A 56794-nucleotide genomic window follows, 5' to 3' on the forward strand; every position below is an offset into this window, starting at 1 on the left:
GTTGACGCCCTTGAAGCCATCCAGGTCGATGAAGAACAGCGCGGCGGCGCGCTCGTCCGTCCGCTCGGCCAGCAGCCGTTCGACCTGTCGGCAAAAGCTGGTGCGGTTGGCAAGGCCGGTCACCTGATCGAACAGCGCCAGCGTCTGCACATGATCCAGATTGGTGCGCACCTGGCTGAACAGGCTGGTCATCGCCACGGACAGGTCGGGAAGCTCGGCGGCGATCTGAGTGGACACGGGCGATTGCAGGTCGCCATGCGCAGCCGCGATCAACCGTTCCGTCGCGGTATCGATGGCGTCGGCGGTGGTGGCGACGGTCTGGCGCGCAGACGCCCACGTCATCGTGCCGCACAGGATGGCGATGATCAGCGAACGGCCGATGCCGACAATGTCGGTCGCCTGCCCCTGTCCCAGCACGAGGGACAGCGTGAACACCAGCGCCCCCGCGGCGCAGGCGAAGGCAGTGGCGCGGCTTTTCAATGTCACGCCCTGCATGTGACTCCCGCCCAGAATGGCAGCTCGATATGAACCGCCGATCTGGAGGATATGAAGGGCGCTGGTTAAGAAAAGGTCAGTGCGCGGCGACCCGGCGGCTATTTTTTGCGCCGCAATATGACGTAGATAGCGCCTTCGCCGCCATGGCGCGGATGGGCGAGCCGGACGCTCGCGATGCGGTCGGCATAGGGGCTGGTTTCCAGCCAGTGGCCGATCTCTCCACGGATCGCGCCCCGGCGCGACTCCCGCCCCAGTCCGCCCGATTTTGGCGGCTTTCCGGTGACGATCAGCAGCACGCGCAGGTCCCGGGCAAGCGCTGAAGAAAGGGCGTGGTTCAACCGCGCATGTGCGGCGGCAAGGCTGTGCCCATGCAGGTCGATCGAAATGTCCGGGACCAGCGTGCCGCCCCGGATTCGGCGTTCCCAGCTGGAATCGAGCATGGAGGAAGGCGCGCGGGCGGGAGCCGCAATGGCGGGCTGACGCGGAACGGGCGTTAACCCTGGATCGGCGACCGCAACGGCGGGCACGACCGGCATTTCGATGGGACGCGATCCGGGCCGCAGCGGCCGGACCGACCGGGTAAGCGCGCCCCAGAGCGCCTTTTCCTCAGGCGAAAGATGCCGCCGCGCCATCGACTGGCGCGCTCACTGAGCCACGAGCCGCGCCGCCGATCCGACGGGCAACAGGATGAGCGCGCTGCCCCGGGCCGACATGCCTCCGGCGATCGTCCGGGCGCGGCTGCCTGCGCCCCAGAAGCTGTCAAACCGATTCGCGCCTTTGATCGCGCCGCCCGTATCCTGCGCGATCCAGACGCCATTGGGCTCTGCCCGGTCGAGCGAGAGCAGCACGGGCGCGCCCAGCGGCACATATTTGGGGTCGGCGGCAACCGTCGCCTCCGGCGTCACCGGCACCCCCAGCGCACCCAACGGCCCCGCGCCGGTCAATTCCCGAAAAAACACGAAACTCTTGTTTTCATCCATGATTTTCGCGCCCTCGACAGGATTCGCGCGCAGCCACGCCATGATGTCCTGCATCGATCCGGCCTGGATCAGTCCGCGATCCTTCATCAGCTTGCCGATGCCGGTATAGTCGCGGCCATTCTGCCCATCATAGCCGATGCGCATGACGCCGCCATCGGGCAGGAGCAGCCGTCCGCTGCCCTGCACCTGAAGAAAGAAGAATTCCACCGGGTCGGCGGCCCACGCAATCTCCAGACCCCTGCCAGCCAGGGAGCCAGCCACAATCTGCGCGCGTTCCTCATAGGGCACGAAGTTGCTGCCCTGCACCTTGCCGCGTATCGTCTTGCCTTTAAGGCTGTCGCTGAACAGACCGAGATTGACATCGATCAGGTCGGGCGGACGGCGATAGATCGGCACCTCATAACCAGCCCGACGCGTACGGGACCCGGCGATTTCCGGTTCATAATAGCCGGTAACGAATGCTGTCCCCGGCCCTACCTGCACAGCTTCGAAATTGCGTGAGAAAAATTCGCTGGCATTGGCGTCCGGCCAACTCGACGCAGCGGCGCAGGCGCTGTTCCAGTCCGACCCGCGCGTCAGGCCGCTCTGGTCGGTGCGCCGCATCAGTGACGGGCAGGAAATACGGAAGGCTTCCAGTGCCTTGCGAGCACGCTCCCCGGCGGGGATGAGGCTGGCGATGTCGGGACCACGGGTGACGCCTGCGGCAAGCGCCGTCCCGGTTTCGCTGACTGGCGCGGAAGGCGGCGTAACCGGGAGCGCCGGGCGTGGCGTCGCGGGAAGCGGGCGAACTGCCGTTTCATCGCCGCGTGAGGGGCGCTGCGGCGGAGCGCCAAGCGCTCCGGGTGGAATCACGCCGCCCGCGCATGCCGACAGCAGCAGCGCGGCGAGCAGCGCGCCGCCCGACTGACGCAAGCTCATGCAGCCTCGTCGGTTTCGCTTAGCTTCCAGTTGGGATCGGTGCTGCGCAGATCGCGCGTAAAGGTCCAGATATCGTTGGTCCCCACCGCGTCGGTCAGCGAACCGGCAACAACATTGCCGTCGTGATCGCGCGTTACGGCGGCGATATCCGCTTCGAACCGCAAGGACACCTCGGCGATCCGGCCATTGACGCTGGCATCGACGATCTGCGCCTTTTCAATACGCACAAGACGATTGTCCAGGACGTGACCGGCCGCTTCGCGCTGAGCGATTGCCTCCTCGAAGGAAGCCAGCACATCGGCGTCGCACAACCACTCAAGCTCAGCCCGATCGCCGCGCCAGAAGGCTTCAAGCACCATCTTATAGGCCGACTTCGCGCCTTCGACGAACTGCGGGACATCGAAGCTGCGATCGGCCGCAATGAGCGCGCGAACGCCCGCCTCGCCGCCGGACGCGATAAGGCCATCGGCCAACCGGACCGAATCACCGGGCATGTCAGTCACCGGGCGGGGGTGAAGCACCGTTACCTTGGCCCGATCCTCCGCCGGGCGCAGGGCAGGCTCCTGCTCATGCCCCGTCCGCTTGCCGAGGACGGAATAGAGCCGCAGCGCCAGAAAACCGGCTATCAGGGCGAGGATGACAATTACATACACGGGGCCAGGAACCCTTTGGTCTAGATCGAAGAGAACAACGCAGCCAACATAGGCATGTTTCCCCCAAATTCAAATGGCCGCTTTAAGCTGCCGCCATTGCCCTGCCCCGCGGCCCCTGCTAAGCGCACGGGCCATCGTCCGGGGGCGCGTCGCCGACGGATTCAAAGGGAAATCAGGAAGCACAGATGGCCGACGAAGCCGACACCATGCAGACATCCAATTCGGGCAACGGCGCGGACACCGCTCCGCAGATCGCGCTTATCAGCCAGTATGTGAAGGACCTGTCCTTCGAAAACCCGAACGCGCCCGCCGTGTACCAGTGGCCCGATCAGCCGCAGATCGACGTCCAGTTCAACATCGGCGCGGACAAGGTTGGCGAAGAGGTTGTCGAGGTTTCGCTGAAGATCGAAGTGAAGGCGACGGCGCCGCAGGGCACGGCCTTTGCGGTCGAACTGCTCTATGCCGCGATCTTCGGCATGCGCAACGTGCCCGATGAACAGCTTCAGCCGTTCATGCTGGCTGAAGCGCCCCGTCTCATCTTCCCCTTCGCGCGCCGGGTGCTGGCCGACGCGATCCGCGACGGCGGGTTCCCGCCGCTGTTGCTCGATCCCATCGATTTCGGCGGCCTTTACGAGCAGCAGGCGCAGGCGATTGCGCAGACCGCAGGCGAACCGGCCGGTCACGCCTGAGCCAGATGGCTCCGGTCCCCGTTCAGACTGTTCGCATGAGCCGCCCGGCTCGTGCGAACGTCCGGGCCACGCGCCCTGGGCCGCGCCCGGACGAACGGGGGAGACAGTAAGGCGATGAAACTCGTCAAGGCGCTTGGATCGGTCGGCGGACTGACGCTTGCCAGCCGCATCCTTGCGCTGGTGCGGGATTCGCTGGCCGCCCGTTATGTCGGCGCGGGCTTTGCGTCCGACGCTTTCAACGGCGTGGCGTTCCGGCTGCCCAACATGTTCCGCGCCCTTTTTGCCGAGGGGGCGTTTTCCGCCGCCTTCATCCCGATGTTCAACCGCAAGGCGGCAGGTCCCGGCGGCATCGCCGAAGGCTATCATTTCGCCGAGCGTGCGCTGGCGGTCCTTCTGCCGGTCCTCATTCTTTTCACCATCGTCCTGATCGCTGCCGCCTGGCCGATCACCTGGCTGTTGTCGGGCGGCTTTTCGCGCCAGAACCCGACGCCTGACCAATTCGCCTTCGCCGTGATGCTGTCCCGCATCACCCTGCCCTATCTGGCGCTGATCAGCCTGGCGTCCCTGCTGGGCGGTATATTGAACTCGCTCGACAAATTCTGGGTGAATGCGGCCGCGCCGATCCTGCTCAACCTGGCGATGATCGCCGGGCTATGGCTGTTTCACGGCGCGGATGAATATGAAACCGCGCGCGTGCAGGCGATTTCGGTCACGGTCGGCGGCGCGCTGCAACTGCTCTGGCTGATATGGGCATGCCGCCACGCGGGCGTATCGATGAAGCTCAAGCGGCCACGGTTCGACACCGATGTGCGCGAGTTGTTGCGGCTGATCGTGCCGGCAGCAGCGGGCGCTGGCGCGGCTCAGATCAACCTGCTGGTCTCGACCGCGCTTTCCGGCTGGCTGCTCGCGTCAGGCTCCATCACCTATATCTACTATGCCGACCGGCTGAACCAGCTGCCCCTGGGCCTGATCGGCATTGGCCTTGGCACGATCCTGTTGCCCACCATCTCGCGCCTGCTATCGACGGGGCAGGAGCAGGTGGCGATGGAAACGCAGAACCGGGGCATCGAACTGGCGCTCTTCCTGACGCTTCCCGCAACCATCGCCTTCATCACCGTGGCCGAACCGATCGTGCGCGGCCTGTTCCAATATGGCCGCTTCACGGTGGAGGATGCGCGCCGTTGCGGCTGGGCCTTGTCGGCCTTTTCCATCGGCCTGCCATCCTATGTCCTGGTGAAGGTGCTGACGCCGGGCTATTATGCCCGTGGCGACACGAAAACGCCGGTGCGCTACGCGATGCTGTCGATCCTCATCAACATCATCGGCAATGTGACGTTGATCCCCCTGCTCGCTCGTGAGGGACTGGGGCATGTCGCCCCGCCGCTGGCGACCGCGCTTGCCGCCACCATCAATGTGGCGATGCTCTATTCAACGCTGGTCAAACGGGGCCATTTCGCCGCCGACGCGCAGTTGCGCAGGCGGCTGCCCCGCCTTGCGCTGGCGGCGCTGGCGATGGGCGGCGCCCTTATTGCCGGGGAAGGCCTGCTTGAGCCATGGCTGGGCGGTGCGATGATCCAGCGTTATATCGCGCTCGCCATGCTTGTCGGAGCGGGGATCGCCCTTTACGGGGTGGCCTGTTTCATCACGGGCGCCTACCGGCTGTCCGACCTGAAGGCGCTGATGCGTCGGCGGGGCTCCACCACAACCCAAGAGAACGGATAGAAAAATGCGCGTCCTTTCCGGCATCCAGCCGACCGGCAATCTGCACCTGGGCAATTATCTGGGCGCGATCCGCAACTGGGTGCGGATGCAGGACGAAATGGACGCAGATAGCCAGTGCTTCTTCTTCCTGGCGGACATGCATTCGATCACCGTGCATGAAAATCGCGAGCAGCGCATCCGCAACGTGCGCGACATGGCCGCCGCGCTGGTCGCCGCAGGGATCGACCCGGACCGGTCCGTCCTCTTCAACCAGGCGCGCGTCCCCGCCCATGCGGAGCTATGCTGGTTGCTGAGCGGCACCGCCCGCATCGGCTGGCTGAACCGCATGACGCAGTTCAAGGACAAGGCAGGCAAGGACCGTGAAGGCGCGTCGGTCGGCCTGTTCGTCTATCCGGTGCTGCAGGCGGCCGACATCCTCGTCTACAACGCGACCCATGTGCCGGTGGGTGAGGATCAGAAACAGCATCTGGAACTGGCGCGCGACATCGCCACGAAGTTCAACACCGATTTCGGGGTCGATCTGTTCACCGTGCCGGATCCGACAATCCCCAAGGAATCCGCCCGCATCATGTCGCTCCGCGACGGCACGGCGAAAATGTCGAAGTCCGACCCTTCCGACATGAGCCGCATCAACCTTACCGACGATGATGATGCGATCATGCAAAAGGTCCGGAAGGCCAAGACCGATCCCGAACCGCTGCCGGACACGGCCATCGGCCTGGCCGGTCGCCCGGAGGCGAACAATCTGGTCGGTATCTACGCAACGCTGGCGGGGACCACCCCCGACGCAGTGTGCGCGGAATTTGCGGGCAAGGGCTTTGGCGCGTTCAAGCCTGCGTTGGGCGAATTACTGGTGGAGGCGATGCGGCCGATGCGCACACGCTTCATGGAACTGCGCACCGATGATGCCGCGCTCGACGCGATTTTGGAGAAGGGTGCGGCAAAGGCTTCGGCAGCGGCGGAACCGACCTTGCGCGCCGCTTATGACGCCATGGGCCTGATGCGTTAATGCTGCACGGTGGGGCAATCGCCTGACGGAAAGCTGATGACTGCGCCGTCCTAAGAGATAGCCGGACATGATTTGCGCTCGCCTGCCCCGATAGAGCGTTCAAATGATGTTCAGTTGCGTTCTGCTACGGCGGAGCGCAAGGTTGCGACAGGTTTACCACCTACAGGACGCGGAACAATGAACTCTTTCAAGAAGATCGGCCTGATTGCGGCGCCAGCTCTGGCTCTTGTGGCCCTGTCTGGCTGCGCGACGCCATTCAAGGCGGACGTCGCCCGCTTCCAGCAATTGCCCGCACCTGCCGGGCAAAGCTTCACCATCGTCGCTGACGATCCGCGTCTGGCCGGTGGTCTGGAATTTTCCCAATATGCGCAGATGGTGGGGCAGCGGCTGGCGCAGACCGGCTATGTCCCCGCGACCGATCCGGCTGCGGCAGACCTTATCGTGCGCGTCGCCTACAATGTGGATAATGGGCGGGAGAAGGTTCGCTCCACAGGGTTTGGAGCCGCCGATCCTTATTTTGGCGGCTGGGGCTGGCGCGGGCGCTGGGGCCGTCCGTGGGGCTATGGCTTCTATGATCCCTGGCTGTTTGGTCCGGGCTATAGCGACGTCAGCAGCTATACCGTGTATACCAGCGATCTCAGCATGAAGATCGACCGGGCAGCCGACAACCGGCGGCTGTTCGAAGGCAGGGCCAGCGCCCAGTCATTGTCGAACCGGCTGACTTATCTGGTGCCAAACCTGATCGACGCCATGTTCACCGGCTTCCCCGGACAGAATGGCGAAGATGTGAAGATCACGCTGCCCCCCGAGAAAAAGGGTTGATCCATCGCTGACATGACCCGCAAGCGGTCATGTTCCATTGGCCCGGCGGTCTCGATCGCCGGGCTTTTATTTGGCTTGGGTCAGGGAAGGCGGCGGGCTGTCAGAATGGACACAGGCTGTTCCAGCATTTGTCCCTTCATCACGCCTTCCCCGGCAGTGGGGGATTTGGGCGCAGCCAGAATCGCGCGCACGATATCCATGCCCTCCACCACATGGGCGAACACGGCGAATCCCTGATTATCACCCGCAGCCTCCGGATGCGCGTCCATGCTGGGCATCTTGCCAAGCACGATGAAGAAGTCGCCGGTCGCGCTTCCCGGCGCATAGCGGGCCATGGAAATCGCGCCATCGTCATGCGTGAGGCCGGTCTGCGTAGTCGGCTCATGCACGATCGGGGCAGGACACGCGCCGGAGCATTTTGCGCGCCACCCTGGACGAAGCCGTAATCGGCTGAACCGACGCCCCGATAGAAGGCGGCGCCGTCCAGCCTCTTTTGATCGACATAGCGCAGGAAGTTGCGTGCTGTAACGGGCGCCTTCGCCGCATGAACCGCCACTATAATCCGTCCCGCGCCCGTATCCAGCGCGACACGCACATCCTCTGAAGGCGGCACTGATGGCGGCTGCGCTGCCGCAGGCGTGAAAGAAAGCAGAGTGGCGAGCAGCAGGGCGGCATATCGGATCATGGCGTTCAACCTAATCCTCCCGCGGCCCCTTTGTCAGCGTCAGTTTTCCAACTGGCGCAGCAGGGCGCGGATGTCGGCGTCTATGTCCGCATTGGTCTGGCGCAGTTCCTCGATCGTGCGAACCGCGTGGATCACCGTGCTGTGATCGCGACCGCCGAAGATGCGACCAATTTCCGGCAAGGAACGCGGCGTCATTTTCTTGGCGAGGTACATGGCGACCTGACGCGGCCGGGCTACCGCACGGGCACGGCGCTTGGATCGCATTTCGGACGCGTCGATCTTGTAATGGGCGGCGCAGACCTTCTGGATCTCATCCACGGTGATGCGGCGCGCATTTGCGCGCACGGCATCGGCAAGCATGGTTTGGGCAAATTCCAGATCAACCGAGCGGCCGGTCAACTGACCGTAGGCGATCAGCTTGTTGAACGCGCCTTCCAGTTCCCGAATGTTCGAGCGGATCGAACGGGCGAGGAAATCGATGACAGCGTCTGGAACAGGCGGATCACCCGCAATAGCGCGCTTGGTCTCCAATATGGCAAGGCGCAGGTCCAGGTCCGCCGGGCGGATGTCCGCCACCAGGCCGCCTGCAAGACGCGAAAGGATCCTGGCGTCGATCGAATCAAGCTGTTGCGGTGCGCGATCGGCAGTGACGACGATGCGCGCGCCCGAATCGATGAGATCGTTGATCGTGTGGAGAAATTCCTCCTGCGTCGAACCCTTGCCGGCGATGAACTGGATATCGTCGATCAGCAATAGCCGCGCCGCGCGCAGGCGCGCCTTGAACATCATGGTTTCGTTCGCGCGCATCGCGTTCACAAATTCCATCATGAACCGTTCGGCCGACATGTAGAGCACGGGGGCGTTGGGTGAATGGGCGGAAAAATGCTGGGCAATGGCATGAAGCAGGTGCGTCTTGCCCTGCCCGGTGCTGCCATGAATGAACAGCGGGCTGTAACGCGGCTGGGCTTCGCCAGCCATCGCTTCCGCCGCCGAAAAGGCAAGATGGTTGGAGTCGCCGGTAACGAAATCGGCGAAGCTGTGGCGTGGCTGGAAATTGCAGGCGCTGACGCCTTCGGGAAGGATCGGATCGGTCGATACCGCTTCCTGGGCCGGGGCGACTTCGAGCAGGCGGGGGCCAACGGCATTGGGAGCGCGACGCAACCGTACTTCGCGGACGCCGACACCGGCGCAGCGCCACGCCATGCGCAGACGATCGCCAAAATGCGCTGACACGAAATTGGCCGTGAAATCAGACGCGAACAACAGGTCGAGCGTCTGCGATTCGGCACAATAGTCGCCGAGCTGGCCAGCCTTGAGCCATTGGTCGAACATGCGCGGCCCGATGTCGCGGCGAAGTCCGGTACGAATCGCATCCCACGCGGTGTCGAGGCGCGCATGATCATGCGATGCCTGAACGCTCGAACTGCCTGACACTGCGATTAAACCCTTCATAAACAGTCGACCCCCATCAACTGTGCCCCTGATGGACAGGAGCTATCAGACACAGAGAACCGCTTGGAAAAGCGAGAGCTTTCCCAATGTAACTGTGCCGAACAACCCAATGACGATCACCGAGACTCGATTCGAGTGGCGATCAGAGAATTGAAAATAGACAGGCAATCTTCGCCGGATCAAGGGCAGGCCCGGTCAAAAATGTGAAATAAAGACATTGACGCGGAAAACCGGGGGAATTGAAGATATGTCGATATTATCGTTTAATTTCAAATAGTTGTAACAATCGCCAATCCGCTCGCTTTACCCCGAATCGCCGGAGAATCGCGGAAAACCGCGGATGGCCGTTACGGCTGCGTGACGGAAATATGAAAAAACCCGCCCCGCAGAGCGGGACGGGCCTTCAAACCTTTATTGACGATCGAGTGGAGCGGCTCAGGCGAGCGCGCTGACCCGCTTCGTCAGACGGCCGAACTTGCGAGCCGCAGTGTTCTTGTGCACGACGCCGCGCGCAACGCCGCGCGCCAGCTCCGGCTGGACCGTCTGGAGAGCCGCAGCCGCAGCCGCCTTGTCGCCAGCGGCGAGAGCGCTTTCGACCTTCTTCACCAGGGTGCGGATCCGGCTGATGCGGGCGCCGTTGATTTCGGCACGGCGTTCGTTGCGGCGGATGCGCTTCTTGGCTTGCGGCGTATTGGCCATTTAAAGTCCTCGGTCTCGTCAAATCTCGTGAAAAGGACGGGTAGGAATCGCCTTCCAGTCCTCGTGAAGGTGCGGCCCTTACAGGGGATAAGCCCAAGCGTCAACGGTCGGGCGCGCGCTATTTCTGGCATTTGGGGCAGTAGAAGGTGGACCTGCCTCCATCCACGCGGCGCCGGATCAGCGCGCCACATGCGCAACTTTCCCCTTCCCTGCCATAGACCCGCCACTGCTTGGAAAAATAGCCAAGCTCTCCATCGGGCCGGGCATAGTCGCGCAGGGTCGATCCGCCTGCCGCGATGGCCGCCGTCAAAACTTCGCGAATCGATTCGACCAGTATCGCAAGACGGCTGCGGCTGATCCGCCCGGCTTCCCGCGCAGGTGAAATCCCGGCCATGTTCAACGCCTCGCAGACATAGATATTGCCAAGACCCGCGACCACGCGCTGGTCGAGCAGCGCCGCCTTGATCGAACTCGCCTTGCCGCGGAGCGCGCCTGCCAGATAGGCGGCGGAAAAATCCTGGCCCAGTGGTTCGGGACCCATGCGCGTGAAGGGACCATGATCCTGCCATGCGCCGCTGCGCACCAGATCAAGCGAGCCGAAACGACGCGGATCGTTGAGCGAGAGCAGACGCCCGCCGCCCGTTTCGATCAGCAGGTGGTCGTGCGCGCCGATCTCCGCCGGGTCGATCCGCCAGCGGCCGGACATGCCCAGATGAAAGATCAGCGTGTCACCGCGATCCGTGTCGATAAGCCCATATTTGGCCCGACGGGAAAGGGAGGTCACAGTCGCGCCCGTCAGCCGCTGGCGCAGATCGACCGGTATGGGAAAGCGCAGATCGGCGCGGCGGGCTTCCACACGCGTGAGAACCGCGCCTTCCAGCACGGAGCGCAGCCCCGCGACGGTGGTTTCGACTTCCGGCAATTCAGGCATTCAGATCATCCTGGGGCATGGATTGGGCTCGCCATATCGGCTCTTGGCGGGACTCGAAACGAAGGAATGGATAATTGGAAAGCCTGGCTGAACATTTTCGCCGATCTGGGGTGTTTCCTCGGGACATGCAAATGCTCTAGGAGGCTCGACCATGAACGACACCGCTTCTTTCGGCTATCGCGATGTGGATGCTTCTGAAAAGCAGGGGATGGTTCGCGCCGTCTTTTCCAATGTCGCGTCCAAATATGACCTGATGAACGACGCCATGTCGGCAGGCGCCCACCGGCTGTGGAAGGACCAGTTTGTCGGCCGCGTCAAACCGCGCAAGGACGAAGCGATCCTGGACATGGCGGGCGGCACCGGCGACATCGCCTTCCGCCTGGCAAAGCATGGCGCGGCGATCACCGTTGCGGACATCAATCCCGAAATGCTGGCCGTTGGCGTCGAACGGGCAAAGAAAAAAGGGCTGGAGGGACTGATCTGGTCCGAACAGAATGCCGAGGAGCTGAGTTTCAAGGACCGCAGCTTCGACGCCTACACGATCGCCTTCGGCATTCGCAATGTGACGCGCATCGACGAAGCGCTGCGCGAGGCGCATCGCGTACTGAAATTTGGCGGGCGGTTTTTCTGCCTGGAATTTTCCACGACCACCTGGCCGGGTTTTTCCGACATTTATGACGTCTATTCGCATCGGCTGGTGCCAAAGCTCGGCAAGCTGCTGGCCAATGATGAAGAAAGCTATCGTTACCTGATCGAATCGATCAGGCGCTTCCCACCAATGCCGGAGTTCGAACGGATGATCCGTGAAGCCGGATTTGCACAGACCAAGGTCGAACCAATCCTGGGCGGGCTGGTGGCGATTCATTCCGGGTGGAAAGTGTGAGCGCGGCGCGCACAGGCGCCGGTGCCGATCCCGATCACTCTCCCGCACAGGAGGGGCCGAAATAGGATGGCTTCCCATCTGACGCATATCTGGCGGCTGCTGAAATGGGGCCGGACGCTGGCGCGGCATGGCGCGCTGACGGGTATTGAGCGCGACCCGTTGACGCCGACGCCGGTCCGGCGGCTGGTGCGGGTGGCGCGGGTGGGCGCGCGCGTGCCCAGACAGCCGCGCTATGCCGATGCGTTTCAGGCGATCGGGCCGGCCGCGATCAAGCTGGGGCAAACGCTGGCGACGCGGCCGGATCTGGTGGGGGAACAGGCGGCAAACGATCTGCTGCGTTTGCAAGATGCCCTGCCCCCGGTCCCCTTCGCGACGGTGCGGGCGCAGATCGAGCAGAGTTTCGGACGACCGCTGGAAAGCATGTACAGCCGTTTCGATGAAATCCCCGTCGGCGCCGCCTCCATCGCGCAGGTGCATCGCGCCATGACCAGGGAAGGCCGCGATGTCGCGGTTAAAGTCATTCGCCCCGGCGTGACCGAACAGTTCAACCGCGACATCCAGACCTATGAATGGGCCGCCGCCCATATCGAGATGCTGGGGAGTGAGGCCGCGCGATTGCGGCCACGGCTGGTCATCGCCAACATGAAGCGCTGGACCGCGCGCGAGCTGGATCTGCGGCGCGAAGCCGCATCCGCCTCTGAACTGGCGGAAGCGATGGAGGCTCTGCCGGGCTACCGCGTGCCGGAAATCGATTGGGATCGCACGACCGGCAAGGTCATGACGATGGAGTGGATCGACGGGACCAAGATTTCCGATCGCGACGCGCTCATCGCCGCAGGTCATGACGTCAAGGATATCGCCGCCCGGCTGGTCAACGCCTTCCTGCGCCAGGCGATCTCCGAAGGCTTTTTCCACGCGGACATGCATCAGGGAAATCTGTTCGTCACCGCCAATGGCGATATCGTCGCGATCGATTTCGGCATCATGGGACGGATCGACCGGCGCGCGCGCATGTGGCTGGCGGAAATTCTCTACGGCCTGATCACCGGCAACTACAGGCGCGTGGCCGAAATCCATTTCGAAGCGCAATATGTGCCCGGCCATCATAATGTCGAAGAGTTCGCAACCGCCCTACGCGCCGTGGGCGAACCGATGCGCGGCAAGCCGGTGCGCGAACTGTCGGTCGGCGGCATGCTGGACGGTCTGTTCGCGATCACCCGCGATTTCGACATGCAGACCCAGCCGCATTTGCTGCTTCTGCAAAAGACGATGGTCATGGTGGAGGGGGTCGCAACCGCGCTCGACCCCGATATCAACCTGTGGGAAACGAGCGGCCCCTATGTGAAGGAATGGCTGCGCTCGGAGCTTGGCCCGGAGGCCAAGGCGGCTGACACGCTGATCGAAAACTGGCGCACGCTCCAGCGATTGCCGGGGCTGATCCGGCGCATTGAAGAAGCGTTCCCAGAGAAGGGCGGCGCACCGCCGCCGCCCCCGTTGACCGAGGTGAAGCTGATCCGCGTTGGCGGTGGCTGGCGCTACGCCGCTGTTGCAGGGTTCGCTGCGGTGGCTGGAGCGATCGTTACGGCCCTGCTACATCTACAGCTATGACTGAGCGCCGCATCCTCCTGATCGTCTCCGGCGGCATTGCTGCCTACAAGTCGCTTGAACTTGTGCGGCTGCTCAGGAAGCGCGGCATCGCCGTGCGCGCCGTGCTGACGGAGAGCGCGGCCAATTTCGTGACGCCTTTGTCCCTTGGCGTGCTGACCGAAGATCATGTCTACGGCGACATGTTCGACCTCAAGGAAGAGCGGGAGATCGGGCATATCCAGCTGAGCCGCCAGGCGGACCTTGTAGTAGTCGCGCCTGCTACGGCCAACATCCTGGCGAAGATGGCGAACGGCATCGCCGATGATCTGGCGACGACGCTGCTGCTGGCGACCGACAAGCCGGTGCTGGCCGTGCCAGCCATGAACGTGCGCATGTGGCATCATCGGGCGACGCAGCGAAACCTGGAGCGCCTGCGCACGGACGGCATTCATGTCATGGAGCCGGACAGCGGCGAGATGGCTTGCGGCGAATATGGCAAGGGCCGCGTGCCCGAACCCGAGGCAATCGCGGCGGAAGTGGAGCGGATGCTGGCGCGTCCAGGCGCGCAGGACCCGCTGGCCGGACAGCCCGATTTCGAGACAGCGGAACTGCCCCTGAAGGGCCGTCACATCCTTGTCACCGCCGGTCCCACGCATGAGCCGATCGATCCGGTCCGCTACATCGCCAACCGGTCGTCCGGCAAGCAGGGCTTCGCCATTGCGGCGGCGGCGGCGCGTGCGGGCGCGCGCGTGACTCTGGTCGCCGGGCCGGTACAGCTGCCGACCCCGGCGGCAGTCGACCGTGTGGACGTGGAGACTGCGCGGGAGATGCTGGCGGCGGTCGAGGCCGCGCTGCCTGCCGACGCCGCCATCATGGTCGCAGCCGTAGCAGACTGGCGAACCGCCGATGCTTCAGGGCAAAAGCTGAAAAAGGATGGGTCCGGCAAGCCTGCGCCTTTGCCGCTGGTGGAAAATCCCGACATTCTGGCGACGCTTGGAAAACATGGCCAGCGCCCTGCCCTGCTGATCGGTTTTGCCGCCGAGACCGAAAAGGTCGCCGAACATGCGCAGGCAAAGCTGGCGCGCAAGGGCGCTGACTGGATCATCGCCAACGACGTATCGGGTGACGTAATGGGCGGCGACAATAACAGCGTGCATATCGTCACGGCGAATGGCGTCGAAAGCTGGGAGCATCTGCCCAAGGCCGGCGTCGCCCACCGCATCATCGAAAAGGTCGCTCATGCCCTCTCCCCTGCATCCGATTGAAATCCGCCTGAAACGCCTTCCCCATGGCGAGGGGCTGCCCGTGCCCGCCTATGCGACCGCGCATGCTGCGGGGATGGATGTGGTTTCAGCCGAAGACGTGATTATCGTGCCGGGCGGGCGTCACGCGGTGGCGACCGGTTTCGCCATGGCCATTCCAGACGGCTATGAGGTGCAGGTGCGGCCGCGATCGGGCCTAGCGCTCAAGCATGGGATCAGCCTGCCCAACACGCCCGGCACTATCGATGCGGATTACCGGGGGGAATTGAAGGTCATCCTCATCAATCTGGGGCACGAACCTTTCGTCATCGCGCGGGGCGACCGGATTGCGCAACTGGTGGCGGCTCCCGTGCAGGCGGCGCGCTTTGCCGAGGTCGAGGAACTGAACGAGACGGCCCGGGGTTCAGGAGGTTTCGGTTCGACCGGAGTGACGTCCTCATGAACCCAGCGCCGCTGACACTCTCCGACGACCAGCTTGAACGCTATGCGCGGCACATCGTCCTCAAGGAGATAGGCGGCGCCGGTCAGGCGCGGCTGCTGTCAGCGGACGTCGCGGTAATCGGCGCGGGCGGGATCGGCAGCCCGGCAATCCTCTACCTCGCGGCTGCGGGCGTGGGCACGATCCGCGTTATCGATGACGACCATGTCGCCCTGACCAATTTGCAGCGGCAAATCATGTTCGGCACGGGCGACATCGGCGCAGCCAAAGCCGAACGCGCCATGACCGCCGTGGCGCGGCTCAATCCCGACGTTAAGCTGATCCCGATCAACGCACGTATCGATTCAGACAATGCTGCGCTGATGCTGCGTGATGCCGATGTCGTGCTGGACGGGTGCGACAGTTTCCCGACGCGGCTGGCGGTGGCCGATTGCGCGCAAAGGCTGCGCATCCCTCTGGTGTCGGCGGCGGTGGGATCCTTCGAAGGACAACTGGCCACCTATCGCGGGTGGGAAAGCGACCGGCCATGCTATCGCTGCCTGGTGGGCGACCCGCAGGACGCGCCGGAGCGCAACTGCGCGGAGACGGGCGTGATCGGCGCTCTGACCGGGGTGATGGGCAGCCTGGCCGCGCTGGAAGTCATCCGCGCGCTCGTTCCATTTGGCGCCGACATGGCGGGCAAGCTGCTGCTCGCCGACCTGCTTTCCATGCGCTTTCGGACGGTGAGCGTCGCCAAGGACCCAGGCTGCAAGGCCTGCGCCGCTGAGCTATGCGCGAACTGAGGATCATCGTCGCGACGGCCGATGCAGAGCGGTTGCGCGGCGCGCTGGTGCTGGCGAGCGCACAGGCAGCGCTGGGCGGGGCGGCGAGCCTTTTTCTGCAACTGGACGGCGTGGCTTTGCTCGCTCCTGCCGTCGAGGCTCCACGGGACGCGGCGCATCGCTCGGCGGGTTTGCCGACACTCGGTCAGCTTATCACGGAAGCGCGGGCGCTGGGCGTGGCCATCCTCGCCTGCCAGAGCGGAATGGCGCTGCACGGGCTTGCCGAGCGGGATCTTCCGCAGGGCGTTACGGCGAGCGGCCCTATCGCCTTCCTCCAGGAAACCGGCGACGAGGCTCGACTGATCTTCGCCTGACAAGACGAAGGGAGAGGCGGCTTTGCATGACGTTCGCCGCCCGGCTTGGCGGCAGCCCTTCTATTGACAGGCCGGACGGCCCATTTATGGGGAAAGCGCGGCTTTTTGCGCCGCCCTCATTCCAAACTCACAGAAAGATCCCACCCTTGTCCGTCATGCTCAAGATCACCCTGCCCGATGGTTCCGTGCGTGAAGTCGCGCCCGGCACTACCCCGGCGGATATTGCGGCAGCGATCGGGCCGGGTCTGGCCAAGGCGGCCATCGCCGCGCGGGTCGATGGCGAACTGCGCGACATCACGCGCCCGCTGGAGCAGGATTCGCACCTGGCGCTGGTGACGTCACGGGACGAGGCGGACGCGCTGGAACTGGCGCGGCATGATTTTGCCCATGTGCTGGCCGAAGCGGTGCAGGCGCTGTTTCCGGGGACGCAGATCACCTTTGGACCATCGACCGATGATGGTTTCTATTATGACTTCGCGCCGAAGGACCGGCCCTTTACCGAGGAGGACCTGCCCGGGATCGAGGCGAAGATGCGCGAGATCATCGCGGCAAACAAGCCGCTGCGCCGTGAGGTGTGGAAGCGCGAGGAGCTGATTGCCCGCTGGAAGGCTGAGGGCGAGACATTCAAGGCCGAATGGGCGGCCGAGCTTCCCGAGGGCGAGGAGCTGACGGTCTATTGGTCGGGTGATGAGTGGCTCGACATGTGCCGGGGTCCGCACCTCGCTTCAACCGGAAGGCTCGACCCCGCCGCGTTCAAGCTGACCCGCGTATCGGGTGCCTATTGGCGAGGCGATCAGAAGAATGCGATGCTCAGCCGTGTTTACGGCACTGGCTGGTTGAACAAGAAGCAGTTGGAGGCGCATCTCCACAAGCTGGAGGAAGCGGGTAAGCGCGACCACCGCAAGCTGGGTGCGGAGATGGACCTGTTCCACCTTCAGCAGGAAGCGCATGGGTCGGTCTTCTGGCATCCCAAGGGCTATCTCATCTGGCGCGAACTCGAAGCCTATATGCGCCGCGCAATCGACGCGGCGGGCTATCGCGAAGTCAAAACCCCGCAGGTGATGGACGCGCGCCAGTGGGAGCAGTCCGGCCATTGGGGCAAATATCGCGAAAATATGTTCGTCATCCCCGACGAAGTGCCGAACGTCGCCGATGAAGGCCCGCTGGTGTCGGACGACGCCGACTGGATGGCGCTAAAGCCCATGAACTGCCCGGCGCATGTCCTGATCTTCCGCCAGGGGATCAAGAGCTATCGCGACCTGCCGCTGCGCTTCTACGAAAATGGATGCTGCCATCGCAACGAGCCGCATGGCGCGCTGCACGGCCTGATGCGGGTGCGCCAGTTCACGCAGGACGACGCGCATATCTTCTGCCGGGAAGACCAGATTGTCGAGGAAGTGCGCGCTTTCTGTGCGTTGGCCGACCGGATCTACAAGGATTTCGGCTTCACCTATTCGATCAAGCTGGCCCTGCGCCCCGACAAACGGTTCGGCACGGAAGAGATGTGGGACAAGGCCGAGGAAGAACTGCGCAACGCGGTGGCGGCGGCAGGGCTGAATACGCCGGAATATGGTTGGGAGGAACTGCCGGGCGAAGGCGCCTTCTACGCGCCCAAGCTCGAGTGGCATCTGACCGACGCGATCGGGCGGACATGGCAGGTGGGCACGATCCAGTCCGACCGCGTTCTGCCGGAACGACTCGACGCATCCTATGTGGCCGAAGACGGCGAACGCCACCGGCCCGTGATGCTTCACCGGGCGATTTTCGGCTCCTACGAACGCTTCATCGGCATCCTGATCGAACATTATGCGGGCAAGTTCCCGCTGTGGCTCGCCCCGGTTCAGGCGGTGGTGGCGACCATCGTGTCCGACGCGGACGACTATGCGCAGGCGGTTGCCGACAGGTTGCGGGCAGCGGGAATCCGGGCGGAAACCGATCTGCGCAACGAGAAGATCAACTATAAGGTGCGAGAGCATAGCCTTGCGAAAGTGCCCAATTTGCTGGTCGTTGGACGCCGTGAGGCTGACGAGGGCACGGTCGCGCTGCGCGCATTGGGCAAGGAAGGGCAAAGCGTCCTTTCGGTCGATGAGGTTATCGAGCGACTTGCAAAAGAGGCGCGCGCGCCCGATATGTCATGAGGCAGTGATGCCACATGGGGCCGGTAATTCCGCAGATGCGGACTTGCCGCCCCTTTCGGCTTTGCGCTAAAGGCCGCCAGAGCCGTTTTCGTAATTACCATAGGAGAAGCCGCTATACGTCCCCCAATGATGCGCCGCCCGATGGCGCCGCCGCCTAAGTCCGGTCCCCGTTATAATGAGTTCATCACCGTGCCCAAGGTGCGCGTGATCGACGACGAAGGCGAAAATCTGGGCGTGATGTTTACGCAGGAAGCCATGGAGCGCGCTTACGAGATCGGGCTGGACCTGGTCGAAGTGTCGCCGACGGCCGATCCGCCGGTTTGCAAGTTCCTGGACATCGGCAAGTTCAAGTACGAAGCCCAGAAAAAGGCGAACATCGCCCGCAAGACCCAAAAGACGCAGGAACTCAAAGAGATCAAGATGCGTCCGAACATCGACGATCATGACTATGATACGAAGATGAAGAAGGTCCATGATTTCATCGGCGATGGCGACAAGGTGAAGATCACCCTGCGCTTCCGCGGCCGCGAGCTTTCGCATCAGCAGCTGGGCATGCAACTGCTCCAGCGCGTGGCTGAAAATGTCGGCGAGATCGCCAAGGTCGAAGCCTATCCGCGCATGGAAGGCCGGCAGATGCTGATGGTGCTGGCGCCGAAATAAGGTTGTCAGCGTTTGGGATCGATCAAGCGGGCGGGGTCTGGCGACAGGCTCCGCCCGATTCGTTTCCAGATGGCTTTTCCTCTGCTGCCCCTTGATGCGCCAGCGAACATACTATCGGAGAGATGACCTATGTTCAGCCTCGAAGGAAAAACGGCGCTGGTGACGGGCGCGGGCTTTGGAATGGGCGCCGGTGTGGCGCGCACATTTGCCCGCCAGGGCGCTCATGTCATAGTGAACGACCTTGAGAGCGCACGCGCCGAAGAGGTGGTTGCCGCACTCGTGGAACAAGGTCTTGCGGCAACCGCCGCACCGTTCGATGTGACCAACGAGCAGGCTGTGCAGGATGGCATAGCAACCGCCTGCGGGGCTGCCGGGCCGATTGACATATTGGTAAATAATGCAGGCAATGCGGGGGGTAAGCGCTTTGTGCAGAAGACCTTCGCGGAAATGAGCCCGGACGACTGGGCGCCCTTCCTTGCGGTCAACCTGACAGGCGTCATGCATTGCACCCGTGCAGTGTTGCAGGGCATGTGCGACCGGGGCAATGGCCGCATCATCACCATCTCTTCCGAGGCCGCACGGATCGCCCTGCCCATCGGCGTTTCCGTTTATGGCGCGGCAAAGGCCGGCGCGGCGCAATTGATGCGCTATGTGGCAGTGGAAGCAGCGCAACACGGCGTTACCGCCAACAACATATCGCTCGGCAACATGAACACCATAGGAGAAGAATTCGCCAGCGAAGTCGTCAAGGGTATCCCGACAGGCCGACTTGGCACGCCGGAGGATGTCGCCGCGGCTGCGGTATTTCTCGCCTCTGACGAAGCTGCGTGGATTACCGGCGCGACCCTGGCGGTAAACGGCGGATCACCCGCAATTCAGTAATGCCTGAACAATCCGCCGTCCGCGACAGGCGCAACAATCAGCAGGATCAAGCCGCTGGCCTGGCGCTGTAGAGCGCTGGAAACATCGCCTTGAACGCCGCGAGCTTGGGCGCATCCCAACGCTGGATATAGGGGTGACGCGGGTTGCGCTTCATGAAATCCTGATGATAGCTGTCGGCCAGCTGAAAGCCGCCCGATCGTTCAATACGCGTCACGATCGGATCGCGCCACAGGCCCGCCTTGCCAAGTTGCGCCAGATAAGCCCTCGCCGCCTTGTCCTGCCCTCTGTTCAACGGGAAAAGCGCACTGCGATAATGGGTGCCACGGTCCGGCCCTTGGTAATTGAGCGTCGTCGGATCCGCGACAACGGAAAAGAAGACGCGAAGCAGCGTCGCATAGCTGACCTGTCTGGGATCGTAGGTCACGCGCACCGCTTCCGCAAAGCCCGTATCGCCGCGGCTGACCCGCCCATAATCGACCTTGCGCCCCGAAGGTCCGCCGTCAAAGCCGGACACAACCTGCCGCACACCTTTCACATGAGAAAAAACACCTTCGACACCCCAGAAGCAGCCGCCCGCGAAAATAGCGGTTTCGCTTTTGCCGCTAGCGGGCGCATCAACTGCGGGGACAGGAGCAAGCACCGGACGCTCGGCGCGCGCCGGGGCAGCGACGGCCAGAGCCGCCAATATGGCCAAGGCTATGCCGTCAGAGCGGCGCATTTTCCGCAACCGAAGAGGCAGTCACGCTGGACGACGCAGCCATGGCGGGAGTGGTAAGGGCCGGGGGAGCGCTGGGCTGGAGGGCAAAGACGCCGATCGCACCCACGACAAATCCGCCCAGAAAGCGCAGGAATAGATCGGATTTCAGGAATGCCACCATGGCCTTGTTCCTTTTCATCTTAGCCAGGCGGGACAATTAGCAGCGTGTAGCTTAGCCCGGCGTTAACAGGTCAAATCAGGTTTTGAATCGAAACGGAATATAATCCGCCACGGCCCATCTACAAGACGGCGTGCGGGAAAATATCCGTTTCCGATTCTGGCAGGATAACGGAACGGGCAGGCGTCGCCCGCTCCTATGCCCAGCTCTCCCCGTTTTTCGACGGCGAGGATTTCAGCGCTTATTTCAGCGCGGCGCAGGCTTCCTGAATGCGCTTGCACGCCTTCGCCAGCACTTCTTCCGACGTCGCATAGCTGATGCGGAAGGCCGGCGAGAGGCCGAAGGCCGCGCCATGGACGGCGGCGACGCGGGCTTCGTCAAGGAAATAGCCGATCAGCTTTTCATCGCTGTCGATCAGCTGCCCCTTGGGCGTCGTCTTGCCCATCACGCCGCTGGCGTCGGGATAGACGTAGAAGGCGCCTTCGGGCGTCGGGCAATCGAGACCCGGCGCGTCGTTCAGCATCGAAACGACCATGTCGCGGCGCTTCTTGAAGGCGGCGTTGCGGTCTTCCAGGAAATCCTGATCGCCGGTCAGGGCGGCAACCGCCGCCGCCTGGCTGATCGAGCAGGGGTTGGAGGTCGATTGCGACTGCAACTTGCCCATCGCCTTGATGATCCATTCGGGACCACCGGCGAAACCGATGCGCCAGCCGGTCATCGAAAAGGCCTTGGAACAGCCGTTCACGGTCAGCGTGCGATCATACAGGTCCGGGCACACCTGCGCGATGGTCGCGAAGGGGGTGGGCGCGTACCAGACATGTTCGTACATGTCGTCGGTCATGATCAACACATGCGAATGACGGCGCAGCACTTCGCCCAGTTCCTTCAGCTCGCTCGCCGAATAGGCCGCGCCCGAGGGGTTGGAAGGCGAGTTCAGGATCAGCCACTTGGTCTTGGGCGTGATCGCCGCGTCCAGCTGGGCCGCTGTGATCTTGTAACCCTGGCTCGCCGGACCTTCGACGAAGACAGGCGTGCCACCCGCGAAGTTCACGATGTCGGGATAGCTGACCCAATAAGGGGCCGGGATGATGACTTCATCGCCGACATCGACGGTGGCGACCAGCGCGTTGAACAAGGTGTGCTTGCCGCCCGAGTTCACGCTGATCTGGCTGCGCTTGTAGGTCAGACCATTGTCGCGATTGAACTTGAAGGCGACGGCGTCCTTGAGTTCGGCCGTGCCATCGACATCGGTGTAGCGGGTCAGGTTCTTGCGGATGGCCGCAATGCCGGCTTCCTTGACGAAATCGGGCGTGTCGAAATCGGGCTCGCCCGCCGACAGGCCAATAACATCGACGCCATCGGCTTTGAGGGCATTCACGCGCGCGCTCATCGCCAGGGTGGCGGAGGGCTGGATGCGGCCGAGGGCAGCGGAAGTCTGGCTCATCGTGACACTCTTTCTGAAGGATCGCTTTGAATCCGCGATGCGGACGCGCGCTCCTTTAGTGCGCTATGGCTTTAGGGGCAACCGCCAGTTGGGTTGAGATGGCTCCTTCTCCGTCATTCCAGCGCAAGCTGGAATCTGACCTATGAAGCGCGATCCGCAGGGTGTTCCAGCCTGCGCTGGGATGACGCGTTATCTGGCCAGTGTCGCCGCAACCATGCCCCGCGCGGCGTTACCGATGAAAAAGCCGTTTTCAAGATCGCTGGGCCTAAGGTCAGCCTCGACCGCTTCGCCCATTTCCAGGAGACTGCGGCGCAGGACGCCGGGGAGAAGCCCGCGCGACAGGGGCGGCGTCACCAGCTTGTCGCCACGCTCGACGAATACCGACGAGAAACAGCCTTCGGTCAGGAAGCCTTCACGATCGGTCATCAGCACTTCATAGGTGCCGCCACGCTTCAAGGCGTCGCGATAAATCGCGCGATCGGTGGTCTTGTGCGCCAGACTGGGATCATCGCCGGGAGCTTTGCGCGGCACGACCGCGACCTGCATGATCGCCTGTGGCCAGGTGCGATGTTCGCGCACTTCGATCGCGATCGATCCCCGGCGGGAAACGAGCAGGCGCAGGCGGCTGCGTTCGCGCAGGCGAAAAGTCGCGGCCTGAAGTTCGTTGCGCACGTCGTGACGGTCGAAGATGAAGTCCAGCGCAGCGGCGCTCGCCTTGAGCCGTTCAAGATGCAGCTCCAGCAGCCTGATGCCATCGACCGGATCGAAGGCCATTGTTTCCAGCAAGTCAAACCGTCCGTCAGCCAACGACATCGAAACTATTCAAGCCCCCTTAGCCCAACTACCCGGCGGTGGTGAGAAAGCGCCCCTTGGCGAGACATTCCGCCCACTCGGATGCCGCATCCGAGTCTGCAACAATGCCCGAACCCAATCCAAGGCGCCCCTCCGTCATGCCTTCTTCAACCCAAATCGTGCGGATGGCAACATTGAAGGCGGCATCGCCATTCGGATCGATCCAGCCCATCGCCCCGGTGTAGACATCGCGGGAAAATGGCTCGACCATGTCGATGATCTCCATCGCCCGCACCTTGGGCGCGCCGGTGATCGATCCGCAGGGAAACAGGACGCGCAGGATGTCGGCCGGGCCCAGGCCGGGCAGCAACCGCGCGCGTATGCTCGACACCAGCTGGTGGACGGTGGGGTAGGTTTCGACATGGAAGAGGTCGGGAACAGTGACCGTGCCAGCGCGCGACACGCGGGACAGGTCATTGCGCAGCAGGTCGACGATCATCAGATTTTCGGCACGCTGCTTGGCGTCGGCCTCCAGTTCCCGCGCGAGCGCGGCGTCGGTGGCGGGGTCGGCGGAACGGCGCGCGGTGCCCTTCATCGGCCGGGCGGTCAGTTGCCCGCGCACATTGGTAAAAAACAACTCTGGCGAGAAAGACAATATGTCATGCGCGCCCGTGCGGATGACGCCCCCGTACCCTGCGCGCTGGCGTGGCCGGATGGCGGCATAAAGGGCCATGATGTCGCCGGTGAAACGCACGGCGCAGGGAAAGGTAAGGTTCACCTGATAGATGTCGCCTGCGCGGATATATTCCTGCACCCTGTCAAAGGCGGCGCGATATGCCTGCTCGTCCACCAGCGGCTGCGGGGGTTCGATGCTTGCGGCGGCAGGATCGGGCAGAAGGCCAGGCATCAGCGCGGGATCGATCGGGCGATGCCCTTCAAACAGGCCGAACCACAGCAGCGGCATCGCGGACGCCCGGCCCCCATGGTCCGACGCGAGCTGGCGCAGTCGATCCTCGAGAACCAGTCCTGCCTCGTAGCTGATATAGCCAGCAGCATGCAGCCCCCTCTCCGCCGCCTCGGCGATGCGGTCGAGCGCGGGCTGAACGTCCTCAAGGGCGTGGGCGGCGATTATCTCGACCGGGTCGCGGTAAAGGCGCGCCGGTGCGGCTCCACGCTCTCGCGCGTCGTCAAACAGGACAAAGGCTTCGGAAGGACCGGGCAGTCGCATCGCGCCGTCTTAACAGGCTTTTGGACAGGCGAAAGGGCAACTGCGCTTTATGCGCCGTTGCGCTTCCAGCCGCCAGGCCATAGGAGCAGCGCATGAGCAATCCGCCACCCACCGACGCCACGCAACGGCCGCTGCGCCCCGCCCTTGCGCTGGCGCTGCGCGGCCGGTGTCCTGCTTGTGGCGGCGGTGCGATGTTCGCCCGGTTCCTGAAGCCCAGTCCGGCCTGCAATGCGTGCGGACAGCCATGGGACGTGTCGCAGGCGGACGATTTTCCCGCCTATATCGTGATCCTGCTGCTCGGCCACATATTGGTGCCGCTGATGATTGAGGTGAACAGCGCGCTGGCGATCCCATTGGGGGTGCAGGCCGCCCTGTGGCCGGGACTGGCGGTGATACTCGCGGCGCTGATGATCCAGCCGGTCAAGGGGGCGGTGATCGCCTTTCAGTGGACCCGGCGAATGGATGGCTTCGCTTGAGGGCGGATCGTCACGCTTACCCTCCGGCGGGCTGAGCGTCGCCCAGCCTTATCATCTCATCCCGGCTGGCGCAGGAAGTTGCGTTCCATGGCTTCGCGAAGATTGACGTCGATCGTCCGGCGCCCTTCGGCGCCATGGGTGACGACGGTGGTGTCGCAGGTCGCGACACAGACGCCCTTCTGAAAGGCCGCCGAACTGACCGTCCAGCTGGTACGGCCGATATGACCGATGCCGCAATGCACTTTGAACGGATAGGGAAAGTGCGATTCCTCGACGAAGTTCAATGATACGGCAGCCACCAGCCAGCGCACGCCCTGTTCCTGCGGATGACGGCCGAGATGATGGTGGAAACGGATACGCGCGGTTTCAAAGATGCCGGAGATGGCCACATTGTTGATGTGCCCCATCGTGTCGATGTCCTGGAAGCGCGTGTCCATGCTGGTGATGAAACTGTAGGCTTCGGGGCTCAAGCGCCAGGATTCGGGTTTTGCCATAGTCCTGCTTTCCAACCGTTATCCTCAAGCTCTTAGCCAGTGCGGGCGGGGATGCAATCGTTCGGCGAAAATTGGCCTAACTGCGACCTTTTTAGCACAGGTCAGCCGTCATGACGCGACGCGGAACGCTGTGTTTCCGTCAGGCGCGATGGACTTTGCGCGGACTGGTTCATAGCGTGCGCTGAATTGCCTTCACCCGCCGAGGATCCATGCGCCGCTACAGCCAGATCGCCATCTTCCTCCACTGGATCATCGCAGCGCTGCTCGCCTTCCAGATCAGCGTCGGCTGGGCGCTGGAGGATCTGGGTGCGCGCGGATTTGCGCTGTTTCAACTGCACAAATCCATCGGCATCACGATCCTTGTCCTGACGGTCGCCCGTGTGGCGGTGCGATACGGGCGGCCACGTCCCGCACCCGTCGAAGGCGGCTGGCAGGGCATGCTGGCCAAGGCGGTGCATGGGGGCCTGTACCTGTTCATGCTGGGCGCGCCCCTGACCGGCTGGGCGCTTGTATCGACGGCAAAGGTGAAGGTGCCGACGCTGATCTTCGGCATCATTCCCCTGCCCCACCTGCCGTTGCCAGCAGGTGCAGGCGATCCGGCCTCTGCTGCGCATGCCTTGCTTGCGTGGATCGGCATCGCCTTGATTGTCCTGCATGTCGCGGGCGCGCTGCGGCATCATGCCCTGCTGCGTGATGGACTGATCTGGCGGATGATGCCCGCGCGATCGCCGGTGCTGCTGCTTGCTTTGCCTGCCTTGATAGCGGCCGCGTTTCTGTTGGGAAGGCTGATCCTGCCTGCCTCAGCGCCCCAAGCCGTTGCCGCCCCCGAAAAAGTCGCCGCGGTGGAGGAGGCTGAACCAGTCAATATCGTCGCAGCAACGGATACGGATAATGCGGCTGGTGAGGCTGATCCGGCTCCATCAGAAAATGCGACGATGGTGGCGCCCATCGGTCCGCCGCCGTCATGGACGGTGCAACCGGGGGGAAGCATCGCCTTTTCCGTCGGCAACGGCAACGACAGCATCCAGGGCAAATTTTCCAGTTGGACCGCCAGGATCACCATGGATCCCGACCGCCCCGAAAGCGCGGACATAGATGTCGAGATCGACCTGGCGAGCGCCACCGTGGGCGATGCCTATCAGGATGGAATGCTTGCCGGTGACGAGTTTTTCGGCGTCGCGGCGCATCCCAGGGCGCGCTTCACCGCGAAGGGCGCTGAAAAAACGGGTGCGAACGGCTATCGCGCGGCAGGCGCCCTGACCCTGAAGGGTGTCAGCAAGCCCCAGGTGATCCGCTTCACCCTGTCAGGCAGCGGCGAAAAGCGGAAAGTGTCCGGTTCGGCCAGTATCGGGCGCACCTTGTTTGGCGTCGGCAATGGCGAAAGCAGCGCAGGGCTGGACCCCAAGGTCGCGGTTGATTTCCGGTTCGATGCCCAGGCAAAATAAGGGGGCGTGGATTTGCCATCCCAATTCTGCCAAAGCGTGAGGATGAGCGAAAAGCCCGAGAATCTACGCATCGAAGATGGAGTTTTCCTGGGCTTCGTCTTGCTGGTCTCGATCGCCTTCGCTTTGGTGATAGAGCCGTTTTTCGCCGCCATCCTCTGGGGCGTGATCGCCGCTATATTGTTCGGGCCGGTGAACCAGAATCTGGTGCGGCAGATGGCGGGACGGCGCAACAGCGCCGCCGGATTGACGCTGCTGCTGATCGTGGCCGTGGTCATCCTGCCCGCGATCATCCTGGGCGTGGCGCTGGTGCAGGAAGCAACGCTCATTTACGGCAAGATCCAGTCGGGTGAAATCGACATCGCGCGGACGTTCGACCAGTTCCAGTCGCGGCTTCCCGATTGGGCCACGGCATTGATGGCGCGATTGGGCATCACCGATTTCGCGACAGTTCGGGAAGCGATAAGCCGGGGCGTCGCCAACAGCTTTCGGTCGGTCGCGGCGCAGGTCTTCCTGATCGGGCAAGGCGCGTTCAGCTTCTTCATCGCGCTTGGCGTCACGCTCTACCTCACCTTTTTCCTGCTGCGGGACGGACCTGCGCTGGCCGCGGGGCTGGACCGCGCGGCGCCGCTGCGCACCTCGCACAGGCGGGCGCTGATGCAACAGTTCGTTCTCGTGACCCGCGCCACGATCAAGGGCAGCGTCGTCGTCGCGATCGTCCAGGGCATGATCGGCGGCGTGGTGTTCTGGGGACTGGGAATACAGGGGTCGCTGCTGTGGGGCGTGCTGATGGGGTGCTTCTCGCTGATTCCGGCGGTGGGGACGGGGCTGGTATGGCTGCCGGTCGCGCTCTATCTTCTGGCGACGGGAGCCTTCATCAAAGGCGTCATACTGATCGCCTGCGGCGTATTCATCATCGGCCTTATCGACAATATACTGCGTCCCATCCTGGTTGGGCGCGACACGCGCATCCCGGATTATGTGGTGCTCATAACCACATTGGGCGGGATCAACATGTTCGGCTTCAACGGCATCGTCATCGGGCCGGTGATCGCAGCGCTGTTCATCGCCACATGGAACATCGTGACGCGGATGCGGACAGGCGACGGGTTGGAAGGTCCGCTGACCCAGGATGAGCCGCCCTCTCCCGCGACGCCAGTTCGATGAGTATGCGGCGTACAGGCTGAAGCCATCCCGCGCCGCTTCGATGGCAAGGGAGCGTCAGGAGACGATCAGCCGGGTCAGGAGGATATGTTGTCCGCAATATCCTCGGCAAGCCGATCGAGTTCAGCGGGCAGTTCCTTCTTGCTGATCAATGCGTAGGCCAGATCCCCCTCCTGCCAGTAGGCAACGGTCTTTCCCGCGCGGGTGAGCACCGCAGGCTGCACCGGGGCCACATGATCGTCACGGACCGCGAACAGCGAGATCGGCCGGCTGATGCCGTTGGTGATCGTCATTTGCATGCTCGGGCCGCTGTCGGAGGGGAAAAGCTGCACCTCCGTAATATGCCAACCTCGGGGCAGGATGGGCAGGGCGATGCGTGCGGATGAGCCAACCTCTCCAGCGTTGTAAACAGTCGGCGGCGAGCGGCGCAGCTGCGCGCGCATTTCCGCCACCTGATGCGACTGCAAGGCTTCCTGAATGAAGGATTCTTCTGCCCGGCGGCTGTCGGCGACGAGCCCCTTGCCGACGACGAACCACCCGCCCGTCAGCACCAGCATCGCAGCGGCAATCCGGGACAGATAGGTCCATCGCGGCGTACGCATCAGCGATGCCGGAACCGGGGCGGAGGATCGAGGCCGACGAGCTGCGGCAGGGGCGGCAGGCGGGCGGAGGGGAGCATTCCTGCGATGGAATACGGCATCGAAATGGACCGAATTCTCGCCACGATTGGTCTGCGCAAACCCATGGCGCTCCAGGAGGCCGAATACGGCCTTCGCGTCGGCGCCGTAGCGGATCAGGTTGCGATCGTCGATCTCCACGACGGCGCCACGCGTCTGCGGCAGGGCGAGGATCGGCTCCAACCCCTGTAGAGCCGCATATTCAAATCCCTCGACATCGATCTTCACCATGATCGGCCGATCCCCGATAAGTTTGAGGAGACCAGGAAAATCGGCGATCGAAAGCGACATGATGCGCTCACCGGCTTCTATCGGTTCAGCGACGATGGAAAAGCGTCCGGAATGCCCCTTTGCACTGCTGTCGAGCAGGTCAGGCCGGGTCAGCGCCGCAACCGCCATGTTGAAGGGCAGGACGTTGGCGAAGGCATTAAGGCCGATATTCCGTACAAGCTTGGCAAAGGTGGTGAAGCAGGGTTCAAAAGCCACCACCAGCCCGTCCGGGCCTACCCGCTCCGCCGCGAAGAGGGTGAATATGCCGCAGTTTGCGCCGACATCGATGAAGCAGTCGCCCGGCTGAAGGCTCTCCACTTCGCCGGCAACCCGCTTGCCATATTTGCCCGAAACGCCAAGCAGATGGGTCCGGTCTCGGACATCGAACCCAAGCCGAACATCGCCATAGCTCGACCGGACCGGAGCGCCGTCCAGCAGCGCAGCGAAGGGCGACAGAAGACGCCACTTCCCGCGAAATCGGGGAAGTTTATGAACATAGAGGTTCAGGAACCAGGATCGAACCAGCTTTTTGTACGGCATCAGCGCACCTCATTTCCGTATCGAGCCTGAACTACGCGACGACACCCTCCCGCTGTGGGCTTCAGGGTTAATCCTGCTGCAAGCAGGGGTCCACCAACTCAGGCTGCATTGAAGTCGGGCAGCCCCATTTGTGCGGCGCAAGGAAGAATACGCACTTGGCGAGCTATCATGTGCGGCATGGTTCTGCCTGGACGGCCGCGGGCGGCTTCCTCACTGGCGGGCCGGAGAGCCAATGGCTCAGATCCCTCTGCAGCAGGTCCTGCAGGACAAGGATGTCCTCGCGATAAAATTCCCGGAGCATCTGCTGTAGTTCGGGGGTCAGAGGCGGGTAGCTGACGGGCGCCGCCATGGATGCGCGAAGCTTCGCAAAAAGGGGAATGGAACGGAGCGGATCGAGAATCGGTCGCATGGGTTGCAGGAAGCGGCGGAGCGGCAGCGGCAGCATGGGGCTCGCGCTGTCATTCTGACGGCTGGCGACCTCTTCCGCCGCGATATGCACGGGCACGCCGATATGGGCGCAGACGCGGGCAATTTCCTGCTCTGGCGACTGCAACAGGTCATCATAGAGGATCACATGGATCTGCTCGCGCGGATAGTGGAGCAGGAAGCGACCCAGATGCGCGCCATATAGTCCTCCTGACAGGAAACGCGATCGCTCGGGATTGGCGTGCTCCAGATATTGCCGGGGGTCGCCCTTCACCCATCCGCGCCGGAACAACATGCAATAATCCGAATAGGCCCGCTGCACCGGATCGCGCAGCTGGACGATCAGGCGAGCGTCGGGAAGCGCATCGGCCATTCGCGCCGCGGCCTGTGGATGGGCAAGATAGTCCGCTGACTTTTCCCCGACGATCCGGCCGGCAGGGGCGGGATCGAACAGCGACGCATACCATTGGGGACCGCGCTCATATTCCGAACTGAAATAATGGGGTTCGGCCTTGGGCAGCCAGAGCTGCGGATGACTGCGAAGCTGATGGGCGATCCAGGTAGTTGCGCCCTTGACGGCGCCGATCACGATAAAGGCTGGCTGGCGATCAGTCATGGTCGTTCGATATACCCTTGCATTCGTGGACTAGGCAGTGCCCTCCCCCAGCTGAAGGCCGCGCATTTGCGAGCATTTCCCGACGCAACGCTGCCTCGGACATCCGACATTCTCGCCCCTTCCCGGCGATGCGCATCCCCGGGAATTTTGGCCAAGCTAGATGACTATCGGCGCGGCGGCAGTTGTTCATCGGTACAATCCCGGGAGGGTTAGCTTATCCCCCATCCGGGCAAGGGAGGCTCCGATAAACTCCGCCGCTATCCGAAAGAGTAGATGGCGCGCGCGCCGCAAGTTCATGAGTATAGGTCGCGAAATGGTGCCACCGATTTCAAAGACTTCGCCCTAATATGGGCTGATCCCCGGCTTCGCAGGGGTGAACGATCAAACGCTGGAGCAGATTGGCCCAGGATGAACCCATCGCATCTCTTCGCCCGCTTTTGCGGCCGCTGCCGCAGCAGCGAACCGGTATCCACAGGGACGCTGCCCGTTCAGCCTGAAATGGCATGAAAATCATCGTCGTCGCCAGCCTTGCATATTCGCTGGTCAACTTCCGCGGCCGCCTGATCGCCGCGATGATCGAAAATGGGCATGAGGTCGTGCTGTGCGCCCCCGATCATGACCCAGAGGTCGAGGCAAGGCTGAGGTCAATGGGCGCAACCTATCGGCAGATGCCGATGGCCCGCGCCGGGATGAACCCTTTCATCGACATCGTGACGCTGGCATGGCTGGTCCGCTGTTTCTGGCAGGAACGCCCGCAGGCCGTGCTGGCCTATACACAAAAGCCCATCATCTACGGCGGCATCGCGAGCCGGTTTTTCCGCAACATCGACTTTTACGCCATGGTGAGCGGCCTTGGCCACATGTACAGCGAGGGCGGGTCCCGCCTGCTGGCCAGCGTGCGCGTGATGGTGTCCATTCTCTATCGGCTGGCGATCCGCGACGCGAAGGCGATATTCGTCTTCAACAGCGACGACCGCGGCGAGATGCTGCGCCACGGCATCATCACGCCCGACTGCCCGGTCATACAGGTGCCAGGTTCCGGCGTGGACCTGTCTCATTATGCCCAAGCGCCCCTGCCGGACGGGCCGCCGGTGTTCCTGATGATCGCACGGCTGCTGCGGAACAAGGGTCTCATCGAATATGTCGAGGCCGCGAAGACCGTGAAGGCACAGTTCCCGGAGGCGCGCTTCCGGCTGCTGGGGCCGCTTGATGAGAATCCAGCGGCAGTTACCCGCGCGGAAATCGAGCAGTGGCACAATCGCGGGATCATCGAATATCTGGGCGAAACACGCGACGTGCGCCCCCATCTGGCGAGGGCGAGCATATTCGTGCTGCCCAGCTGGTATCGCGAGGGGCTTCCCCGCACCATATTGGAAGCCATGTCCGTGGGGCGCGGCGTCATCACGACCGACATGCCGGGCTGCCGCGAGCCGATAGATCAGGGCATCAACGGCTTTGTGGTCGAACCGCGCAGTGCCAAGGCGCTCGCCGATGCGATGCTCCGCATTTGCAACGACCCTACCCTGCCCGCCAGCCTCGCTCAGGCCGCGCGCCGGACGGCAGAGCAGGATTACTCAGTCGAAAAGGTGAACGCCCTGCTGCTTTCGACCATGAAGATGGACCGCAACGCCACCGATCGCGCGGAAAGGCCAGCCATGAACGCCCAACTCGTCGCCGGAGAATTGTGATGGGGGCAAGACGCATAGCCGATGTCATGCTGGCATCCACCGGGCTTGTTCTGCTCGCGCCGGTAATGGCGATCATCGCCGGCTCCATACGGCTGTTCGACGGCCCGCCAGTTTTGTTCAAGCAGGCCAGGGTGACCAAGGGAGGCAAGCTGTTCAAGGTTGTCAAATTCCGCACGATGAATGACGGACGCGACGCAGAGGGGCAATTGCTGCCCGACCGAATGCGGACGACGGCGCTCGGCCGTTTTCTCCGTCGCTCCCGCCTCGATGAACTGCCGCAGCTCTGGAACATCCTGATTGGGGAGATGTCGCTGATCGGACCCCGCCCGCTTCTTCCGCAAACCATCGCCGCCGCTGGAAAAAAGGGGCAATTGCGGTGCGCGGTGCGGCCGGGGCTGACCGGCTGGGCACAGGTCAACGGCAACAGCCTGCTCGACGATGACGACAAGATCGCGCTGGACCTCTGGTACATAGAGAACCGCTCTCTCCGGATCGACCTTGTCATTCTTGCTCGCACCATCGGAGTGGCCCTGCGCGGCGAACGGTTCAACCTGCGGCTGAAAGGGAGCGCATGAAGGCCATACTCGTAGGTGCGGTTGAAAGTAGCAGGATCGCCTTGAAGTGCCTGGCCGCCTCCCCCCGCTGGGATCTGAAGGCAGTATTCACGCTGCCACCCGACCTTGCGGGCCGCCATTCGGATTTCGTCGATCTGTCTGCGGATTGTGAAAGCGTGGGAACGCGGATCGTGCACACCGCCAACATAAATTCCGACGCGGCGCTACAGGCGATCCGCGCAATGGAACCGGACTATATCTTCGTTATCGGCTGGTCGCAGATTTGCGGCGCGGATTTCAGGGCCACGGCGGGCAAAGGCGTGGTCGGTTATCACCCCGCGCCACTGCCACGCCTTCGCGGACGGGCCGTGATCCCCTGGACTATCCTGCTGAATGAACCGATCTCCGCCTCGTCGCTCTTCCTGATTGATGAAGGGGTCGATAGCGGCCCACTGCTGGGGCAGCGCTACTTTCACCTGTCCCCGGACGAGACCGCAGCCACGCTATACGCCAAGCATATGGCGAAGCTGGACGAGATGCTGCCGCCGGTGCTGGAGGATATCGCAAGCGGCTCGCCGCAACTTACTGTCCAGGATGAACGAAACGCGACCTATGCGGCGCGCAGACGGCCGGAGGACGGGCTGATCGACTGGACGCAGCCCGCAGCGGCGGTCTGGCGTTGCGTCCGCGCCTGTGGCGATCCCTATCCGGGCGCGTGGACGATCCTTGGCAATGACCGGATCGTGATAAAGACGGCCGTTCCCGTGCTCCTCCATCATCATGCCGCAGCCATGGCCGGACAGATTGTCGAACGAGGCGAAGGGAATTTCACGGTGAAGTGCGGGGACGATCAGGGTCTGCTGGTGTCGCAATGGCAGACGACGCGGGAATCGCCCTTGCCCAACCATGCCGTGCTGGGACGGCCAAAGGCGGAAGCGGCATGACCATGATCGACACTGTCCAGCGCGCGCTGGTGATCGCTCCCCATCCCGACGACGAAGTGCTGGGGTGCGGTGGAACGATCGCCCGGCTGGTCGCGCTGGGCCGCCATGTCGAGGTCGCCATCGCCACACGGGGCAGGGAGCCGCAGTTCGATGCCGGTCAGGTCGAGCAGGTGCAGGCCGAAGCCCGGCGGGCGCATGCGCTGCTGGGCGTCACGCGAACGCATTTCCTGGACTTTCCCGCCGCCGAGCTTGACCGCATCCCGCGCGCGGAACTGAACCGGGGCATCGCGGAACTGGTTGCCCAGTGCCGCCCCGATGCCCTGTTCGTCCCCTTCGCGCACGACCTGCATTTCGATCACGGGCTGATCTTCGAAGCGGCAATGGTGGCGGCGCGGCCCGTCGGCGCCCAATATCCTGCCCGGATACTGGCCTATGAGACGGTGTCGGAAACCAACTGGGCGGCACCCTATCTGACACCCGCCTTTCAGCCGAACCTGTTCATCGACATCAGCGACCATCTCGACCACAAGATCGAGGCGTTCGGCTGCTTCGCGTCCCAGGTGCGCCCCTTCCCCAACGAACGGTCCCCCGAAACCTTGCGGGCGCTGGCACAGGTCCGGGGCAGTTGCGTCAGCAAAAGAGCCGCCGAAGCCTTCGTCATGATCCGGGAGGTGTCCTGAAATGGACATGGCCACCACAAGCCACAGGGAAGTCCCCGCATTGTCAGGCACACAGTTCGAGCGAGGAACGCCGGAAGGCCGGTCGCTGCGCATGATGCTCAGTTCAGCGGGTCGGCGCGTCGGCCTGATGCGCAGCTTTCGACAATCGGCGGGCTTGTTGGGCGCGGACCTGACCATGTTCGCGTGCGACCTGACCCCCGAATGGAGCCCCGCCTGCATCGAAGCGGACAAGGCGTCCGCAGCCCCGCCAGCGGAGAGCGAAGAGTTCATCCCCGCGATGCTCGACATCTGCAAACGCGAACAGATCGGCCTTGTCGTGCCGACGATAGATACCGAACTTCTGGCCTACAGCAGGGCGCGGGACCAGTTTAGCGCGATAAACTGCCATGTCGCGGTAGCGGACGAACCGCTCGTCCTGATGGCGCGCGACAAGTTGGCGACGGCGCTATTCCTGACGGAGGCAGGCCTCCGTTCGCCGCGCACCATCGCGGCAGAGGAATTTCTGAGCGGCGAGGCCGATCTTTCCCTGCCGCTACTCGCCAAGCCCCGGCATGGCAGTTCCAGCCGCGGCATCATGATGGCGCAGAATCGCGAAGATGTGCTGGGTCTGGACAAGAGCGAGCCTTACATCCTGCAGGAATATCTGCACGGCCGCGAATTCACGGTCAGCCTCTATTTCGACGGCGAAGGACAGCTGCAATGCGCCATCCCGCACGAGCGGCTGCGGGTGCGTTCGGGCGAGGTCGAAAAAGGCGTGACGGTGCGCGACCCGTCCTTGTCCGACATGGCCTGGCGGCTTGGCAAGGCGCTGCACGGCGCACGCGGCGCCATGTGCTTTCAGGTGCGGGTGGACGAAAACGGGCAACCTTCCATCTTCGAGATCAACGCCCGCTTCGGCGGCGGCTATCCGCTGGCTCATCAGGCGGGGGCGCAGTTCGCCCGGTGGATGCTGGAGGAGCGGCTTGGGCTGCCTCGAACGGCGAACGATGATTGGCAGGAGGGCGTGCTGATGCTGCGTTTCGACGATGCGGTCTTCGTCTGACGCACGCCCACCACGGTCGGGTTCCTTCAACCGGATCTTGGTCTTCGATCTGGACGACACGCTCTATCTGGAACGCGACTATGTATTGAGCGGCCTCAACGCAGTGGGCCAATGGGCGGCTGGCGCGCTGGGGATCAATGGCCTTGGCGAGGTGATGCGCGGCCGTTTCGACGCGGGCTGCCGCACCAGGATTTTCGACCACAGCCTGAAAGACATGGGGCTGGAAGCTCATCCCGAGACAATCGGCAGAATGCTGGCCGCCTATCGCCAGCATCGCCCGACGATAAGGTTGGCTCCAGACACGGAGCAATTTCTTGCAAGCCGCGATGACGCAACCGGCTTTGCCGTCATCACCGACGGTTTCCTGGATGCGCAAAGGCGCAAGATCAGGGCGTTGGGCCTGTACGGGCGGGGCATCCACCTTGGCATATGCACCGACAAATGGGGTCGGGAGTGCTGGAAACCCAACCCTCGCGCCTTCGAGCATGTCGAACAGTGGTTCGGGCGGTCAGGGCGGGACCTGACTTATGTCGCGGACAATCCATCAAAGGATTTCAACGCCCCCCGGCTGCTGGGATGGAACACGGTCCAGATCGCACGGCCCGAGCGCATACATGTGTCGGTGACAACGCATGTGCCAGCCGACAGGATCATCGAGTCCCTCGAAGAACTCTGATGATCTCGACTACTTGCCAGTAGCTTCATTCCACGGCGCGACACTGATCGCCCGGCGCAGGTAAAACCCCAGCCCCACCAGCCAGATCGCAGCGAAAAGCAGATGGGCGATGTTCGCGCCCATTGGCCCAATCCACAGGACCAGCGGGAAAACGGCGCAATAAAATGCCAGCGTGCAGGCCATCACCGTCCGCAGAAGCGACCGCTGGTCCCCCAAGGCAAGCAGTCCGGCGCGGCTCGCCGACCCGCTCATGGTCAGGGTAACCGCCAGTATCTGCACGATGAGCAACGGCACGGCTCCGGCGAAATGCGGGCCAACGGCGATCCGTACCATCGGCTCACCCACAAACAGCACGGCAAGGAAGCAGCAAGCGCCGAAGGCCGCGAGCAGCAGTTCGGTCTGGACGAGCACGCGAACAAAGGCGTGGCGCTTGCCCGCCGCCGCGATCCTGCTGAGATCGGGATAGACCACCGCCTGCACTTGCGCTCCGACCTGCATGACGACCCGGCTGATGCGCTTGGCGATATGGAACAGGCCTGCGCTGGCCGGGTCGGCGAGCCATCCAACGATCAGCGTGTCCACCGACTGCGCGCTCGACCATAGGGTAAGCGAGAAGTTCGCCCCGAGCGCGAAACGCCAGATGCCCGGAAAGCGGCTGCTGATCCCCTGGGCGCGGGCCTTCAGCAGTTGTCGAAACCCGGGCCGAGGCAGCAGGCGCACCGCAAAAGCGAAATTGACGAACGATCCCAGAATCTGGGTGATCGTCCATATGAGAATAAGCTCGAACAGCCCGGCTCCGGCCACATAAGCGCCCGCCACGCAGAGCAGGCGAACCAGCGCGTTCACCACCTGAATGGTCGCGATCGCCCGATATTGACCCGCGAGCCGAAATATGGCGGTCGAGACGCCATTGAAATTGAACAGCAGCGAGGTGGCGAACAACAGCGTGTAGCCAATATTCTGAAGAGAAATGTCGAACAGCAAATATCCGGCGATCGCCAGGCCGCTGGCGATAAACCAGGCCGCAACGCCACCGCCTATATCGAGCAGCCAGCCGAACTTGAGCAGCTTGAAGTAGGATGCCTGGTCACTTTCAAGATCGATTGTCGCGCCGCTGCGTATCAACGGTTGCCATGATTGAAAGCTGAGCAGCCGCTCGCACGCCTGTCCCAGCGCAAGGATCATGGCGAAAACGCCATAGGGCGCGGGGGTGAGAAGCCGCGCGACAAGGGCGATGGACAAAAGCGTCAGCGCCAGCGTCGCCGCGGTTCCGGTCAGAAGATGGAATACCGCCTTCACCCGCCTGTGAGCCAGGGCATCGCGCAGTCGGACCGGGGAGAAGGTCATTTTCAAACGAAATCCGCCCGCATTCATCGGCAGCTCACCTTCACCCCTGCTTTTCGAACCTTATCATGAGGCTAAAGGGTGAAAGGCGCAGCTTCTCTGTCGTCTTACTCCTAAATAACTCTCGTGAGTGGAGAAAAGCGAAATGGCGGCGCGCATTGTGGCATTCGGCGCGCCGCCCTGTTCACAAGGGCTGTCTGGGGCAACCCGTCAGACGAGAATGAAATCCGATGCCGTGAAGTTGGCGGCGGTCAGCGAGGCTGTCGGATCGGCAACGTCGATACTGAACTTCGCTCCTGCCGAGGTGACGACGTCCAAAAAGACATTTCCGCCCGCGCCGTCGCGCGCGAACACCGTTCCCAGTCCGCCACCCGCCGCATATTTGGTGACCCCCAGCTTTTCCAGCACGATGCGATCCACGCCATCCTGGAAATCCTCGATCCGGTCGCCACCGTCCAGCGCGCCCGCGCCCTTGAAGACGAACCAGTCCGCGCCAGCCCCGCCCCAGAGCCTGTCTGCACCCGCTTCGCCATTCAGCTTGTCGAACCCGGCATCGCCATACAACCGATCCGCGCCAGCGCCGCCCAACAGCATGTCGTCGCCGTCGCCGCCGTAGAGGATATCGTTTCCAGCCTCCCCATTCAGGGAATCGGCGTCCCGGCCGCCGTCGAGGAAATCGTTGCCCCCACCCGATTCCAGAATATCCCGGCCATCGCCGCCGTAGAGCTTGTCTGCGCCGGTTTCGGAATCGAGGATATCGTCGCCGCTGGCGCCTGACAGATAATTGTTGCCGTCGCCGCCATCGACGCGGTCATTGCCGTTGCCGCCAAAAAGGTGGTCGTCGCCCGACTGGCCCTTCAGCTTGTCGTTGCCATCCTCGCCATAGATCCAGTCATTGCCAGCGCCTCCAGCGACAGCCTGGCTCGTCAGCTTGCCGGTGGCCGGGTTGATCTCGTTCAGGAAACCGTCGTCGCCAGCCCCGGCATAGATGATGTCATCCCCCGGCCCTCCATCGATATAGTCGCGGCCGCCGCCTGCATAAATGGTGTCGTTCCCGATACCTCCCAATATCTGGTCGTGCCCATCGGCGGTTTCGATCCTGTCGTTACCGTCCCCGCCATCGATAATATTGTTACCCAGACCGCCGTAAATGCGATCGTGGCCAGCGCCGCCGTCGATCCGGTCATTGCCATCCTCGCCCCAGATCTGGTCGTCGCCAAGGCCGCCTTTGAGATAGTCTGCCCCTGCTTCCCCATGGAGCACATCGTTACCATCGCCGCCATCGATGTAATCGTCCCCGGACCCGCTCCACAACTGATCATGGCCTGCCAGTCCATATATGCTGTCGGCCGATGCCGTTCCCCTGATGATGTCATTGCCGCTAGTGCCGTTAAATTTTGCCATTCACCCGCTCCTGAAACAGGCCTGCACGCTTTCAGATCACGCCAGACCGATAGTCATTTGCTCAGGCTAATGGGAAATATGTGTTTATTGAATTGCCGGGTGAAACCGGGTTCCCACCGGCCTGTGGAGCATGAACGCGGGCAAACCGTCCGCTCTCCCCCATATTTTGCATTTCGGTCCAATGACTTCAAGGAAACGCTGCCGGCTTCACACGGCCAAGCGACCGTACTCCGACCAAGAATCAGCATCGTCTAGAGGTGGCAAAAACGGGCTACCCCGTTCAGGCAGCGGCGGTCCTCATCGCTCCTGCCAGGACTTGCTTTGGAACAATCGCCTCCAGGGCCGCGCGTTCCCATTCGATCAGGATGCGGTCGATGGTGAAACGCTGCGCGGATATGCGCGCCGCTTCGGACAGACGGCGGCGCTGCTCCGGGTCGGCGCACAGTGCAGCAATTGCCTCACCCAGAGCAGGTACGTCGCCATCGGGAACCAGCAGGCCGCTGATCCCGTCGGCGATCATTTCGCCCGGTCCCCAGCGACAATCGAAGGAAATCGTCGGGATGCCCGCCGCCATGGCTTCGCCGACGACTATGCCCCATCCTTCAAAGCGTGAGGAAAGGACAAAGATATCGGCCTCGCGCAGCCAGGCCCCATGTTCCTGCGTGACGCCCGGCATCGCCACGCGGTCGCCCAGGCCAAGCGCATCCCGCTGCGCTTCGAGCCTGGCGCGCTCAGGCCCCTCGCCCCAGATGACGAGCGACCAGCCGGGGATCCGGGGCGCCGCACGGGCAAAGGCCTCCAGCAGCAGGTCGAACCCCTTTTGCGGCACCAGCCGACCGACGGCGACAATCTGCCTGCCGCCTGGCCGTGGGCCTTCCGTCCCGACCGGAGCATAAGTGGGGTTGGGAATGACCCATTGGCGACGGCGCATCGTCTTGGGAAAATATTGCATCGCGCCTTCTGTCATCGTCACCAGCCCATGCGCGCGCGCATAGGCATAGCGGCGCAGAGCCGACCAGAACGCGCCGGGATGTTGCATGGCGGGATTGTTGCGCTCCGACACGATCACCGGGATTCGGAGCGGCCTTGCGGCAAGGACGCTGACGACATTGGTTCGCGTCAGGAAGCTGACGACCAGATCCGGGCGGGCGCTTGCCAGCCCCCTGCGGAGCGCCCTGACGCGATTGATGACCGTCACCGCCGCCTGCACGATCGGCAAGCGGCCAACAGGATGGCCCAACTGCCTGATGCTCACCGCCGGGTCATGCGGATAATAGGGTGGAGCGCCCGGTTCTTCGAAGGCGAACAGGCTGACCGTCCAGCCCGACCGGCTGAAATGATTGCACAGCAGGCTGACGATATGTTCCGATCCGCCAGCGCGCAGGCCGGGCAGAACGAAGGCAATGGACTTGCCTATGGATGGGGCGTTCGCCGGGATCGATGTCGTCATGTTCGCATAGTGCGGCGTTCACCGTCCCAAATCCATGGCGCTTGCGTATTACTGCCAGTCGGCTTCGCGACCATGCGGCTTAACCAGTGCAACGCGCCGCTCGCATTTGGGCTAATCCCTATTGGCCTGCTTCCTAGCCAAGCGCCCACTTCATGCTGCCGCCACACATTGTAGGTTCAAAGCCATGATACTCGCAGCAACGCAATTTTTCTCGCGCCCGGCAGAAGCCCTTCCGCAGCAGGTGGAGGACGCCTTCTTCAGTTCCATCAAGAACCCGAACAACACGTTCAAATGCACGTGGGGCGGACGGTTCGAGCAGCTTGACGACCGCCTTGTGCAGGCGGTGAAAGCACGGCGGCTGGATGTGCAGGAACTATTGGATGTCGGCGTTTCTTCGGGAACCACGACGCTGGACCTGTGCGACGCCCTGAAACGGGCAGGCTATCGGCCCCGCATCACCGGCACCGATTATGCCATTCACGCCTGGATCGTCCCCCTCGGCAAGCGGTGCGCGGCGCTGCTCAACACCGAAGGCCAGCTTTTGCAGGTGGATCTGTTCGGCCGGTCGCTACAGCCCTGGCGCCGCCGCCTCGACTATCTGACCGGCATGTGGCTTGTCCGCCCCGTCCTTTCTCACATCCTGGGCCGCCTGGCGGCGCGCAAGCTGCGCGAGGGCGCAGGCGTTCGCAAGGTCGAGCTGGTTAGCCCGCGCATCCGTAACCATGGCCTCATCACGATCATAGAGGACGATGTGCTCGCCCCCCGCGACGCCTTTGCGGCGCGTTTCGATCTGGTGCGCGCGGCCAACGTCCTCAACCAGAATTATTTCGCTGAAGCCGACCTCAGGAAAGCTGTGGATAACCTGCGTTCCTACCTGAAAGGTCCGGGGTCGCTGTTGTTCATCGTGCGCACGCTGGCGTCGGGCGAACATCATGGGACGCTGTTCGAAATGAGCGAGAGCGGTACGCTTGCGGTCGTGGAACGGGTCGGCGCCGGATCGGAAATAGAAAAGCTGCTGGCCACGGCTTGAGCGAGGCGGCTTCGGGAGTCCCTATGAAATTACTCCACGTCATAACCGCTTTGAACGTCGGAGGCGCGGAAACCATGCTCGCAAGGCTGGTGGATCATGAACGCATGCAGGGTGGCGCGATACAGCCATCGGTCGTGTCGCTGATGCCTCCGGGAGCCGCCGGAGATCGCATCCGCGCGAGCGGCGTCCCCCTTCATCATTGCGGCATGAAGGGGGCCACAGACCTGCTCCCCGGACTGGCCCGCCTCCGCGCCCATATCAACCGGGAACGGCCAGACCTCATCATGGCGTGGATGTACCATGCTCATCTTGCGACCAGGCTTGCGACATTGCTGCGGCCGGGCAATGCGCCGGTGATCTGGAACGTGCGCCACAGCATCGACGATCTGGCGCAGGAAAAGCCCATGATGCGCGCCATCGTCCGCACCGCGGCATTATTTTCGTCCTGGCCGCGCATGATCATATACAATTCCCATGCAGCAGCAGCGCAGCACCGGCGGCTGGGCTTTCACGCCGAACGGACGATGGTCATTCCCAACGGTTTCGACTGCGACCTTTTCCGGCCCCGGCAGGAAGCACGGGACCGGCTTGTCCGCGATCTCGGCATCGCTCCCGGCGCGCTGATCGTCGGCATGGCGGCGCGCAATCATCCGATGAAGGATGCGGCCAACCTGGTCGAGGCGGTCCTGCGCGCCCGGGAGAGGGGTGCGGATGTTCACCTTCTGCTTACCGGCCAGGGGATGGATAGCCCTACCGAGCCACTTCAACATCTGCTGGCCGCCCTGCCTGCCGACCGACTGACCTTGCGAAGCCATGACCGTGCGCTGGAGGAATTGCTGCCGGGGCTCGATATACTCGCGCTGCCTTCTGCCTGGGGGGAGGGATTTCCCAACATATTGGGGGAAGCAATGGCATGCGGCCTGCCTTGCATCGCGACCGATGTCGGGGACAGCGCCTGGATTATCGGAAAGAGCGGGATCATCGTTCCGCCGCGCGATCCGGCGCGGCTGGCCGAAGCGATCATCACCATGGAAAGGCTCGGCCCCGATGGCCGCCGCCGGTTGGGCGAGGCCGGACGGGCGCGCATTCAGGACCAGTTTTCAATGGGACAGATAGCAGCGCGCTACCAACAGCTTTATCAGCATGTACGCAGCCCATTGCTTGAGGAACGGGAAACCGCCGCCCCACCACGCCAGGCAAAGGTAATGTAGATGCTTCAGGTCTTGCCCGCTTCCTCCTCGCTTTCCCAATCTGCTGCGTCCGTGCGTAGCGACAGCGAAGATGCTGCCCCGGTCCGCATCTGCTTCCCATTTGGAGGGGGCGTCGTCGGGGGCAGTCATATCTCGGCGACCAAACTCATCCGACAGCTTGATAGAAGCCGTTTCTCCCCGCTCATCGTCCTGCATTACGGTTCAGGCCAGTTCGCCGATTTCCTCCGATCCGAAGGACTGGAGTTCGTCACCCTTCCCGACACACGGTTTTTCGGCAATTCGGCGGGCGTTCCCAAGGAGACCGGAACCGGCAACGGGGTTGGCGCCTTGCTGGATCAATGGCGCATGGCCCGCTTTCTGCGACTGAACGATGTTCGCATCGTCCACACGAATGAGGGCGCGATGCATGCCAGCTGGGCACTGCCAGCACGATTGGCCGGAGCCAGGATGCTCTGGCACCATAGGGGCAGTCATGATGCGCGCGGCGTGCGCCTGCTCGCGCCGTTCGCGGCGGATCGGATCGTGGGGGTATCGGCCTTTGCATTGTCGGAGGTGCGCCGATTGAAGCGGACGGCGCGCAAAACAGCGGTGATCTACAGCCCATTCGACGCCGATGCCGAACCGATCGACAGGGCGCAGGCGCATCTGGCGCTGACATCGGAACTGGGCGTCGATCCCAACACCCGCCTTCTGGGCTTCTTCGGTCACTTCATCGACCGAAAACGGCCGCTGATGTTCGTCGAAATGCTGGCGCATATCGCCCGGATGCAGCCCGACCTGCCCGTGATGGGATTGATGTTCGGCCTGCCCCTCATGGACGGAATAGACGAACAACTGGCGCAGAAAGCGAAAGCAGGTGGCGTTTCCGATCGCCTGCGTCTGATGGGATTTCGCTATCCGTCGGCTGTGTTGATGGCAGGGTGCGACATCCATGTCGTGACCGCCGTCCATGAACCCTTTGGGCGGTCGCTGATCGAAGCGATGTTGCTTGGTACGCCCGTGGTAGCCGCCGCTTCGGGCGGAAATATCGAGGCGATCGATCACGGCGTGACTGGCATGCTGGTCGAGCCGGACGACCCCGCCGCCATGGCCCGTTCAATCGTGGAACTGCTGAATCACCCGGATCGGCTGGACAGGATCGCCGCACAGGCGCTTGTCCATGCCAGCCGCCGCTATAGCGTGGACCAGCATGTGTCGCAGGTCGCCGCCATCTACCAGTCGCTTCTCGACAGCGAGCCGCAGCGGTTGCGGAAACCACGGTGAGCTCCAATGCAGTCGCTGCCCTGGGTGTCGGGATCGCTGCGCTGCTGGTAATACCGTTCGTCAATCCGTTCGACATGAGCGGGCAACCGGACGGGGCGGATAAGGATCGGGACGGAAAATCGGTACTGCCTGAAGTGCCGGGCGCCGAAGCCTTTCCCGGAGCAGAGGGTTTCGGCCGACGTGCGCGTGGAGGGCGCGGCGGCATGATAATCCCCGTCACCACCCTTGCAGATCACGGCCCCGGTTCCCTGCGCGCCTGCATCGAGACGAAGCGGCCACGCATTTGCGTCTTCCGCGTGAGCGGCGTGATCCGCTTTACAACCGAACGCCCGGTGATCGCCCATCCCTATATCACGATCGCGGGCCAGACGGCTCCAGGCGGCGGTATAGTGATTGCCCATGCCGGTGGTGCGGACGGCTACACCCCCATTGTCGTCAAGAATACGCATGACGTCATCATTCGCCATATCCGCGTACGAACAGACCTCAATGGCAAGGCGCGCAGAAGCAATGGTTCGTTCCTGTTTGAAAACAGCCGTAACGTCATATTCGATCATGTCAGCGGCGCTTGGGCGCTGAGCCAGATCATGACCGGATCCCGCGTGAATGATAATATAACGGTTTCCAATTCAATCTTCACGCAGAGCATTCCGCGAGACGACAAATGCGCGGTGCTTGCCTCTCATCCTGAAAGACCACAGAAGATCAGCTTCATCCGCAACATATGCGCGCACAACGGCAGTCGAAATCCAGATGTGAACTTCATGCCGGAATCCTGCGTCGAAATAGTCAATAATATTCTTTATAATGCTCAATCGCGCTTCACCGAAGTCCGTGAAGCATTTGGCGGATCGTCGGTCAATATCGTGGGAAATTATTACAAAAATGGTCCGAACAAAGGCTATAATCTCGCCGCCGTTGACCGCATAATTTACAACAAGGCGGGCCAGTCAGAGATATTTATTTCCAACAACCTGTTGGATGGCGTTCCCCGGCTCAATACAAAGGATATCAACGTCGCACTGGTGAAACGTCCCGCTTGTCCCCTAAGCGTTCGGGCGGTTCCGGCCAAGGATGCCTATATACAGGCGCTCGACCGGGCGGGCGCTTTTCCCCGCGACGGACTGGACCTGCGCACCGTCGCCGAGGTGAGGGAGCGCAAGGGAGCGATCCTGCGCGATCCGAAGATGCTGAACGGACCTCGCCCCCTGCCCCCGATCACGCCGGGCGAGCCCTATCTGGACCTGGACGATGACGGCATGGCCGACAGCTGGGAACGCGCCAACGGAATGGATCCCCGGCGCAACGACGCCTGGGAAGACACCGACAATGACAACTGGCTGAACCTCGACGAGTTTCTGGACTTTGCCCATCGTGAAGCCATGGCCGGACGGCAGATCAACTGACGTCCGTTTCGATCAATATTGCAGGCGTATCTCTGCTCCGACGATGCGGCGATCGAAATCGTCGAAAGCCCTTGTGCTTTCACGACTGGCGATGCGCCCGGTCAGCGCGAAGGACATGTTGCGGTTCACCAGATATTCTATTTCCGCCACGCCCGCGATGGTCCGCTCATGCTGCGCAGTGCCGATGAAATTGCTGCGACGATAAATCACCGAAGCCTGCCAACGCAGATTATGATAGACTTCATTCTGCACGCCCGCCCGGAATCTTGTATCGGTCCGCGCCTGCGCGCCGTTTCGGACGGTGGCTACATCACCCCGGAACCCGTCAAGCGTGAACGCCCATCGCGGCGAAGGCGTGTAGACCAGTCCGGCGGAAACCGACAATCCGGTCCTGCTGTCGAACCGGGCGTCTTCGGGGTTGAATCGGAACACGCCTACCGCGGCCTCGCCCCGGATCAGCCCGCCAGGCTCGAACGAAACGCCCGCCCGCGCCCCGTAAGTCTTTGAATTGCGGTTGACGCCCGACGCGTCCACCGCCAGCCGGAAATCCCTTACCGCGATAAAGCCTTCGCCAAAGACGTTCATCATCCCGCTCACCCGGTAGCCGAGCCGGGCGGAACCGGAATATTGATTGAAGTCCCGCTCTGCATCGACGGGCGCGAGCGCGTTATTCTTGAGCGCGCTGCCCTTCAAACCGATCGTGAAGCGCGCGCCGCTATGGGTGTAGCCCAGATCGCCCTGCCACTGATCATATCTGCGCGGCGACGTGCCCACGCCAACCAGGGATTCGGGCACGCCGCGTTCTTCGACCAGCCGCGTCCAGCCCACGTTGGCGGAAATGCTGTCGCTGCCCGACACGCGGAACACCCCCCCAGGCTTGTGTTCAATCCTTCGGAATTCTCTGTTTCATTCTTGAAATAACGCCGCACCACTCCCCGCGCCTGCGCCGCCAGCTGAAATTTGTCGTCGCTCAGTTTCAGGTTGAGCCAGGGCGAAATGGTCAGGCGCTCGTCATCGATCTCATTCGAGGGCAGCGCATAGATATTGGAATCATATTCCAGCCTGACATCGGTGCCGAGATAGGCCGATATTCTGCCCAGTTGCACCGCCTTCGCCTCATATTCTTCCGGCGTTTCCAGCAGCGGCGTCGCCCTGTCGAGTTCCTGGGCCATCGCCGGACAGGCGATGGCAGCCAACATTACGCACGAGCAAAGCGGGATGAAGCGCGTAGGGCTCAAAACCATTTCTCCACGACTTTAATGGTGTCACCCGGCTGAACCGGCGTATTTTCAGACGCCTTGGCGGTAGACGCCTGCCCATCCACCTGGCGGATGATGGCAACCGTGTTGCGATTGGCGCGGAACGTGTACCCGCCTGCCACAGATACAGCGGTCACGACGGTCATACCCGGACGATAAGGATATTCGCCGGGGCTTCGCACTTCCCCAAGAATATAGATGGGCCGCAGCTTCATCGGCTGAACACTGACGGCTGGCGACACCATCAGCCGTTTCTCCACCAGCAGGGCGGCGATCCGCTGTTCCAGTTCGGGTATGGTCGATCCCCTGACCGGAATCCCGCCCATGAGCGGCAGCGTCAGCTCGCCCCGATCATTGACGACGAAGGCCGTGCCACTGTCGATTTCGGTCAGGCCGGGGACGATGACGCGAAGCTCATCGCCCGGCCCTAGCCTGTATTGATCGGCGTTGGCGGTGGAGACCGCAGGCAGGCCGGAAACTGAGCCGGCACACCCCGTGACGGCAAGCATGAGGGAAATGCCGATAGATTGGACGAGCCGCATGACCACCTCCCATATTTGACCATTGTTGGCCGTTTTCTTTCCGTTTCATAACAGAAATGAATTAAAGTCAATTGCTGCTGATTGATTATCCGTCTGCGAATAATGATTTCAGCCCCTCTCCAGTGGCGTCACCAAGCGCCTCCAATAATGTGGCGAGGATTAAACGCATCTCCTCATCGCCCAAAAGATGATCCACAGGAAGCATCAAGCTGCGCTCGCCCACCCAAGTGGCTACTGGCAAGGCATTGAGATTGGGGTAGTCGCTATTCTGGACAGCCAGTTCCCGCGACATGTCAGGGCAAGAGCCGGTTCCGGCGGGGATTCCGCGCTGAGCAAGGGCCAAAATGACATCCGACCTGGCGACGGCAGGATCCAGCATGACGTAAAATTTATAGAAGGCATGATCCACTCCGTCGGGCACCCGAGGGACATTGACCAGCCGGTGATCGCTTAATCCTGCCGCCAGGATAGCGGCATTTGCGCGCCGCCTTGCCAGCCATGACGGCAGCTTGCGCAATTGCGCCCGCCCAATCGCAGCCTGCATCTCCGTCAGTCGCCAATTGGTCCCGAAACTTTCATGCAGATAACGGAAGGCGTTACCCGCGGCGGGCGCTCCGACCATCGCGACATTCTTGCCATGATCCTTGTAGGCCCAGGCTCGTTCCCAATGCGCGCTGTCCTTCAGCAGCAACATGCCCCCCTCGCCACCCGTCGACATGATCTTGTCGGTGCAGAAGGAGAAGGCGGAAGCATGACCGAAGGAGCCCACCATGCGTCCCTTTATCGCCGCACCATGGGCCTGCGCGCAATCTTCGACGAGCCATAGGCCATGCTGATTCGCGATGTCGGTTAGCGCGTCCATGTCGCAGGGCCAGCCAGCCAGATGGACGCAAAGTATCGCCCTTGTCCGCCCGCCGATCAGGGGAATGACGGCGGCCGGATCAATATTGTGACTATTTGGATCAATGTCCGCGAATATCGGCACTGCGCCGACAGCGACCACGGCCGAAGCGCTAGCGAAGAAGCTGCGTGCTGGCACAATGACCTCATCACCCGGCCCAATGCCTAGGGCGCGAAACGCCAACTCGAGCGCCAGCGTGCCATTTGCCAGGGAGATAGCGTGCGGCATGCCGCAATAATCCGCGAACTCTTGCTCAAAAGCGCGGCATTGCTCTCCATGCACAAGCGAATTGACCCGGCCGCTTTCCAGCACCTGGACCACCGCACCGATCTCGTCCGGTTCATATTGGGGCCAGCGTCGCTCCGGCGGCGGGAAAGCCGGGCTGAGAACGGCCGCTCCATTCATTTCGCCGGGTTGGACAACCTGTTTCATATCACCCCCAGCTCTTCCGTTGTTCGTAGGGACGGTTACGAGCCGGAGCCTTTGCGGGTGCGGTCCATCATTCATTTGCAGCCTTCCCCACGAGATCGATTTCGCGAGTCAGCTCCCGCAGCGTTTTCGCCCAGTTGGACTGTGCGGGCGCGCGCAGCATTTCCTTCATCAGGTCGCGTACCCCATCTTCATCATGGGCATGGATGAGGCTGGCCAGCGCGGTGAAGGCGTTCACCAGCTTTTCGAGTGGAACGGGGCAGGGACTGGCTTCTATGATGCCCGGAATGGTGGAACGAAGCTGTTCCTCGGTGGCATCGAACAGTTCCTCATAAAGCTTCTCGCCCGGGCGCAGGCCGACGAACTTGATCGGGACGTCGATGTCAGGGCGCAGGCCGGCCAACCGGATCATCCGCCGGGCGATATCGACGATCTTGATCGGTTCGCCCATGTCGAGGACGAAGATGGTGCCACGGTCGATATTCGTTTCCATGGCGCGGGCGCTACTCTGGAGGATGAGTTGCACCGCTTCTCCCACCGTCATGAAATAGCGCTTGATGTCCGGATGCGTGATGGTGAGCGGCTTTCCGGCGGCCATCTGCTGCTGCAACAGGGGCACGAGCGATCCGCTGGACCCCAGCACATTGCCGAAACGCACTGTCATGAAGCGGGGGCTGTCAGGGTCGCACTGGCCGATGAGGTCCAGCGCCTGGCAATAAAGTTCACCCAGGCGCTTGGTCGCGCCCATGACGCCGACCGGATTGACGGCCTTGTCCGTGGACACCTGAATCATCGCGAGCGAACCATAGGCGCAGACGGCGTCCGCTACATTTCGCGTACCAAGCACATTGGTATGCGCGCCTTCGCAAGGATTGGCTTCGACGATCGGCACATGCTTGAGGGCAGCCGCATGGAAGACGACCTCGGGCTGATGGCGTTGGAATACGTCGTTGAGCGCCGCGCTATCGCGGATCGAGCATAGTTCCGGGCGGCAGATCAGGTCCGGGAACATGTCCCGCGCCTGCATTTCGATAGAATAGAGATTGAATTCGCTATGGTCGAGCAGCACGATTTCCGCGGGCCTGAAGGTTGCGATCTGGCGCACCAACTCGCCGCCAATCGTGCCCCCGCCCCCGTGACCAATATCCGCCGCGCCCGAATCAACCGGTCCACGATATTGCGCTGAAGCGAAACCTCGGGACGACCGAGCAGATCGGCCAACTCAAACTGCTTGATCTCGATGCGCGGAGTGCCATCCTTCGTCTTTTGAAGGTCATTGGCATGCGCGACGGTAAGATCGCATTGATCAGCCAACTTCACCAGATGAGAAAAGGATCGGCGCGGCATCGCCGTATCGCTACGAATGACCAGGCTTTCGGGCTTCTGCCCCCGCATGGCCAGCATTTCCACGATATGCGGCAGCTTGTCAGGCGAGCCCAGCACAGGGACGCCGGCCACCTGCAACCTCGTCTCGCGGCTGTCGAACGTCAGCGCCCCTACCACATTGAACCGATTGACCCGTTCCGCGCGGAGCATGTCCATGAGCGAGCGGATCCAGTCCAGCTCACCCAGCAGCAAGATGTTATGGCGGGCGCCCGGCGGCACGATATGGGCCAGAGCAAATTCACGCAGGCCCCGGCGTATGGTTCGCACGCCGATCATCGCCACCAGCAGCAGTGCCGAGTGAAGCAACCCGAAGCCGACCGCCTCCAGCGGAGCAGAGCGGATCTTTGTCGAGATGATCAGGCACAGGCCCCACGCCGCCGCCGCGCCGCCTGCCACCGCCGTCGAAAGGGCAATGCAGTCGCCAAATGACAGGAAGCGCCAGCTTCGCCAGTAAAGGCCGGTGAGGCAAATAGTGAACACCGCCACCAGGCTGAAGAAAACCATGAGGCTGGGGCGATCATAGAAAGCCGCCGACACATCGCCTGGCACAGCCATGACAACAAGGAGTAACGTAACCAGGATCAGCGATGCGTCGATCAGCATCAATGCGGCGAAGCGGGCCGGGCCGGGAAAGCCGGTCGGCCGGGTCAGAAGATCGTGAAGCAATACCGCCCAAACTGGGGCGTCCGCCGGAACACCTGCGCGTCGATCCGCGAGGTCATCAAGCATTGGGTCAGATCCAGCGGGCGGCGCGCTCGCATCCATGGCAAAACCTTTGCGGTTCAAAATAAGATCTTCGATCGGCGGGCGCCGCATGCAGCCAGACAGGCTCTGTCACAGCATGCAGGACCTCGATTGTCCAAATCACTGACGAAACGGTAGCGACTTGGCTCCGGGCCGCAATGAACCAGACAGCTATCATCCCTTGTGGCAGGAACGAGCCGAATTATGGCCGAACGAGCAACAGATATGGAGGCTAACGGCCAGAATGATTTACCCGATGAAGCAGGGTTAAATCTTATTGGTTAGTTGACATGTCCAGCGGTGTGTCTCTGCCAATATTCAGACTCGTCCAAAACCAGAAAGGATGGCTGCACCATCGCTGTTCTGACAAGACGTTGCTGGCAATTTGTCGAGCGGGCGGCTGTCCGATGAAATCCATGACAGCGGTGGAAATCTCATCGAGTGCGAGACGAATCGGTCGCTTCGATTCAAGCAGAATATTCAACGCTTAGCGACAGGCGGATATAGCCTGTGTGCAACCTTGGATAAAAGGCCTTAATATTCATTATGTTACTAAAATTACTGGAATCCATTCCTTATTTGGGTTAATATTTTTCAATGGTATGCATGTTGTTAAGAACAACATTTGTGATACTGTCCCACACAATAAAATTGGGTCGTTCCGGTCAAAATGCTTTTGCATTTCAATCCATCACAGCTCTTGCGTGGTGCTGAGAGGAAGCGGACGATGACAATTGTTTCCGATGTTGTGCTCGTGGGTGGAAGCTCGATCGTCAGGGAGGGTCTCCGGCGGCTTCTTTCCTCCCAACATCGACAAATCCTCTATACCGGCGCTCGGCTTGACGAGCCTGGTCTCGCCGAGGTCGCCAATTTGGCATGTCTTATGCTCTTGATCGAGGATCAGGGTATGGAATGGACCGGCGCAGCGCTGGCTGAAGTTCGACAGCAGTGCCCCACCGCCCGGATCGCGATACTTGCCAATAAGTTCGATTTCGACAGCATGCTGGAGGCCTTCCGATCCGGCGCCCAAGGCTATCTAATCAACGACCTGTCCTGCGAAAGGTTGGGAGGATATCTCGACCTGATCGCCCTGGGCGAAAAGATTTTCCCGTCTCAACTGGCTCAGAAATTGCTCGATCAATCGGCTTTGTGCGAGGAAACGCCCAGCGCAGTGTCGATTGACTGCGCAAATTTGTCAGTCCGAGAAATGGAGATATTACGCCGCCTGGCCGCAGGATTCCCCAACAAGGTCATCTCGCGGCAACTTTCGATCAGCGAGGCTACCGTTAAGGTTCATGTCAAAGCGGTTCTCCGCAAATTGCGAGTATCCAACCGCACTCAGGCAGCCATTTGGGCTGCTAGTCAGGGACTGCACGGCCCGGCGGCTGACGGTGACCCTCCAATCTCTTCGTCTTCATCGGTAAAGGCTTTTGGGCTTTCTGCAAAAGCATCCGGCTCCAGCACATCGGGATTCGCCGCCAGCAGTTGAAACCGTTGGCGGGGGAAACTTCATTATCATCAGCCGCCAGTATCAGCTTTAACTGTGTGCCGCTTATCCAATCGGGTATTTCCGACTGTCCTTTTTAACGCTGGGCAAGGCAATATGTGCAGTGGACTAAGCAAAGCGAGATTTGCATCCTAGCTACGAAACCAAGAAGAATTAGAAGCCGGAGCGCCAGGCGTGCAGACGAGTCGTTATCAGACAAGCAGCTATGTTCCGCCCATGCGACGCCCCAGTGGGGCCGCTCAGGTACAGCCTCAGTTCTGGACGGACGAACTTCACAGGTGGGAGTTCATGCTTTTGCAAGGCGCGGTGTTTTTTGCGCCTTATAATTCGTTCCGATATCCGAGCATCTACATCACCTTGAGCGACATGATGTTCGCGGGCGCTTTTTTTCTGCGCGTTTCTACCGGCCGGGTTTCCGCCCCCTTCGCAAATCTCACCTGGCTTTGGTTGCTGGGCCTGCTGATGCTCAGTGGAGGCCTCTTCATCGGCAGTGTCTTCAAGGGTGACGTTGTCCGATGTCTGGTGCTGACCGCGCAATACTGCTTTGCCTATCTGCTTGTCCCTCTTGTCCTGCTGCGGCGGCCGGAAGAGGAAGTTATCCGCCTGATCAAATGCGGAATATGGGGCATGGCGGTCATGTGCCTTCTGGGCGCCATCGTTTATTGGGCCGGCCATTACAGCACGGAAAGGGTGCAGATGGCGTTGGTCACGGGTAACAAGCGGTTGCAGGGCTTTGCCGGCAATCCCAATGGCATGGCCGTTCTGACGGTCATGGCCATGCCGCTCGTCTGGCTTCTACTGCTTTCCAATCAGATGCGACGCTGGGTTGCGCTGCTCTGCATGGCCCTTCTCATCACGGGCGTAATCCTGACCAGTTCCAACACCGGCCTCTACAGCATGGTTGCCGCAGCCCTGATCTTCTTCGGCGGCAGGCGCAATTTCAAAACCCTGATCATTATTGGATTGCTCGGCAGCGCGGCGCTGACCTTGGGCCAAAATTATCTTCCCGCGACATTCCAAACCAGGGTCCTTTCCGCAGTAAACTCCGGTGATCTTTCGAGCGCAGGGACGTTCGAGGGCCGTCAGGAGTTGAACAAGGAGGCTTTGGAGATGGCTGATGAGAATCTCCTCATCGGCCTGGGCGCAGATCAGTATCGGCATGCCAGCCGACATGGCCTTCCTGTCCACAACCTTTACCTGCTGCTGCTGAACGAAGGCGGCGGCCTCTCGCTGCTAGGATATTTGGTGTTACTGGCTGTGCCCGTGCTGGCGGGAATTGCGGGCTACAGGACTCGATATGGGAAGCTCGTGCTCCTGACGATATTCACTACAGTCGTCACATTTGCCAACGCCCTCATGGCGATGCCGCATACTTATGGACGCTGCTGGTTTCTCTTCGTCTTCCTTGCCGTAAGTCCTGCGCTGGTGGGGCAGGGAGTGATCAATCCCCGCCTTTTCCCCTCTACCACGCAGCGCCGAGGCACGCGTAGCACCCTTCCACCGCTGGAAAGCTGAATGTTCTTTCAGTAGGGAGGACGATGCCAGACTTGCCTCTACCTTCAGGCCACCGCCGCCTTTAGAAAGACTCTCAGACCAGCGATCGCGGCGACGGCGAGAGCAACGACACCTGCGGTGACAATCCCGGCTTTGCTAGAATATCCCTGGGTTTCCGAAAGGCTTGAACCTGTCAGCACGTGCCGATGCGCATGATCCAGAAATTCATCAAAATTGGTCCACCCATCGCCATCCACATCTTCCCAGGCATCGTTTCTGTTGGGATCCGTGCCGTTCGCCTTCTCCCAGCTGTCGGGCATGCCGTCACCGTCAGAATCTGTATAAGGCGTTCCCTCGGCAATCTCGGGAATGGTGCCAGGGTTCCGGCGGATATTGCCGGTTCCCTTTTTCACCTCATTCACAATCCGTTGGTCCACCTTATCCCTGGGAAAGGCCCCGGCCGCAGTCAACGCGCGATCATAGGCCTGCTTCGCGTCAATGACCGGAACACCAATGGGACATGATGGTGTCTGCACCATCGCTTCGCGAACATAGGCCGGAGGTTCACGATCAATCATCCCCTCAATGTGATTGCCAGCTACGTAGATCCGCGCGCGGCCTGTCGCCTTCACCGACTGGCGAGCGACAATATATCGGCCGGGGATCATGTTAGGTCCAGCTTTAAAGTAGTTTCCTACTATGTTGACGGGGCTTCCGCCATGTTGTTCCCAAACCTCAACAAAATCGGATCGCGCATTATAGATAAGGTTGTTAACGACATCGACACAAGAGCCGGGAAAGAAATTGACATCAGGATTGCGATCCCCGTTGTGCGCACAGATATTTCCTATGAATGTGAGATTCTGTTTGCCTTTCGGATCGCTGCTTAGAAGTGCACATTTGTCATGTTTGCGCAAGCCTTCGGCCAGGATTGAATTGGATATGGTTATATTGTCGTTCTGACCTTGCCCGCCAATGCTTTCATCCTCTGCCCATGAAACGCTGACATGGTCGATGATGACGTTGGAGCTTTTTTCGAAGATGATCCCGCTATCGGAAGCTCGCGTTTCACCGCGGCTGTCCAGCCGCACCCGGATGTGTCGGATGATGACATCATGCGTGTTTTTGACGACGAGCGGCGTCAAGCCATATTGGCCGCCAGCATGCGTGATCAGAATTCCGCCGCCGGGAGCGGTCTGTCCTGCGATAGTTATATAGGGATTGCGGATCACGGGGCGTTGGGTCGTCCAGCGGATCACACCGCTCACACGGAAAACACAAGTGCGTGGCCCCGAGGCGTCAATGCAGGCTCGCAATGTCCCGGGACCGCTGTCGGCAAGGCTTGTCACCGCTATGATCGCACCGCCTCTCCCGCCACTGGAGTATCGACCATAGCCGACTGCGCCGGGAAAGGCCTCCCGGGTTCTTGCCTCCACAACCACCGGTGCGATCATCAGGAAGACTGCGCATATTTTTGGCAGGCGCCAACGCGCTGCGCATGAACGCCCAACGCTCGTCCGGGGCAATGCAGCGGCTGGCGCGCGCCGGGCATGTGTCGGCGACACGCCGTCCCCTTGCAAGGGGTGCAGCATGATGTACCCAACGGGCACCATTTCCCAGGCCGTGCCTGCTTCTCGCGCGAATTTCATTGCGTGATGATCGCCGAATGGGCGCAAATCGAAACAACTATTCCGGACTTATCCTACGAGGCAAAGCAATTACCCCAAGGGGTGGCGCTTGTCCGAAAGCGCACGTGTGAATTGAGGGGGGCTGCTGTAAGAAAATCGTGATTGATCAAAGCCAAGGGAATGTTTCATGACCGCCCGCTGTACGCTGCGCTCAATCACGATCGATCCCTGCCGCGGGGGATAACACCCACGACGGCGCTGGACTGAGGGGCGCGGAGACATGGCGTTGAAAATGCATCCGGCGGAAGCACGCGAAGCTTATTTGATCCCCATATTTCTGGTCACCATAGTTGTGGCAGCTATCCTGCCCATGTTCTTCGAATCCTATAGAACGACCTATTTTGGCATCATGTCATATGATGATTATTCCCGATATCTCCTGTGGCTGCTGGGCGAACCCGGAGCGGAGATTCCACCCAGCCCCCACCCATATCGTCTCGGTTCCATAATCCTGGCGGCGCCATTCTACTACCTGCCAGTCGTTACGTTTTCCGGTCAGGGCATTCAGCAAGCGCCCATGTTGATGGATCCCGAACATATCAGAGCAGTGCAGGCAATGTGCGCGGCCAATATCGCCTATGCGACCCTTTCTGCCTGTATCGGGGGACTTTATCTCGCATTCTGGCGCAATGTTTCGATGGGCTGGGCCTTCTCGGCGGCCCTCCTGTTCCTTTTGCTGACGCGCTACTTGGGCATGGGATCCGTGGATGGCATAGCGACGCTGCCACTTATTATCGCGGCCATTGCGATGGTGGAGCGCAGAATCGCCACCTTCGCCGCCGCAGTCATTCTCGGGACAATCGTCAATGAGAAAGTGGCGCTGATCGCCTTCTTTGCGACGAGCCTTCGAACGCTGTTCGTGGCGGAGCATCGCAGGGTTCATTTCATGATGGCGGGCATCGCCGCCGTCGCGCTTGCAGCATATGCCGCAGCGGTCCTCACGCTCGCATTGCCCGGCCTCGACAATCAACGGGATCCGAGCACCTATCTTTCCGGGATAATCGGTTCGGTCGGCGGTCTCGTCGGCATGAAGGGCGCCTATCAAAATCTTTGGCCGGCGATCGTCTTGCTCGTCCTGGGGTGGACGGGCATAAGGCAGAGCCGTGATCCTATGGTCTATGTCTGCGATCTGGGCGGCATAATCGCCCTGTTCCTGTTCGCCCTGGCGCTGGACGTCCAGTATAATGTTGGCCGGATAGTCATGTTCTCCATGCCGCTGTTCCTGCTTGGGGCGGTCGAGAACATGGCGCGGTTGTCCCTCAGCGCAGGCTCGCGTGCGCTGCACACTAGCGGACGCGATGCGGCAAGGCCCACGGTGTCCGCTCCAGCATTTCCGACCCTGGCAGGGGCCGAAGGCACTAAACCCTCGCCAAGCGTCAGCTAAGGCGGGCGATGGCGCGTCTATGCGCCGCAGATGACGACGATGCTGAAGAAGCGGTGGCCGGACGGCGATGAGCCTGACGGTTGCGCCAGGTGAAGCCGACGAATGGGATATGGATTTATGGCAAAGGCAATGCTCCTCGGACTGATTGTGACAAGCGTACTCCTATCCGCGGCTGCGCAGCTTATCCTGAAGATCGGCATGTCCAGCGCCACAGTGCAAGGCGCTCTGGCCCAATCTGAACAGTCGCTGTTCCGTGCGGCGGTAGTCATTGCAACCTCGCCTC

The 56794-nt window shown here is 61.9% G+C and carries 54 protein-coding genes and 1 pseudogene (2 of these 55 cut by a window edge); 30 read left to right on the top strand and 25 right to left on the bottom strand.

Going from position 1 to position 56794, the window contains the following annotated elements:
- The 4 genes from B6S01_RS06370 to B6S01_RS06385 form a co-directional block, all read right to left on the bottom strand.
- Positions 1-495, bottom strand: the start of a protein-coding gene (locus tag B6S01_RS06370) for a putative bifunctional diguanylate cyclase/phosphodiesterase (protein WP_037464658.1). It extends 1182 nt beyond the left edge of the window; 495 of the gene's 1677 nt are visible here — the first part of the coding sequence; it begins with the start codon at positions 493-495; the stop codon falls past the left edge of the window.
- Between the two features lie 98 nt (positions 496-593).
- Positions 594-1127: a Smr/MutS family protein gene (locus tag B6S01_RS06375; protein ID WP_037464655.1), complete on the bottom strand. Its 534-nt coding sequence runs from the start codon at positions 1125-1127 to the stop codon at positions 594-596.
- Positions 1128-1139: 12 nt separating this feature from the next.
- Positions 1140-2393: a murein transglycosylase A gene (mltA, locus tag B6S01_RS06380; RefSeq protein WP_037464653.1), complete on the bottom strand. Its 1254-nt coding sequence runs from the start codon at positions 2391-2393 to the stop codon at positions 1140-1142.
- A complete protein-coding gene (locus B6S01_RS06385) occupies positions 2390-3046 on the bottom strand; it encodes a Tim44/TimA family putative adaptor protein (RefSeq protein ID WP_037464651.1) in 657 nt (218 codons plus the stop codon). The genes mltA and B6S01_RS06385 overlap by 4 nt, the downstream gene beginning before the upstream one ends.
- Before the next feature lie 185 nt (positions 3047-3231).
- Between B6S01_RS06385 and secB the strand changes: the two genes are divergently transcribed.
- From secB to B6S01_RS06405, 4 genes are all read left to right on the top strand, one after another.
- Positions 3232-3735 (top strand): protein-export chaperone SecB, encoded by a 504-nt coding sequence (gene secB, locus B6S01_RS06390; protein WP_037464648.1) that lies wholly within the window; start codon positions 3232-3234, stop codon positions 3733-3735.
- 114 nt (positions 3736-3849) lie between these two features.
- Positions 3850-5457, top strand: a complete 1608-nt coding sequence (gene murJ, locus B6S01_RS06395; RefSeq protein ID WP_037464647.1) for a murein biosynthesis integral membrane protein MurJ — start codon at positions 3850-3852, stop codon at positions 5455-5457.
- A gap of 4 nt (positions 5458-5461) precedes the next feature.
- Positions 5462-6466, top strand: coding sequence for a tryptophan--tRNA ligase (gene trpS / locus B6S01_RS06400; RefSeq protein WP_037464644.1), 1005 nt, complete (start codon positions 5462-5464; stop codon positions 6464-6466).
- 177 nt (positions 6467-6643) lie between these two features.
- A complete protein-coding gene (locus B6S01_RS06405; protein ID WP_037464641.1) occupies positions 6644-7288 on the top strand; it encodes a DUF4136 domain-containing protein in 645 nt (214 codons plus the stop codon).
- A gap of 80 nt (positions 7289-7368) precedes the next feature.
- On the opposite strand, the pseudogene B6S01_RS06410 reads toward B6S01_RS06405, so the two are convergent.
- The 4 genes and pseudogenes from B6S01_RS06410 to mutM form a co-directional block, all read right to left on the bottom strand.
- Positions 7369-7973, bottom strand: a pseudogene (locus B6S01_RS06410) (peptidylprolyl isomerase).
- A gap of 39 nt (positions 7974-8012) precedes the next feature.
- On the bottom strand, positions 8013-9425 hold the full coding sequence (gene dnaA / locus B6S01_RS06415; RefSeq protein WP_037464638.1) for a chromosomal replication initiator protein DnaA: 1413 nt from the start codon (positions 9423-9425) through the stop codon (positions 8013-8015).
- A 435-nt stretch (positions 9426-9860) separates the two neighbouring features.
- Positions 9861-10124, bottom strand: a complete 264-nt coding sequence (rpsT, locus tag B6S01_RS06420; RefSeq protein ID WP_037464636.1) for a 30S ribosomal protein S20 — start codon at positions 10122-10124, stop codon at positions 9861-9863.
- Between the two features lie 118 nt (positions 10125-10242).
- A complete protein-coding gene (gene mutM, locus B6S01_RS06425; RefSeq protein ID WP_037464633.1) occupies positions 10243-11055 on the bottom strand; it encodes a bifunctional DNA-formamidopyrimidine glycosylase/DNA-(apurinic or apyrimidinic site) lyase in 813 nt (270 codons plus the stop codon).
- Positions 11056-11206: 151 nt separating this feature from the next.
- Here mutM and B6S01_RS06430 point away from each other — a divergent pair, with 151 nt between their 5' ends.
- The 9 genes from B6S01_RS06430 to B6S01_RS06470 all read left to right on the top strand — a co-directional run bounded on the left by B6S01_RS06430 (position 11207) and on the right by B6S01_RS06470 (position 20041).
- Positions 11207-11938 carry a class I SAM-dependent methyltransferase gene (locus B6S01_RS06430; RefSeq protein WP_037464632.1) on the top strand — a complete coding sequence of 244 codons (732 nt, stop codon included), beginning with the start codon at positions 11207-11209 and terminating at the stop codon, positions 11936-11938.
- A 66-nt stretch (positions 11939-12004) separates the two neighbouring features.
- On the top strand, positions 12005-13546 hold the full coding sequence (gene ubiB, locus B6S01_RS06435; protein ID WP_037464630.1) for a 2-polyprenylphenol 6-hydroxylase: 1542 nt from the start codon (positions 12005-12007) through the stop codon (positions 13544-13546).
- The gene (gene coaBC, locus B6S01_RS06440; protein ID WP_037464629.1) at positions 13543-14790 is read left to right on the top strand and encodes a bifunctional phosphopantothenoylcysteine decarboxylase/phosphopantothenate--cysteine ligase CoaBC; all 1248 of its coding nucleotides are present in this window, start codon (positions 13543-13545) and stop codon (positions 14788-14790) included. The genes ubiB and coaBC overlap by 4 nt, the downstream gene beginning before the upstream one ends.
- Entirely contained in the window at positions 14765-15229 is a 465-nt protein-coding gene (gene dut / locus B6S01_RS06445; RefSeq protein WP_037464628.1) for a dUTP diphosphatase, read from the top strand. Before coaBC ends, dut begins: the two co-directional genes overlap by 26 nt.
- Entirely contained in the window at positions 15226-16008 is a 783-nt protein-coding gene (locus B6S01_RS06450) for a HesA/MoeB/ThiF family protein (RefSeq protein ID WP_231567981.1), read from the top strand. The genes dut and B6S01_RS06450 overlap by 4 nt, the downstream gene beginning before the upstream one ends.
- A complete protein-coding gene (locus tag B6S01_RS06455; protein ID WP_037464627.1) occupies positions 15996-16361 on the top strand; it encodes a DsrE family protein in 366 nt (121 codons plus the stop codon). Before B6S01_RS06450 ends, B6S01_RS06455 begins: the two co-directional genes overlap by 13 nt.
- Before the next feature lie 155 nt (positions 16362-16516).
- A complete protein-coding gene (gene thrS / locus B6S01_RS06460) occupies positions 16517-18499 on the top strand; it encodes a threonine--tRNA ligase (RefSeq protein WP_037464626.1) in 1983 nt (660 codons plus the stop codon).
- A 126-nt stretch (positions 18500-18625) separates the two neighbouring features.
- Entirely contained in the window at positions 18626-19159 is a 534-nt protein-coding gene (gene infC / locus B6S01_RS06465; RefSeq protein WP_037464624.1) for a translation initiation factor IF-3, read from the top strand.
- A 129-nt stretch (positions 19160-19288) separates the two neighbouring features.
- Complete coding sequence (locus tag B6S01_RS06470) at positions 19289-20041, top strand: SDR family NAD(P)-dependent oxidoreductase (RefSeq protein ID WP_037464622.1); 753 nt, start codon at positions 19289-19291, stop codon at positions 20039-20041.
- 46 nt (positions 20042-20087) lie between these two features.
- On the opposite strand, the gene msrA is transcribed toward B6S01_RS06470, so the two are convergent.
- The 5 genes from msrA to pabB all read right to left on the bottom strand — a co-directional run bounded on the left by msrA (position 20088) and on the right by pabB (position 24380).
- A complete protein-coding gene (gene msrA / locus B6S01_RS06475; RefSeq protein ID WP_037464621.1) occupies positions 20088-20759 on the bottom strand; it encodes a peptide-methionine (S)-S-oxide reductase MsrA in 672 nt (223 codons plus the stop codon).
- On the bottom strand, positions 20746-20919 hold the full coding sequence (locus B6S01_RS21285; protein WP_169802838.1) for a hypothetical protein: 174 nt from the start codon (positions 20917-20919) through the stop codon (positions 20746-20748). The genes msrA and B6S01_RS21285 overlap by 14 nt, the downstream gene beginning before the upstream one ends.
- A 238-nt stretch (positions 20920-21157) precedes the next feature.
- On the bottom strand, positions 21158-22360 hold the full coding sequence (locus B6S01_RS06480; RefSeq protein WP_037464618.1) for a pyridoxal phosphate-dependent aminotransferase: 1203 nt from the start codon (positions 22358-22360) through the stop codon (positions 21158-21160).
- 189 nt (positions 22361-22549) lie between these two features.
- Complete coding sequence (locus tag B6S01_RS06485; protein WP_037464616.1) at positions 22550-23173, bottom strand: aminotransferase class IV; 624 nt, start codon at positions 23171-23173, stop codon at positions 22550-22552.
- Positions 23174-23201: 28 nt separating this feature from the next.
- Positions 23202-24380 carry an aminodeoxychorismate synthase component I gene (gene pabB, locus B6S01_RS06490; protein WP_037464614.1) on the bottom strand — a complete coding sequence of 393 codons (1179 nt, stop codon included), beginning with the start codon at positions 24378-24380 and terminating at the stop codon, positions 23202-23204.
- Positions 24381-24472: 92 nt separating this feature from the next.
- Between pabB and B6S01_RS06495 the strand changes: the two genes are divergently transcribed.
- The gene (locus B6S01_RS06495) at positions 24473-24856 is read left to right on the top strand and encodes a DUF983 domain-containing protein (RefSeq protein WP_037464611.1); all 384 of its coding nucleotides are present in this window, start codon (positions 24473-24475) and stop codon (positions 24854-24856) included.
- Between the two features lie 56 nt (positions 24857-24912).
- Here the strand turns inward: B6S01_RS06495 and B6S01_RS06500 are convergent, their stop codons facing one another.
- Positions 24913-25350: an acyl-CoA thioesterase gene (locus B6S01_RS06500; protein WP_037464608.1), complete on the bottom strand. Its 438-nt coding sequence runs from the start codon at positions 25348-25350 to the stop codon at positions 24913-24915.
- 209 nt (positions 25351-25559) lie between these two features.
- Here B6S01_RS06500 and B6S01_RS06505 point away from each other — a divergent pair, with 209 nt between their 5' ends.
- Together B6S01_RS06505 and B6S01_RS06510 are read left to right on the top strand one after the other, a co-directional pair.
- A complete protein-coding gene (locus B6S01_RS06505; protein ID WP_037464605.1) occupies positions 25560-26795 on the top strand; it encodes a YceI family protein in 1236 nt (411 codons plus the stop codon).
- Positions 26796-26837: 42 nt separating this feature from the next.
- The gene (locus B6S01_RS06510) at positions 26838-27959 is read left to right on the top strand and encodes an AI-2E family transporter (protein WP_037464603.1); all 1122 of its coding nucleotides are present in this window, start codon (positions 26838-26840) and stop codon (positions 27957-27959) included.
- A gap of 74 nt (positions 27960-28033) precedes the next feature.
- Here the strand turns inward: B6S01_RS06510 and B6S01_RS06515 are convergent, their stop codons facing one another.
- Both B6S01_RS06515 and B6S01_RS06520 read right to left on the bottom strand, forming a co-directional pair.
- Positions 28034-29443: an FkbM family methyltransferase gene (locus B6S01_RS06515; protein WP_037464599.1), complete on the bottom strand. Its 1410-nt coding sequence runs from the start codon at positions 29441-29443 to the stop codon at positions 28034-28036.
- Between the two features lie 166 nt (positions 29444-29609).
- Complete coding sequence (locus B6S01_RS06520; protein ID WP_037464596.1) at positions 29610-30485, bottom strand: sulfotransferase family protein; 876 nt, start codon at positions 30483-30485, stop codon at positions 29610-29612.
- Positions 30486-30988: 503 nt separating this feature from the next.
- On the opposite strand from B6S01_RS06520, the gene B6S01_RS06525 reads away from it, so the two are divergent.
- Genes B6S01_RS06525 through B6S01_RS06550 form a run of 6 tightly spaced genes read left to right on the top strand, consistent with a single transcriptional unit; the run spans position 30989 to position 36069 of the window.
- The gene (locus tag B6S01_RS06525) at positions 30989-32173 is read left to right on the top strand and encodes a glycosyltransferase family 4 protein (protein WP_037464594.1); all 1185 of its coding nucleotides are present in this window, start codon (positions 30989-30991) and stop codon (positions 32171-32173) included.
- Positions 32173-32748 carry a sugar transferase gene (locus tag B6S01_RS06530; RefSeq protein ID WP_037464591.1) on the top strand — a complete coding sequence of 192 codons (576 nt, stop codon included), beginning with the start codon at positions 32173-32175 and terminating at the stop codon, positions 32746-32748. The genes B6S01_RS06525 and B6S01_RS06530 overlap by 1 nt, the downstream gene beginning before the upstream one ends.
- Positions 32745-33671 (top strand): methionyl-tRNA formyltransferase, encoded by a 927-nt coding sequence (locus B6S01_RS06535; RefSeq protein ID WP_037464588.1) that lies wholly within the window; start codon positions 32745-32747, stop codon positions 33669-33671. Before B6S01_RS06530 ends, B6S01_RS06535 begins: the two co-directional genes overlap by 4 nt.
- Complete coding sequence (locus B6S01_RS06540; RefSeq protein WP_037464585.1) at positions 33668-34351, top strand: PIG-L deacetylase family protein; 684 nt, start codon at positions 33668-33670, stop codon at positions 34349-34351. Before B6S01_RS06535 ends, B6S01_RS06540 begins: the two co-directional genes overlap by 4 nt.
- A gap of 7 nt (positions 34352-34358) precedes the next feature.
- Complete coding sequence (locus B6S01_RS06545; protein ID WP_231567980.1) at positions 34359-35393, top strand: ATP-grasp domain-containing protein; 1035 nt, start codon at positions 34359-34361, stop codon at positions 35391-35393.
- Positions 35394-35430: 37 nt separating this feature from the next.
- Positions 35431-36069: an HAD family hydrolase gene (locus B6S01_RS06550; protein WP_231567979.1), complete on the top strand. Its 639-nt coding sequence runs from the start codon at positions 35431-35433 to the stop codon at positions 36067-36069.
- 9 nt (positions 36070-36078) lie between these two features.
- Here the strand turns inward: B6S01_RS06550 and B6S01_RS06555 are convergent, their stop codons facing one another.
- From B6S01_RS06555 to B6S01_RS06565, 3 genes are all read right to left on the bottom strand, one after another.
- Positions 36079-37416 (bottom strand): lipopolysaccharide biosynthesis protein, encoded by a 1338-nt coding sequence (locus tag B6S01_RS06555; RefSeq protein ID WP_231567978.1) that lies wholly within the window; start codon positions 37414-37416, stop codon positions 36079-36081.
- Positions 37417-37623: 207 nt separating this feature from the next.
- Positions 37624-38817 (bottom strand): calcium-binding protein, encoded by a 1194-nt coding sequence (locus B6S01_RS06560; protein ID WP_037464582.1) that lies wholly within the window; start codon positions 38815-38817, stop codon positions 37624-37626.
- A 280-nt stretch (positions 38818-39097) separates the two neighbouring features.
- The gene (locus B6S01_RS06565) at positions 39098-40267 is read right to left on the bottom strand and encodes a glycosyltransferase family 4 protein (protein WP_051908212.1); all 1170 of its coding nucleotides are present in this window, start codon (positions 40265-40267) and stop codon (positions 39098-39100) included.
- Between the two features lie 184 nt (positions 40268-40451).
- Here B6S01_RS06565 and B6S01_RS06570 point away from each other — a divergent pair, with 184 nt between their 5' ends.
- From B6S01_RS06570 to B6S01_RS06585, 4 genes are read left to right on the top strand one after another with little or no spacing between them, the layout of a single operon-like run.
- Complete coding sequence (locus B6S01_RS06570; protein ID WP_037464581.1) at positions 40452-41297, top strand: hypothetical protein; 846 nt, start codon at positions 40452-40454, stop codon at positions 41295-41297.
- 23 nt (positions 41298-41320) lie between these two features.
- Complete coding sequence (locus B6S01_RS06575) at positions 41321-42508, top strand: glycosyltransferase (RefSeq protein ID WP_081570308.1); 1188 nt, start codon at positions 41321-41323, stop codon at positions 42506-42508.
- A 51-nt stretch (positions 42509-42559) separates the two neighbouring features.
- The gene (locus B6S01_RS06580; RefSeq protein WP_062792982.1) at positions 42560-43771 is read left to right on the top strand and encodes a glycosyltransferase family 4 protein; all 1212 of its coding nucleotides are present in this window, start codon (positions 42560-42562) and stop codon (positions 43769-43771) included.
- The gene (locus tag B6S01_RS06585; protein WP_051908209.1) at positions 43768-45177 is read left to right on the top strand and encodes a pectate lyase; all 1410 of its coding nucleotides are present in this window, start codon (positions 43768-43770) and stop codon (positions 45175-45177) included. Before B6S01_RS06580 ends, B6S01_RS06585 begins: the two co-directional genes overlap by 4 nt.
- A gap of 12 nt (positions 45178-45189) precedes the next feature.
- Here the strand turns inward: B6S01_RS06585 and B6S01_RS06590 are convergent, their stop codons facing one another.
- From B6S01_RS06590 to B6S01_RS21295, 5 genes are all read right to left on the bottom strand, one after another.
- Positions 45190-46044: an outer membrane beta-barrel protein gene (locus B6S01_RS06590; protein WP_197689942.1), complete on the bottom strand. Its 855-nt coding sequence runs from the start codon at positions 46042-46044 to the stop codon at positions 45190-45192.
- A 367-nt stretch (positions 46045-46411) separates the two neighbouring features.
- Positions 46412-46978, bottom strand: coding sequence for a polysaccharide biosynthesis/export family protein (locus B6S01_RS06595; protein WP_051908207.1), 567 nt, complete (start codon positions 46976-46978; stop codon positions 46412-46414).
- A gap of 85 nt (positions 46979-47063) precedes the next feature.
- The gene (locus B6S01_RS06600) at positions 47064-48311 is read right to left on the bottom strand and encodes a DegT/DnrJ/EryC1/StrS family aminotransferase (protein WP_081570310.1); all 1248 of its coding nucleotides are present in this window, start codon (positions 48309-48311) and stop codon (positions 47064-47066) included.
- Positions 48312-48378: 67 nt separating this feature from the next.
- Positions 48379-49413 (bottom strand): polysaccharide biosynthesis protein, encoded by a 1035-nt coding sequence (locus B6S01_RS21290; RefSeq protein ID WP_197689943.1) that lies wholly within the window; start codon positions 49411-49413, stop codon positions 48379-48381.
- Positions 49305-50423, bottom strand: coding sequence for a nucleoside-diphosphate sugar epimerase/dehydratase (locus B6S01_RS21295; RefSeq protein WP_197689944.1), 1119 nt, complete (start codon positions 50421-50423; stop codon positions 49305-49307). Before B6S01_RS21295 ends, B6S01_RS21290 begins: the two co-directional genes overlap by 109 nt.
- Positions 50424-51165: 742 nt before the next feature.
- Between B6S01_RS21295 and B6S01_RS06610 the strand changes: the two genes are divergently transcribed.
- Positions 51166-51927, top strand: coding sequence for a LuxR C-terminal-related transcriptional regulator (locus tag B6S01_RS06610; protein ID WP_051908204.1), 762 nt, complete (start codon positions 51166-51168; stop codon positions 51925-51927).
- Between the two features lie 306 nt (positions 51928-52233).
- Positions 52234-53460: an O-antigen ligase family protein gene (locus B6S01_RS06615; protein WP_037464578.1), complete on the top strand. Its 1227-nt coding sequence runs from the start codon at positions 52234-52236 to the stop codon at positions 53458-53460.
- Positions 53461-53504: 44 nt separating this feature from the next.
- Here the strand turns inward: B6S01_RS06615 and B6S01_RS06620 are convergent, their stop codons facing one another.
- The gene (locus B6S01_RS06620; RefSeq protein ID WP_231567977.1) at positions 53505-54707 is read right to left on the bottom strand and encodes a pectate lyase; all 1203 of its coding nucleotides are present in this window, start codon (positions 54705-54707) and stop codon (positions 53505-53507) included.
- 640 nt (positions 54708-55347) lie between these two features.
- Between B6S01_RS06620 and B6S01_RS06625 the strand changes: the two genes are divergently transcribed.
- Both B6S01_RS06625 and B6S01_RS06630 read left to right on the top strand, forming a co-directional pair.
- The gene (locus B6S01_RS06625) at positions 55348-56511 is read left to right on the top strand and encodes a hypothetical protein (RefSeq protein ID WP_081570313.1); all 1164 of its coding nucleotides are present in this window, start codon (positions 55348-55350) and stop codon (positions 56509-56511) included.
- A 147-nt stretch (positions 56512-56658) separates the two neighbouring features.
- Positions 56659-56794, top strand: partial view of a DMT family transporter gene (locus B6S01_RS06630; RefSeq protein ID WP_174525892.1) — the 5' end (the start) only. It continues 278 nt past the right edge of the window; the window shows 136 of its 414 coding nt (coding positions 1-136); its start codon is at positions 56659-56661; the stop codon falls past the right edge of the window.

This window comes from Sphingobium herbicidovorans, from assembly GCF_002080435.1.
Taxonomy (GTDB): Bacteria; Pseudomonadota; Alphaproteobacteria; order Sphingomonadales; family Sphingomonadaceae; genus Sphingobium; species Sphingobium herbicidovorans.

Excerpts from the sequence above, each read along its gene's own strand:
- B6S01_RS06375 (WP_037464655.1), bottom strand. The coding sequence starts at position 1,127 with ATGGCGCGGCGGCATCTTTCGCCTGAGGAAAAGGCGCTCTGGGGCGCG.
- mltA (WP_037464653.1), bottom strand. The coding sequence starts at position 2,393 with ATGAGCTTGCGTCAGTCGGGCGGCGCGCTGCTCGCCGCGCTGCTGCTG.
- secB (WP_037464648.1), top strand. The coding sequence starts at position 3,232 with ATGGCCGACGAAGCCGACACCATGCAGACATCCAATTCGGGCAACGGC.
- murJ (WP_037464647.1), top strand. The coding sequence starts at position 3,850 with ATGAAACTCGTCAAGGCGCTTGGATCGGTCGGCGGACTGACGCTTGCC.
- trpS (WP_037464644.1), top strand. The coding sequence starts at position 5,462 with ATGCGCGTCCTTTCCGGCATCCAGCCGACCGGCAATCTGCACCTGGGC.
- B6S01_RS06405 (WP_037464641.1), top strand. The coding sequence starts at position 6,644 with ATGAACTCTTTCAAGAAGATCGGCCTGATTGCGGCGCCAGCTCTGGCT.
- dnaA (WP_037464638.1), bottom strand. The coding sequence starts at position 9,425 with ATGAAGGGTTTAATCGCAGTGTCAGGCAGTTCGAGCGTTCAGGCATCG.
- rpsT (WP_037464636.1), bottom strand. The coding sequence starts at position 10,124 with ATGGCCAATACGCCGCAAGCCAAGAAGCGCATCCGCCGCAACGAACGC.
- mutM (WP_037464633.1), bottom strand. The coding sequence starts at position 11,055 with ATGCCTGAATTGCCGGAAGTCGAAACCACCGTCGCGGGGCTGCGCTCC.
- B6S01_RS06430 (WP_037464632.1), top strand. The coding sequence starts at position 11,207 with ATGAACGACACCGCTTCTTTCGGCTATCGCGATGTGGATGCTTCTGAA.
- ubiB (WP_037464630.1), top strand. The coding sequence starts at position 12,005 with ATGGCTTCCCATCTGACGCATATCTGGCGGCTGCTGAAATGGGGCCGG.
- coaBC (WP_037464629.1), top strand. The coding sequence starts at position 13,543 with ATGACTGAGCGCCGCATCCTCCTGATCGTCTCCGGCGGCATTGCTGCC.
- dut (WP_037464628.1), top strand. The coding sequence starts at position 14,765 with ATGCCCTCTCCCCTGCATCCGATTGAAATCCGCCTGAAACGCCTTCCC.
- B6S01_RS06450 (WP_231567981.1), top strand. The coding sequence starts at position 15,226 with ATGAACCCAGCGCCGCTGACACTCTCCGACGACCAGCTTGAACGCTAT.
- B6S01_RS06455 (WP_037464627.1), top strand. The coding sequence starts at position 15,996 with ATGCGCGAACTGAGGATCATCGTCGCGACGGCCGATGCAGAGCGGTTG.
- thrS (WP_037464626.1), top strand. The coding sequence starts at position 16,517 with ATGCTCAAGATCACCCTGCCCGATGGTTCCGTGCGTGAAGTCGCGCCC.
- infC (WP_037464624.1), top strand. The coding sequence starts at position 18,626 with ATGATGCGCCGCCCGATGGCGCCGCCGCCTAAGTCCGGTCCCCGTTAT.
- B6S01_RS06470 (WP_037464622.1), top strand. The coding sequence starts at position 19,289 with ATGTTCAGCCTCGAAGGAAAAACGGCGCTGGTGACGGGCGCGGGCTTT.
- msrA (WP_037464621.1), bottom strand. The coding sequence starts at position 20,759 with ATGCGCCGCTCTGACGGCATAGCCTTGGCCATATTGGCGGCTCTGGCC.
- B6S01_RS21285 (WP_169802838.1), bottom strand. The coding sequence starts at position 20,919 with ATGGTGGCATTCCTGAAATCCGATCTATTCCTGCGCTTTCTGGGCGGA.
- B6S01_RS06480 (WP_037464618.1), bottom strand. The coding sequence starts at position 22,360 with ATGAGCCAGACTTCCGCTGCCCTCGGCCGCATCCAGCCCTCCGCCACC.
- B6S01_RS06485 (WP_037464616.1), bottom strand. The coding sequence starts at position 23,173 with ATGTCGTTGGCTGACGGACGGTTTGACTTGCTGGAAACAATGGCCTTC.
- pabB (WP_037464614.1), bottom strand. The coding sequence starts at position 24,380 with ATGCGACTGCCCGGTCCTTCCGAAGCCTTTGTCCTGTTTGACGACGCG.
- B6S01_RS06495 (WP_037464611.1), top strand. The coding sequence starts at position 24,473 with ATGAGCAATCCGCCACCCACCGACGCCACGCAACGGCCGCTGCGCCCC.
- B6S01_RS06500 (WP_037464608.1), bottom strand. The coding sequence starts at position 25,350 with ATGGCAAAACCCGAATCCTGGCGCTTGAGCCCCGAAGCCTACAGTTTC.
- B6S01_RS06505 (WP_037464605.1), top strand. The coding sequence starts at position 25,560 with ATGCGCCGCTACAGCCAGATCGCCATCTTCCTCCACTGGATCATCGCA.
- B6S01_RS06510 (WP_037464603.1), top strand. The coding sequence starts at position 26,838 with ATGAGCGAAAAGCCCGAGAATCTACGCATCGAAGATGGAGTTTTCCTG.
- B6S01_RS06515 (WP_037464599.1), bottom strand. The coding sequence starts at position 29,443 with ATGCCGTACAAAAAGCTGGTTCGATCCTGGTTCCTGAACCTCTATGTT.
- B6S01_RS06520 (WP_037464596.1), bottom strand. The coding sequence starts at position 30,485 with ATGACTGATCGCCAGCCAGCCTTTATCGTGATCGGCGCCGTCAAGGGC.
- B6S01_RS06525 (WP_037464594.1), top strand. The coding sequence starts at position 30,989 with ATGAAAATCATCGTCGTCGCCAGCCTTGCATATTCGCTGGTCAACTTC.
- B6S01_RS06530 (WP_037464591.1), top strand. The coding sequence starts at position 32,173 with ATGGGGGCAAGACGCATAGCCGATGTCATGCTGGCATCCACCGGGCTT.
- B6S01_RS06535 (WP_037464588.1), top strand. The coding sequence starts at position 32,745 with ATGAAGGCCATACTCGTAGGTGCGGTTGAAAGTAGCAGGATCGCCTTG.
- B6S01_RS06540 (WP_037464585.1), top strand. The coding sequence starts at position 33,668 with ATGACCATGATCGACACTGTCCAGCGCGCGCTGGTGATCGCTCCCCAT.
- B6S01_RS06545 (WP_231567980.1), top strand. The coding sequence starts at position 34,359 with ATGGCCACCACAAGCCACAGGGAAGTCCCCGCATTGTCAGGCACACAG.
- B6S01_RS06555 (WP_231567978.1), bottom strand. The coding sequence starts at position 37,416 with ATGACCTTCTCCCCGGTCCGACTGCGCGATGCCCTGGCTCACAGGCGG.
- B6S01_RS06560 (WP_037464582.1), bottom strand. The coding sequence starts at position 38,817 with ATGGCAAAATTTAACGGCACTAGCGGCAATGACATCATCAGGGGAACG.
- B6S01_RS06565 (WP_051908212.1), bottom strand. The coding sequence starts at position 40,267 with ATGACGACATCGATCCCGGCGAACGCCCCATCCATAGGCAAGTCCATT.
- B6S01_RS06570 (WP_037464581.1), top strand. The coding sequence starts at position 40,452 with ATGATACTCGCAGCAACGCAATTTTTCTCGCGCCCGGCAGAAGCCCTT.
- B6S01_RS06575 (WP_081570308.1), top strand. The coding sequence starts at position 41,321 with ATGAAATTACTCCACGTCATAACCGCTTTGAACGTCGGAGGCGCGGAA.
- B6S01_RS06595 (WP_051908207.1), bottom strand. The coding sequence starts at position 46,978 with ATGCGGCTCGTCCAATCTATCGGCATTTCCCTCATGCTTGCCGTCACG.
- B6S01_RS06600 (WP_081570310.1), bottom strand. The coding sequence starts at position 48,311 with ATGAAACAGGTTGTCCAACCCGGCGAAATGAATGGAGCGGCCGTTCTC.
- B6S01_RS21295 (WP_197689944.1), bottom strand. The coding sequence starts at position 50,423 with ATGCTTGATGACCTCGCGGATCGACGCGCAGGTGTTCCGGCGGACGCC.
- B6S01_RS06610 (WP_051908204.1), top strand. The coding sequence starts at position 51,166 with ATGACAATTGTTTCCGATGTTGTGCTCGTGGGTGGAAGCTCGATCGTC.
- B6S01_RS06615 (WP_037464578.1), top strand. The coding sequence starts at position 52,234 with ATGCTTTTGCAAGGCGCGGTGTTTTTTGCGCCTTATAATTCGTTCCGA.
- B6S01_RS06625 (WP_081570313.1), top strand. The coding sequence starts at position 55,348 with ATGGCGTTGAAAATGCATCCGGCGGAAGCACGCGAAGCTTATTTGATC.